Source organism: Erwinia plantamica (assembly GCF_043420595.1).
Lineage (GTDB): Bacteria > Pseudomonadota > Gammaproteobacteria > Enterobacterales > Enterobacteriaceae > Erwinia > Erwinia aeris.
Genome location: NZ_JBGCUC010000016.1, coordinates 57,672 through 114,319, shown reverse-complemented (window position 1 = coordinate 114,319; position 56,648 = coordinate 57,672). Strand labels below are relative to the sequence as shown.

Sequence of the window (56,648 nt, the reverse complement as noted above, 5' to 3'; positions counted from 1 at the left end):
GAAAATTTCTGAACAGACATGTAAAACCTGCATTATCGGCTCCTTTACCTTGTTCTGACGCGTTCCTCCGCATCAAATACCTGTGCTTTATTTTTGTACTTTATGCGGTTAACTGCGCCAGCCCAGCTTCGCCAGCATGGAACGCGTCACCAGCACAATGCCTTCTTCCGAGCGGTAAAAACGGCGCGCGTCATCATCCGGATTCTCACCGATTACCGTTCCTTCGGGCAGCACGCACGCACGATCTATAACGCAGCGGCGCAGGCGACAGGAGCGCCCCACTACCACATCCGGCGACAGCACAGAGGATTCGATATTGCAGAAAGAATTGATTCTTACGCGTGAAAACAAAACGGAATTCACTACCACCGAGCCGGAAATAATGCAGCCGCCCGATACCAGTGAATTCATCGTCATTCCATGACTGCCTGACCTGTCCTGCACGAATTTCGCCGGCGGCAGCGGCTCCATATGGGTACGGATAGGCCATTCACGGTCGTACATATCCAGCTCCGGCGTCACCGACGCCAGATCGAGATTGGCTTTCCAGTAAGCTTCCAGCGTGCCGACATCGCGCCAGTAAGGCGGCGCGTCTTTATCGCTTTGCACGCAGGAAAGGCTGAAGGAGTGCGCCAGCGCTTCGCCGGTCGCTACGATCTTCGGCAGAATATCTTTGCCGAAGTCATGGTTCGATTCGGGAATTTTCAGATCGTCTTCCAGCAGCTGATAAAGATAGTCGGCGTTAAAGGTATAGATGCCCATGCTCGCCAGCGCCAGGGTATCGTTACCCGGCATCGACGGCGGATCGGCCGGTTTCTCCAGGAAATCGACGACTTTGTTCTGATCGTTGACCGCCATCACGCCGAAGGCGCTGGCCTCTTCAATCGGTACCGGCAGGCAGGCAATGGTGCATTTCGCGCCGTTTTCCACGTGGTCCAGCAGCATGCGCGAGTAGTCCATTTTGTAGATATGGTCGCCGGCCAGGATCACGATATATTTCGCTTCATAGCGCCGAATAATATCCAGATTCTGCGTCACGGCATCCGCCGTGCCCCGATACCAGTGCTCGGTAGTCTGGCGCTGCTGGGCAGGGAGCAGGTCGACGAACTCGTTCATCTCCTCGTTAAAAAGCGACCAGCCTCGCTGGATATGCTGCACCAGCGTGTGCGACTGGTACTGGGTGATCACCGCGATCCGTCGGATCCCGGAGTTCAGGCAGTTTGACAGGGCAAAATCGATAATGCGGAACTTGCCGCCGAAATGGACGGCAGGCTTGGCGCGGTTGGCGGTAAGGTCTTTCAGGCGCGTGCCGCGTCCGCCCGCCAGGATCAGGGCTACAGTTTGCGACGGCAATTGTCTTGCCAACATCAGAGGGTCGTTCTTATCTAAAGTGGCCATGCCTGACTCCTGTTATGGTTGTTCCTGGAACACGCACACACCGTGCGCGGCTCCATGCCAGACAGTTAACAGAATGGGGTTGTTTTCCCCGGCGAAGGGCGGAATGGCGTGCCAGCGCCCTGGTGGCAGCGTGATGTCGCACACTTCTTCAGTGGCGTTCATCACGATCAGCCAATGCTGCGACAGCCGGATCTGCATCCTGCGTTCGCCGTGGTGCCAGGCGTCGGCAGACAGCGGCTGACCGTCCGGCCCAAGCCATTCCACGTTGCCGTCGTCAATCTGCCACCAGCGATCGGCCTGAAGCGCAGGAATGCGTTTGCGCAGGTGGATCAGGGCAGCAGTAAAAGTAAACAGTCCGCTGTTGTTGTTTTCCCAGTCGAGCCAGGTCAGCTCGTTATCCTGACAGTAGGCGTTGTTGTTGCCGTGCTGAGTGTGGCCGTGTTCGTCGCCGGCCAGCAGCATCGGCGTGCCCTGCGAGAGCAGCAGCGTGGTCAATAAGCCGTGTACGCTGCGCAAACGGTGCTCGGCTACCAGCAGCGGCGCGTTCAGCCCTTCAACGCCGTGGTTATAGCTGTAGTTGCCGTTGTGGCCGTCGCGGTTATCTTCGCCGTTGGCCTCGTTGTGTTTTTCGTTAAAGCAGACCAGGTCGGTCAGGGTAAAGCCGTCGTGCGCGGTGATCAGGTTGATGCTGGCCGAAGGCAGCCGCCCTTGCTGGTTAAAGATATCGCTGGAGCCGGCGAAACGTTTGGCGAACTCAGCATTGCTGCTGTCGCCGTTCAGCCAGAAGCGCCGCATCGTGTCGCGGTACTGGTCGTTCCATTCGGCAAACGGCGGCGGAAAGTTGCCGACCTGATAGCCGTCCGGGCCGATATCCCAGGGTTCCGCAATCAGCTTGCATTGAGAGAGCAGCGAATCTTCCTGCATCGCTTCAAAAATAGAGGCGTGCGGATGGTATTCCGGCGTGCGGCCCAGCACCGTCGCCAGGTCAAAGCGGAAGCCGTCGACGTGGCAAACCTCAACCCAGTACCGCAGGCACTCCAGCGTCCAGTCCAGCACGTTAGGATGGCTGATGTTGAGCGTGTTGCCGCAGCCGGTCCAGTTTTCATACTTGCCCTGCTCGTCCAGCCAGTAGAAGCTTTTGTTATCCACGCCGCGCTTCGACAGCATCGGCCCGGTTTCATCCAGCTCGGCCGTATGGTTAAACACTACGTCCAGCACCACTTCAATGCCTGCCGCATGCAGCGCTTTCACCGCCTGCTGGAATTCATCACGCGGATGCACGCCGTTCACGCCGGAAGCGTAGCGGGAATCCAGCGCATAAGGCGCCAGCGGGTTATAGCCCCAATAGTTGGTCAACCCAAGCCGCAGCAGACGCGGCTCGTGCGCGAAGAAGGCGACCGGCAGCAGCTCCAGCGTGGTAATGCCCAGCCGCTTGAAGTAGTCGATCATCACCGGATGGCCCAGCGCGGCATAGGTGCCCTGGATTTCTTTCGGAATACCGGGATGGCGTTTGGTCAGACCGCGTACGTGAGCCTCGTAAATAACGGTGGAGCCCCACGGCACGCGTGGCGATTTGTCGTCTTCCCAGTCGAAATCATCGGCCACGACCACGCTGCGCGGTGCAACTGCCGCGCTGTCTTTGGTATCCAAAACCTGTGGGCCGCACTGAAAACGAGGATCGTCAGTAACTTCACCGATCACTTCGCGCGCGCAGGGGTCAATCAGCAGCTTGTGTGGGTTGAAGCGATGCCCGGCTTCGGGCTGCCAGGGGCCGTGAACGCGGTAGCCATAAAGCTGGCCTGGTTTGGCGGCGGGCAGATAGCCGTGCCAGATATCGCCGGTGCGGGCGGGCAGCTCCATTCGCGTTTCAATGCCTCGCTCGTCAAACAGGCAAAGCTCTACCCGCTCGGCGTGTTGCGAAAACAGCGTAAAATTTACGCCCTTGCCGTCATAGGTCGCGCCTGTCGGCGTGGATTTACCGGGCTGCAATTGACTCATGAGGCCTCCCTGACCAGCCACACCGTAGCAAGCGGCGGCAAGGTCATACTGATTGAGTGTTCGCGGTTATGGCTCGGAATAGCCTCGCTGCTAATCGATCCCAGATTACCGACATTGCTGCCGTGATAATGCGCGGAATCGGTATTCAACACTTCCTGCCAGCTTCCTGATTGCGTAACGCCGAAACGGTAGTCGTAGCGCGTAACAGGCGTAAAGTTGCTGACTACAATCAGTTCATTGCCTTCACGATCGCGGCGCACAAAAACAAACACCGAGTTATCAAAATCATCCACGACCAGCCACTCAAAGCCCATCTGGTCAAAATCAAGCTGATACAGCGGCGGATGCTCGCGGTAGGTATGGTTCAGGTCGCGCACCAGGCGCTGCACGCCGTTGTGCCAGTTGTCCTCGCCCTCCAGCAGATGCCAGTCCAGGCTGATATCGTGATTCCACTCTTTGCCCTGCGCGAACTCATTGCCCATAAACAGCAGCTTTTTGCCGGGGAAGCCGTACATCCAGCCGTAGTAGGCGCGCAGATTGGCGAACTTCTGCCAGACGTCGCCGGGCATCCGATCCAGGATAGAACGCTTGCCGTGCACCACTTCATCGTGCGACAGCGGTAGCACGAAATTTTCGGTGGAGTTGTAAAGCATTCCGAAGGTCAGATTGTTGTGGTGATGCTTGCGGTAGAGCGGATCTACCTGCATGTAGTCCAGGGTGTCGTGCATCCAGCCCAGGTTCCATTTGTACCAGAAGCCCAGGCCGCCCGTTTCGGACGGACGCGTGACGCCCGGAAAATCGGTGGACTCTTCCGCCACGGTCACGGTGCCGGGCGCGGCGTTGCCCAGCGTGCGGTTGGTGTAGCGCAGGAAAGCGATAGCTTCCAGGTTTTCCCGGCCGCCAAAATGGTTAGGGATCCATTCTCCTTCCGCCCGGCTGTAGTCGCGATAGATCATGGAGGCGACGGCATCCACCCGCAGGCCGTCGATGCCAAAACGTTCGATCCAGTAGAGCGCGTTGCCGGTCAGATAGTTGCTGACTTCACGACGGCCAAAGTTATAAATCAGCGTGTTCCAGTCCTGATGAAAGCCTTCGCGCGGGTCGCCGTGCTCATACAGCTCGGTGCCGTCAAATTTAGCGAGGCCGAAATCATCGGAAGGAAAATGTCCCGGCACCCAGTCCAGCAGCACGTTCAGGCCGGCCTGATGGGCAACGGCAATAAAGTTACGGAACTCGTCGCGCGTGCCGAAACGGCGCGTTGGCGCATACATGCCGGTAGGCTGATAGCCCCAGCTGCCGTCAAACGGATGCTCGTTGATCGGCATCAGTTCAAGATGGGTAAAGCCCATCTCTTTGGCATAAGGCACCAGCTGCTCGGCCAGCTCTTTGTAGCTCAGCCAGTAGTTGTTGTCCGTATGGCGACGCCACGACCCGAGATGCACCTCATAAATAGAGATAGGCGCATCAAAATCGTTGGCCCGCTGGCGCGCTTCCGACATGGTGGTTTTAGGCGGAATGCCGCAAATCATCGAGGCGCTATCCGGCCGCATCTGCGCTTCAAAAGCATACGGGTCGGATTTCAGCCGCAGCTGCCCGTTTTTATCGATGATTTCATATTTATAAAGCTGCCCCTGCACGGCGCCGGGCACAAACAGCTCCCAGACGCCACTCTCCTGACGCAGCCGCATAGGATGGCGACGGCCATCCCAGAAGTTAAAATCGCCGACCACGGAGACACGACGGGCATTAGGTGCCCAGACGGAAAAGCGGGTGCCGATAACGCCGTCAATCACGTCCGAGTGCGCGCCCATGCTCTCATAGGGACGTAAGTGGGTGCCTTCCGCCAGTAGCCAGCTGTCCAGCTCTTTCAGCAGCGGCCCAAAGCGATAGGCATCATCCACCAGGTTTTGCTGACCGTGCCAGGTGACGGCCAGCTGGTAGCGGAACATATTTTTGCGGCGTGGGATCACGCCTTCGAAAAATCCCCGTGAATCAATACATTCCAGCTGAGCACATTTCCGGCCGGTATTGGTTTCGATTACCCAAACTTCGGTGGCGTCCGGCAACAGGGCGCGCACCGTCAATCCCTTTGGGGTTTGATGCATGCCGAGTAGCGAAAAGGGGTCAGCATAATGACCGGAAATTAACGCATTAATTAACCGGCGATCCGTAAGCTCTGACATGACTGTACCTGTAATGTATGGCAGGCGATCCTTTTTCAGAAAAAAACGAATGCGCTGCTCTTCATTGAGCCAAAAGCACGCTGGCGGGTACGGCCTGACATCCTGTGCAAAAAACCGCCGCAGCGTGCGACAACTTCTGTTGAATACTCAAAACGTGATCGGACGTGGCAGACAGCGCCAAACATCCCGTAATCGGGCGATACAGCTAAGCATAGCCAGGGCGCCAGTAAAGCCAGGGTCGAATGAAGAAAAAATATTGCTTTCAGATCAAACTTTCACAGATTAGTAAGCGGCATGGAAAAGCAGGGAAGCCGGAGCGATAAAATTCCCCTCAGGGAACAAATGCAGTTAAGGCGCACGGTTAACCGCTTTCACCGATCGCGACATGTTGACCGTTGATGAATGTTTAAACAGCGCAACTGTTATCGTTAATGTTGGGAAAGATATGGAAATTAAAAATGGAAAAGTAATCTTCGCGGCACGACAGGCACGACCGCGTGCAGGTGAAAGCGCCCTGCCGTTCTGGCAGGGCGAGGCGGTCTTAATCCACCAGCAGTCGTAGCATCCGGCGCAGCGGCTCGGCGGCCCCCCACAGCAGCTGGTCGCCAACGGTAAAGGCAGAAAGATACTCCGGCCCCATATTCAGCTTGCGCAGACGGCCCACAGGCGTTTTCAGCGTGCCGGTCACCGCCGCTGGCGTCAGCTCGCGCAGGGTCAGCTCACGGTCATTTGGCACCACGGTAGCCCATTCGTTATGGGCAGCCAGCAGCTGTTCGATTTCCGCCAGCGGCACATCCTTTTTCAGCTTCAGCGTAAACGCCTGGCTGTGGCAGCGCAGCGCGCCAACGCGCACGCACAGGCCGTCGACCGGAATAGTGCGCGCCGGCTGCAGGATCTTGTTGGTTTCCGCCTGGCCTTTCCACTCTTCGCGGCTCTGGCCGTTTTCCAGCTGTTTGTCGATCCACGGGATCAGGCTACCCGCCAGCGGTACGCCGAAGTTATCGGTTGGCAGCACGCCGCTGCGGCTCATCTCGGTGACTTTGCGTTCGATATCCAGGATAGCGGAGGCCGGATTTTGCAGCTCTTTCGCCACGCCGTCGTGCAGCATTCCCATCTGTGCCAGCAGCTCACGCATATGCCGCGCGCCGCCGCCGGAAGCCGCCTGATAGGTCGCCACGGACGCCCACTCCACCAGATCCTGGGCAAACAGGCCGCCCAGCGACATCAGCATCAGACTGACGGTGCAGTTGCCGCCCGCAAAAGTTTTAATGCCTTTGTCCAGACCCTGACGAATAACGTGGTGGTTGACCGGATCCAGGATAATCAGCGCGTCGTCCTGCATACGCAGCGTGGAGGCCGCATCAATCCAGTACCCCTGCCAGCCTGCCGCACGCAGCTTTGGATAAATCTCGGTGGTGTAGTCGCCGCCCTGGCAGGTGATAATGATATCCAGCGCCTTCAGCGCGTCCAGGTCATACGCATTTTGCAGCAGGCCCGGAGACTGACCGCCAAACTGCGGCGCGGCCTGACCATGCTGAGACGTGGAGAAAAATACCGGGCGAATGACGTCAAAGTCGCGCTCTTCCGTCATCCGCTGCATCAGCACGGAACCGACCATGCCGCGCCAACCAATTAAGCCTACTGATTTCATATTGCACCTGTTTCAGGCTGGTTTGCCCGTCTGCGAGTAGCCTTGAGCCGCCCGCTGGCGAAAGGCAAACTGTCTGCGACAAAAACGCCTGACCTGTTAGAGTAAGTGATAAGAAAGAAATATGGCTATCACCTTACAAAATGCAGCAAAAGTGGCAAGTGAATTAATTCGATTAGCGCGGCTTTTTTAGCAGAGCTGCTTATAACGGAAGACCAGCCCCGGTGGAAAGAAGGAGAAACCCATGACAGAGATGATTTCGGTGACCATATTATTGCTGCTTATTATGGATCCGCTGGGCAATTTGCCGATTTTTATGTCGGTTTTAAAGCATCTGGAGCCGAAACGTCGTCGGACGGTGCTGATTAGGGAAATGCTGATCGCGCTGGCGATTATGCTGCTGTTCCTGTTTGCCGGTGAAAAAATTCTCGCGTTTCTGAACCTGCGAACGGAGACCGTCTCGATTTCCGGCGGCATTATCCTGTTTCTGATCGCTATCAAGATGATTTTCCCCTCGCACGAAAGCAACAGCAGTGGCCTGCCCGCAGGCGAAGAACCTTTTCTGGTGCCGCTGGCCATTCCGCTGGTGGCTGGGCCTTCGCTGCTGGCGACGCTAATGCTGCTGTCGCATCAGTATCCCAACAACATCGGCTACCTGGCGGGCTCGCTGCTGATCGCCTGGGGCGCTACGGTGGCGATACTGCTCTTTTCGGGGCTGTTTTTACGGCTGCTGGGCGAAAAAGGCGTTAACGCGCTGGAGCGTCTGATGGGCCTGATCCTGATTATGCTGGCCACCCAGATGTTCCTGGACGGGATCCGCGCTTATCTGAAGCTCTGATCGGAACACAACCACTGTATGAAATGTTTTGCCGCTTCTGTCGGGCGGCATTGCGCCTTTTCCCCCTGAACAGGGCATCAGTTATTCGGTAGTACAGTAACAAACGCTGTCTGTACTCTCTGAAGGTCTGTATAATTTTCAGGCGAATTTATTAACTGACAGCGGATAAGATAAGTCCAAAGGATTGGCAATGATGAAAATTACGGTACAGCCTTTTAAGCTGCCGGTGCGTACCCGAAACGTCTGCTATATCGCTACGGTTGAAAAAAGAGCGGATAAGACAGAGGAATACATTATTGATATAGAACGCCTGCCCAGTCAGTTTCATGAAATTTTCGCAGGTGACTATTCTCCTCACACCCTTCAAAACGATTTTTATCTCTTCAATTTTTACACGTTAGAAGCAGTCATGACCGATTCCCCTCTATTTTCGCCGGGTAAAGAAATGAATTTTTCCTGGCTCGAGCTGAAAGAATTTATGTTAAAAGCAGTGGGCGGAGCAATCACGGATTTTGTTGCTAAATACGCGCCGCAGGCCGTGGTAGCTATTCCCGTCCGGCCCGGGCTTGGCAAGCTATATGACGAAGTACTGAGTGAAAATGAACAAAATTCAGGCTATCATTACGTCTCAAAATACAGGGAATGGGGGATCTATGTCATTGAAACCTGATTGTGAAACCGGGCATTCAGCACACGGGTTAACTCGTGAAGAGGTAATGCGTATGGCTCGACAGCATAAAACCCAGCGAGCAATCGAACTTTCATCTGCCATTCGTGAAGCTGGCGGGATCGGAAATCTGGGAGCACCGTTGCCGGATGCGATGTTACGCCGCTCGGTTCAGAAGTAATTCAGAAGCCGTTGCCTGCATAACAATCAATCGCGACTGTCAAAGAGTGGCTGCTGACGGCAAGATTTTACTGTTTGGGATCGGTCTGGTCGTGGCGTCCGCAGAGCCAACGACGCCGGCTATTCTCGTGGGATGGTTGCCTTATTAGTTATTGCGCCCTACCTGCTGTTCCCCTTTCTGATTTTTCCTCCTTCAGCAAAAGAAAAAGGCGAGCGGCGCTAAGCCGCCCGCCGATCAATACATTAAGAAAGCAGCGCAAAGGCGATCATACCCACGATAGCGCCGGTAGTGCCGAGGATGGTTTCCATCATCGTCCAGGTCTTCAGCGTCTGCCCTTCGGTTGCGCCGGTAAAACGGCCGAACAGCCAGAAGCCCGCGTCGTTAACGTGGCTGAATATGATCGAACCGCCCGCGATACAGATGGATAATGCCGCCATCTGCGCGCCGGAATAATGCAGCGGTTCAATTACCGGCATAATCAGTCCTACCGCCGTCAGACAGGCGACCGTTGCGGAGCCCTGAATGATGCGCACCGCGCCCGCCAGGATAAAGCAGGCCAGCGCCACCGGTAGGCCCGCGCCGGTCAGCGCATGCCCCAACGCCGGGCCAACGCCCGAATCCACCAGCACCTGCTTAAAGACGCCGCCCGCGCCAATCACCAGCAGAATGATACCCGCCGGCTGCAACGCGCTGCCGCAAATCTGCATCACCCGCTCTTTATCCATCCCCTGACGATACGCCAGGCCATAAATAGCCAGCAAACAGGCGAGCAGAATGGCGATAAACGGATGGCCGATAAATTCCAGCCACTCATAGAGCGAAGTGCCTTCGGTCGCAAAGCGCGCGCCGATGGTTTTCAGCCCGACCAGCACCAGCGGAAACAGGATCAGTGACAGGCTGAAGCCGAACGAGGGCAGCTTGCTCTCATCAAACTCAGGATGGTTGTCCTCTGTCGGCAGCGTAAATTCCACGTGTCGGCTGATAAAGTTGCCGAACAGCGGGCCGGCGATCAGCATGCTGGGGATCGCCGCGCAGACGCCGAGCAGGATCATCCAGCCGAAATCGACGTGCATCTGCGAAGCCAGCAGCATCGGCGCCGGGCCGGGCAGCAAAAACGCCGCCGCCGCCGCCACGCCAGCAAACAGCGGGATAACCAGCTTGACCAGGTTGTCGCCGGTGCGGCGCGCCACGGCGAAGGCGATGCTGATCAGCAGCACCACCGCCACCTCAAAGAACAGCGGCAGCGCGCAGATCAGCCCGGCGATGCCCATCGCGTAGTGCGCGCGGCTTTCACCAAACGTTTTCAGCATCTTGATCGCTATTTGATCGACCGCGCCGGTTTCGTGCAGAATTTTACCGAACATCGCACCCAGCGCGACGACCACGGCCAGGAAGCCCAGCGTGCCGCCCATGCCTTTTTGCATGGTGGCGGCAATGTCATCCAGCGGCATCCCGGAGAAGATCCCGGCGCCGACAGAGACCAGCATCAGCGCCAGAAAGGCGTGCATCCGCGCTTTCATCACGAGGAACAGCAGCAGCAGGACAGAGCCTGCCGCGGTTAATACCAGTGTTGCAGTTGCCATGACACCCTACTTATTTATCGCACCTTCGATGGTGGCGATAGTGGTAGCCACAACTTCATCCAGCGTCTGGTTGATATCCACGACCAGCACGTCGCGCTCGTCGCTGCCCGGCTCCTCCAGCGTTTCAAACTGCGTGACCAGCATCTGCGGCTTGAAGAAGTGCCCTTTACGCGCGCGCAGACGGCCCTCAATGGTATCGAAATCGCCCTTCATATAGATGAACGACAGGTTGTCATTGCCCTCGCGCAGAATGTCGCGGTAGCTCTTTTTCAGCGAGGAACAAACGATCAGCGAAACCTGATTGGTACGCTGCATAGCAAACGCGGCGTCGTTAATCGCCTTCAGCCAGGGACGGCGGTCGTCGTCGTTCAGGGGATGACCGTCCGCCATCTTTTGAATATTGCTGCGAGGATGCAGGAAATCGCCATCCAGGAAGGCCGCTTTCAGATGATAAGCGACGGCATTGGCAACGGCCGATTTGCCGCTGCCGGATACGCCCATCAGCACAAATACATGATTGGACGGAAAAGAGTTGTTCATTGTTTTACTCCGGCGAAGATGTCAGGGACCTGCCCATTATTGTTAGCGTTATGTTGTTATCGGTAACATTGTCTGGACGCCCGTGAAGTATGGCAACAGCCAGAGCGGAAAAAGCTGGTAAATGTGAGATGGTTCAAAAAAATGACAGATTAGGAGTGGCTGCGGCACAAAGGGACAAAGAACCGGGCAGATCGGCTCTATGGGATCAAACAGAGCCGACGGGATCGGCTCTATGGAATCAAATACTGCCGCCTTCAGAAATCGTAAAGCCGACGTCGATCTGCTGCGATCCGGTTTGCTCGCCGCGAATGCGCGCCAGCAGGAGCGAGGCGGAAACCTGCCCCATTTTTTCACGCGGCGTCAGCACGGTGGCCAGCTCTGGCGTGACCACCTGGGTGATGTCGTGGCCGTGGAAGCCCGCGATAGCAATATCCTGCGGCACGCGCAGCCCCTGCCGCTGGCATTCAAACATGGCGCCTATCGCTAAATCATCGTTGGTGCAAAACAGACTGTCTGTATCAGGATAGCGCTGCTGCGCCGCCAGCATCAGCGTGCCGCCCATCGAAAAAGAAGAGGCTTCTTCCATCATGATGCTGCGCGGCTCCAGGTTCGCTTCGCGCATCGCCTGTTCATAACCCTGATGCTTCAGCAAAGTACGTTCGTCCAGCCTCGCCCCCAGATAAACCGTGCGGCGATGTCCCTTGCGCAGGATAGCGTGGGTCATCTGCCGCGCCGCCTCGACGTTATCAAACCCTACCGCCAGATCCAGGCAAGGCGAAACGCAGTCCATCATCTCCAGCACCGGGATCCCTGCGGTTTCGATCATCCGCAGGCTGGCTGGCGTGTGGGTGCGTTCGGTCAGGATCAGCCCGTCGATATTCCAGCCCAGCAGCGAGCGCATCTGTAGCTCTTCTTTTTCCGCGCTGTAGCCAAAATGGCCCAGCATGGTCTGATAACCTGCCGCATCGGTTACGGCTTCGATGCCGCGCAGCACGTCGGCGAAAACCTGGTTGGTAAGAGAAGGCAGCAGCACGCCGATCGCCCGGCTGGTGGCGTTAGATAAAATATCGGGCGCGCGGTTAGGGATATAGCCCAGCTCATCGAGCGCGGCGGCAATACGGCTTTGCAAGGCAACGGAAACCTGATCGGGATTGCGCAGATAGCGGCTGACGGTCATCTTGGTGATGCCCACACGATCGGCAACGTCCTGTAGCACCGGTCTTTTCTTCTTCATTATTTTCAGGGAGTCAGAGGGTGGATCGCTTGAGTGTAACAAAATTGGCGGGAAAACGGTGAAGGGCGCGGCAGGCCGCGCCCAAAGTGTGATCTTAAACCGGCGGCAGATCGAACAGCAGGATTTCGGCGTCGCTGGCGGCTTCCAGGCTCAGCGAAGCTTCATCCCAGATAGCGAAAGCATCGCTGGTGCCCGCTTTTTCGCCGTTGACCGTGACGTCGCCTTTCACCACCTGGATCCAGATACGACGGTTCGGCTCAACCTGTACGGTATCCTGCTCGCCCTGCTTCAGCACCCAGCGGGAAAGCGTCATATCCTGATAAACTTTCAGCGAGCCTTCACGCGCATCCGGCGACAGCACCAGCTGGCGGCCCTGAACATCCGCGAAACGACGCTGATCGTAACGTGGCGTGATGCCCGTTCTTTCCGGAATAATCCAGATCTGATACAGGTGCAGCGGCACGTCTTTGCTGGCGTTGTACTCAGAGTGACGCACGCCGGTGCCGGCGCTCATAATCTGGAACTCGCCCGCCGGGATCTGCTCCTTATTGCCCATGCTGTCTTCATGCTCAACGGTACCGGAAAGCACATACGTCAGGATTTCCATATCTTTATGGGGATGAGTGCCGAAGCCCTGGCCGCCATCAATAACATCTTCGTTAATCACTCGCAGCGCCGAGAAGCCCATAAAGTTGGCGTCGTAGTAGTTAGCGAAAGAAAACGTGTGCCAGCTGTCCAGCCAGCCGTGGTTAGCGTGACCGCGTTCTTGTGCTTTGCGTAAGTAAATCATGTTCAATCCTCCTCAACGTTTTCACATAGTCTGGACCTGTGCTGACCGGGAAGATAGCGGAGAAAATTGTCTCCTCTGTTCAAATTATTCGATGAAATTAACAGGCGTCTTTCAGACCGTTTGCGCAAGCAGATAAGAAGGGAGAAAACGGAGGTTGCCGCCGGGCAGGCAAAAAAAAAGCCAGCACCCGAGCTGGCTAAATAATATTGGAAGCAATGTGAGCAATGTCGTGCCTTCCCGACCGGTCCGTGAAGCCCAAGTCGAAAACGCATGACAATAATAATCATTATCATTCGCACTTGTAAAGCCTCTGCGGCATTTTTTTCGCTTGCTTTTGCGCCAGAATCCCCTGAATTTAAGCAGGAAATAACCAAAAGGAGCGAGAGAATGAGTGAGATAGTGATAAGACACGCCGTCGTTGAAGACGCTGCCGCGCTGCATCGTATTGTCAGCCAGCCGGAAACCTACACCGACACGCTACAGCTTCCTCATCCCTCGCTTCAGCTTGTTCAGGAACGTCTACAGAAACTTCAGCCCGGCATGCAGCGGCTGGTCGCCTGCGTTGATGAACAGGTGGTCGGCGACTTATATCTGGAGGTTAACGGCCGCGCGCGTCGGCGGCATACCGCGACTTTTGGACTCTGCGTCGATTATCACTACCGTGGTCGCGGCGTGGCCTCCGCATTGATGCAGGAGATGGTCAGCCTGTGCGATAGCTGGCTGAGCGTCGAGCGCATTGAGCTGACGGTATTTGCCGACAACGACACGGCGGTAAGATTGTATCAGCGGTTTGGTTTTGAAACGGAAGGCGTGGCGCGACGCTATGCCGTACGCAACGGCAAACAGGTGGATGCGCTCTATATGGCGCGTTTGCGCGCCGCTTAAAACACAGGGGCGATAAAATATCGCCCCTTCTCGTTAATAACCTGCCGTCAGATCGTCAACAGAGCGAGGATCGGAAGCGCCATACAGGGTGCCGTCCGGGCCGATCATAATGCTCTGCGTGCTGCCCATCGCAGGCAGTACCTTAACGTGCTGCCCTTTTGCCTCCAGCAGCTTCAGCGTATCCGGGCTGAAGCCTTTCTCCACGCGCAGCTGATCCGGCAACCACTGATGATGAAAGCGCGGCGCGTTGGTCGCTTCCGCCACGTTCATACCGAAATCGATGCTGTTAACGACCATTTGCAGCACGGTTGTAATAATACGGCTGCCGCCCGGACTGCCCGTCACCAGCCAGGTTTTGCCGTCTTTGGCGACGATGGTCGGCGACATGGAAGAGAGCGGCCTTTTGTAAGGCTGCACCGCATTTGCCTCGCCGCCGACCAGACCATAAATATTCGGCGTGCCCGGCTTGGCGGAAAAATCGTCCATTTCGTTGTTGAGCAAAATGCCGCTCTTGCCCGCCACGATCCCGCTGCCAAAATAGGTGTTCAGCGTATAGGTCACCGCGACCGCATTACCCTGCTTATCGACCACGGAAAAATGCGTGGTCTGATTGCTCTCATAAGGCGCCAGCTTGCCGGGTTTAATCTCTGTCGAAGGCAGCGCTTTGTTCACGTCAATCTGCTGGGCCAGCGATTTCGCATAGGCTTTACTGGTCAGCGCCTGCCACGGCACTTTCACAAAATCAGGATCGCCCAGATACTCAGAACGATCGGCGTAGGCATGTTTTTCCGCTTCCGCCATCACCTGCATAGCGTCGGCGCTGCCAAAGCCCATTTTCGCCAGATCGAAGTTTTCCAGGATATTGAGGATTTCCACTATATGGATCCCGCCGGAAGAAGGCGGCGGCATAGAAAAGACTTCATAACCGCGATAGGTGCCGCTGATGGGCTTACGCTCGACCGCTTTATAATTGGCCAGATCCGCTTTGCCGATCAGGCCGCCGTTCGCCGCCATTTCCGCGGCGATTTCCGAGGCGATCTCCCCTTTATAGAAAGCGTCCGGGCCTTGCGTCGCAATCAGCCGCAGGCTACGGGCAAGATTATGCTGCACCAGCTTTTCGCCGCGCGCGTAGGGCTGGCCGTCTGCTTTATAAAAAACGGCTTTACTGTTGGGGTGCGTAATCAGCACTTCTTTGCCGTACACTTTCAAATCATCAGCCAGCGCTTCGTTAACCACGATGCCTTTTTCCGCCAGCCTGATGGCCGGTGCGATCAGCTGCGCCAGCGGCAACGTGCCGTACTCTTTATTCGCCAGCGCGAAACCGGCCACGGTGCCCGGCACGCCGGAAGCCAGATGGGAGGTCAGCGACTTTTTACCGTCGGCGTTGCCCTGGGCGTCTAAAAACATATCGCGACTGGCTTTAATCGGTGCCATTTCACGAAAATCAATGGCGGTAGCGTGGCCGGAAGCGGTACGGATTAGCATAAAACCGCCGCCGCCAAGGTTACCGGCCTGCGGATGCGTGACGGCCAGCGCATAGCCGACGGCGATGGCGGCATCTACCGCATTGCCGCCGCGTTTCAGCACATCCACGCCTGCCTGGGTGGCGAGCGCATCTACCGAGGCCACCATGCCGTGCTGCTCTTTTACCGGATGGAAAGTATCGGCGTCCACGCCGTACGAGATTGGCGGCGTGGTGGGCGCTGCCGTCGCGCCCTGCCAGAAAATCAGTCCTGCTATCAACGATGCTGCCAGCGTCACTCTGCCCTGCCCCATATTCACCTCTTATTAGAATTATTTACGTTTGTTTACCGTCTCTAACTATGCACAAAACAAGCGAAAAGGCGAGAAAACCTACAAATTCAGACTGGCCCTCAGGCCAGAACAGCGCGGCTGACATACACTGGATAGACAGCTTAGGGAGGTATTTGATGAAATGGTTACTCGTGTGTGCCGCGCTGCTGCCGTTAAGCGGCATGGCCAATATGCTAAATAATAATCAGCCTAACCAGCCGGGCTATAACCCCAGCTCGCAGCGGATGCAGCAGCAGATGCAGACGCAGCAGGTTCAGCAACAGCGGAAACTGCAGCAGGATCAGCAGCAGCAAAGCCAGCAGCTACAGCGAAAGGTGCAGGATCAGCGTAACAGCGCTTCCCAGCGCGTGTTGCAGACGCAGCCCGGCAGCACTACTCAGCCGTCGGTGCAGCAGAATACAAATTAAGGTCAGGCCAACAGCCGGATTGCCCCAGTTGGACGATCCGGCGATATCAATCACCGCCCGGTAGCATTACTCAGCCGTTGGTGCAGCAGAATAGGGATTAAGATGGGACTGTAGCCGAATCGCGTCGGTTCGACGATTCGGTGCTATCAATCGCAGCCCGGCAGCACCACTCAGCCAGAATACACATTAAGGTCAGGCCAGCAGCCGGCGCGCGTTCAGTAAGGCGCTAGCTGTATCAGCGTCTTCAAGTGAAATCTGCGCCTATCAGGTCAATGCGGTCGGTACAGATGGCGTCAACGCCCCAGTCCAGCAGCTCTTTTGCCCTTTCGGGTTGATTAACCGTATAAACCAGAATCCGCAGCTCCGCCGCTTTGAGCGCCGCCACTCTCTCCCGATCCAGAACCTTATGATTGAAATGTACCGAGACGCAATCCAGCCGCTGCGTCAGCTGCTGCCAGTCGTCATGCCATTCGTGCAGCAGCAACCCGCGCGGCAGCTCCGGCGCGGCCTGCATGGCGGCTTCCAGCGCTTCAAAAGAGAACGAGGAGAGCAGCGGTGCGGTCTGCCAATGCCACAGCTCGCGCGCGGCCAGCGCCACCACGCGTCCGGTTTCCGCTTCCAGACCGGTTGTGGGCTTGATTTCAATATTTGCCATCATGCCGTAAGAAGCGCAGCGCTGCGCCACCTGAGACAGCAGCGGCAGACGCTCGCTGGTGAAATCTTTGCCAAACCAGCCGCCCGCATCCAGCTGGATCAGCTTTTCCCATGGCAGCTGTCCGGCGATGCCCCAGCCGTTGCTGGTTCTGTCGAGCGTGTCGTCATGCAGCAAAAAAATTTCGCCGTCCAGCGAGAGCTTGACGTCGAACTCAATCATCTTGTGCCCCAGCCGCGCGCCGGTATCAATACCGGCGAGGGTGTTTTCCGGGGCCAGCTTGCCGCCGCCGCGATGCGCGACGATGGTCGGGTAAGGCCAGGCTTTAGCAGTCATTCGAGCCGTTGTCCGTTGTCCGTATCAAAGAAGTGTAGCGAATCAGCCGGCAGCTGTAGCCACAGCAGGCTGCCGATAGCCGGGCGCTCGATGTGCGGCAGCCGCACCACCATATTGTGGCCGCCCCAGCGCCCGTGCGCCAGGTTGTCCGCGCCCAGCATTTCCAGCGTTTCCACCGTCAGCGCCAGCCCGCTTTGCCGATCGGCCAGCTTAATATGCTCCGGGCGGATCCCCAACGTCAATCGGCGTCCGGCCCACTGCGGCCTGGCCTGAGGCAGCGGCACGGCGCTGTCGCCCAGCAGCAGCCGCGTGCCGGTCGGATCGATCTCGCCTTCCAGCAGGTTCATCGCAGGCGCGCCAATAAAGCTGGCAACGAAGCGCGTGGCCGGACGCTCATAAATCTCTACCGGCGTGCCCAGCTGCTCCAGCACGCCTTTGTTCATCACCATCACCCGCTGCGCCAGCGTCATCGCCTCCACCTGATCGTGCGTCACGTACAGGCTGGTAGTCTGCAGGCGACGATGCAGCTGCTGTAGCTCCAGCCGCATCTGCACCCGCAGCCGCGCGTCCAGATTTGATAACGGCTCATCAAACAGGAAAACCGCCGGTTCGCGAACGATAGCGCGCCCCATCGCCACCCGCTGCCGCTGACCGCCGGAAAGCTCGCGCGGACGACGGTGCAGCAGCGCTTCCAGCTCCAGGCTTTTCGCCGTTTCCAGCACGCGCTGGCGGATATGCGCTTTGCCCATGCCGCGAATTTTCAGCCCCCATGCCATGTTTTCTTCCACGCTCATATGGGGATAAAGCGCATAGTTCTGGAAAACCATCGCGATGCCGCGATCTTTCGGCTCCCGCTCGGTGACGCGTTCGCTGTCGATATAGATATCGCCGCTGCTGACCCTTTCCAGCCCGGCGACCATGCGCAACAGCGTCGATTTACCGCAGCCGGAAGGGCCAACCATCACCATAAACTCACCGTCGCGAATATCGACGTCAAGCGGCTGAATAATCTGGTTTTTACCGTCGTACGTTTTGGTAACGGCCTGAAATTTTACCCCTGCCATGCTATTTCTCGCTCTCTACCAGCCCGCGAACGAAAGCGCGCTGCATCACTAAAACAATCACTACCGGCGGGATCATGGTCAGCAGCATTGCGGCCATCACCAGATTCCACTGCGTGGGCGTGCCGTCGCCGGTGCCGATCATGCTGCGAATGCCCGCCACGGCGGTGCCCAAATCAACATCATTAATAATCAGCAGCGGCCAGAGATACTGGTTCCAGCCATAGATAAAGGTGATAACAAACAGCGCGGCCAGATTGGTTTTCGACAGCGGCAGCACAATGTCCCAAAAGAAGCGCATTGGCCCGGCGCCGTCGATGCGCGCCGCTTCGACCAGCTCGTCAGGCAGCGTCATAAAAAACTGGCGAAACAGGAAGGTGGCGGTGGCGGAGGCCATCAGCGGCAGCGTCAGCCCGCTATAGCTATCCAGCATCTTCAGGTCTGCAATCACTTCTACCGTCGGGAAAATGCGCACCTCGACCGGCAGCATCAGCGTGATAAAAATCATCCAGAAAAACAGGCCGCGCAGCGGAAAGCGAAACCAGACCAGCGCAAAAGCGGAGAGGATAGAAACCGAAATCTTCCCTGTGGTTATCGCCAGCGCCATCAGCGTGCTGTTAAACAGCATCCTGCCGAAAGGCGCGCTGTTCTGTCCCACGCCGTGCTGCCAGATAAAGCTCACGTTGTGCCACAGCGAACGGCCGGGGATCAGCGACATCGGTACCCGGAACACCTCGCTGTCGTTCAGCGTAGCGGCCACAAAAGCGACATAGAGCGGAAACAGCACGGTAAGCGCGCCCAGACCCAGCATGATCTGACTGAAAAGGGCCAGCCCGCGTCGGTTTTCAATCATTGGTAGCGCACCTTTTTCTCAACAAAACGGAACTGGATCACCGTCAGCCCGATGACCAACACCATCAGCACCACCGACTGTGCGGAAGAAGAAGAGAGATCCAGACCGGCAAAGCCTTCGCGATAGATTTTGTAGATAAGCGTGGTGGTGGACTGCACCGGCCCGCCGCCCGTGGCGGCATCGATCACCGGGAAAGTGTCAAAGAAGGCGTATACCAGATTGACCACCACCAGAAAGAAGCCCACCGGCGTAATCAGCGGCAGCGAGAGGTAAAAAAAACGGCGTACCGGGCCTGCGCCGTCGATAGCCGCCGCTTCGATCAGCGATTTGGGAATGGACTGAAGCGCCGCAAAAAAGAACAGGAAGTTATAGCTCATTTGCTGCCAGACGGAAGCCAGCACGACCAGCGTCATCGCCTGGCCGCTGTTTTGCGCATGGTTCCAGCTATAGCCCAGCTGCGCCAGAAAATGCGTAATCAGGCCCTGCCCCGGACTGAACAGGAACATCCACAGCACCGCCGCTACCGCAGGCGCTACTGCATAAGGCAGCAGAAACAGCGTCTGGTAAAAGCGCTTCAGGCGCAGGACATGATCGGTCAGCGCGGCAAAAAACAGCGAAACGATCAGGCCGATGACCGTAACCAGGCCGCTAAAAATCAGCGTGGTTTTAAAGGAATCGAGATAGTACTCATCGTCCAGCAGCCTGGTGAAATTTTCCATGCCGACAAACGTGCTGGAAAGACCAAAAGGATCGACGCGCTGCACCGAATACCATAAGGCTTCACCAGCGGGCCACAGGAAAAAAATCAGCGTAATCAACAGCTGCGGCAACATTAATAAATAAGGCAGCCAGCGTGAACGAAAAACAGGGCGTGAAGAGGACATATAAAGCTCGATAACGGTGCGGCGCGAGGGTTTTAGCGAGGCGCTGCCGTACGCTGTATAGCACGGCAGCGCTACAGATTATGGCTTAACGGTTTGCTCAAAGCGCCTGAGCAGGAGATTGCCACGCTTCACTGCGTTATCCAGCGCGGCCTGCGGCGTTTTTTTGCCGGTCCAGACGCCTTCCAGCTCCTCATCCACGATAGTGCGGATCTGCGGCATATTGCCCAGCCGCATCCCTTTAGTGAACGGCAGCGGCGGCTTGTTCAGCATCTGACGCGTAGCGATATCGGCGCCCGGATTTTTCTCGTAGAAGCCCTGCTGACGGGTCAGCTCGTAGGCCGCCGTGGTGATCGGCAGATAGCCTGTTTTCTGGTGCCATTCGGCGGCGATTTCCGGCTGTGTCAGGAACTGCATAAACGATGCCACGCCTTTATAGGTCGCTTCATCTTTCCCTTTCATTACCCACAGGCTGGCGCCGCCGATAATGGCGTTTTGCGGGGCATTCGGCACCGTCTCGTCGTACGGCATCATGCCGACGCCATAGTTAAATTTGGCATAGTGACGGATATCGGCCAGCGAGCCGGAGGATGCCGTGGTGATACCGCAGTCGCCGTTATAGAACTTGGCGGTGGATTCGTCTTTACGGCCAAAATAGGTAAAGTCGCCTTTTTTATTCATCTCTGCGAGCTGCTGAATATGGCGTACCTGGGTCGACTTATTAAATTCCAGCTCTGCATCGGTGCCGTCAAAGCCATTGTTTTTTGTAGCGACCGGCAGGCCGTGCCAGGCGCTGAAGTTCTCGATCTGGATCCAGCCCTGCCAGCCGCTGGCATAGCCGCAGCTCATGCCTGCTTTACGCAGCGCTTCGGCATCTTTAGCCAGCGCCTGCCAGGTTTTCGGCGGCTGCTCCGGATCCAGACCCGCTTTTTTAAAAGCGTCCTTGTTGTAATAAAGCACCGGCGTAGAACTGTTGAAAGGCTGGGAGATCAGATGGCCGGTTTTGGCATCGCTGTAATAGCCCGCTACCGTCGGCACAAACTGTTTTTCATCGAAGGCAATACCCGCGTTTTTAAAAACCTCGTACACCGGCACAATTGCCCGTGAAGCCATCATCGTGGCGGTGCCGACTTCATAAACCTGAAGAATGGCAGGTGCGCGGTCAGAACGCACGGCGGCGATCCCCGCAGCCAGGCTTTGCTCGTAGTTACCTTTATAGGTAGGCACGATTTTGTAATCAGGGTGCGATTGGTTAAAGCGCTGCGCCAGCGAATTGACCTCTACGCCCAGCTCGCCCTCCATCGAGTGCCAGAAAGGGATCTCGGTGACAGCCAGCGCCTGTGCGCTAAAGGCCAGCCCCAGTGCAATACATATGGTATGTCGGAAGAACAATGGCATGTCGGTTTCCTGTACCCGGTGTTGTTACGCGCAAAGCCGCGCCCTGTAACGCTTCGGCAGGTAAAATGACATGCAAAAATGACGGAAAGATAACAATGGCATGACAGCCGGATGACGGGCTGGTGACGGAGAGAAGACGGAGGTGGCGACGATAACGGCGATAACGGCGATAACGGCGATAACGGCGATAACGGCGATAACGGCGATAACAGGTTATCGTTACAAATACAGCTAAGCACAGCATGAAATTCTTCTGCGCGGTTTGATTGAGGAAGTATCAAATATTCATCTCGCCTTCCTCGCTAAAAATTTTGTTAAAACCCTCACGACCATTTTTTTTGTAAATGGTTAAAACCCATTTACTCAGGTCTGACTGATTGTTTAATCTTGTCTCTGGGCGAAATATTTCATACTTATAGTTTCCTCGATAAAAATTATATCCTCTTAGATTACGCCCGAATCCTGTTGTAATAGTCTCCCCAAAGACGCTATACTTTTCCTTTTTTCCCTTATCAACTATTTCAGCTTTAACTTTTTTGCAATCAGTCAAAACCTGGCAGTCACTATCGTTGATATATATATTATAAGCACCTCCGATAAAGTTCACCTGTTCAAACTCAACCTGCGCGTTTACAGTGCAAGGAGCGGTATAAAACAGTGCCAACAGAATTATAAGAATCAACTTTATTTTCATTTTCTATTTTCCAATAAATATTTTATCCTTTGCCGATTTTCATCATCTTTTTTCAGTCGGGAGTGCGTTTTTATCAGCCTGACAACATCATTCTTGTCATTATTTGAAAAAAATCTGACCATGCCAGTACGAAGCACGCCCTGGTACTTCATATCAATAAAAACATCTTTAATTCTTTGGTCTAAATCCAACCATGAGATCGAGGCAGGCTTGCGGTACTTATTGTAAAATCTTTTTGCATCAATGATATATTCATCATAAACTGCTTCAAACAGCTTCAGTTGCTGCACTTCTGTTATCTCACCAATTTCATTTTTATGCTGTCTGACGAATTTTTTAGCCTCACAAAATTTAAGCTGGCTACCTGTAGAAATTTTTTCTGCTTTTTTCGCCTCTACCCCAGCCTTTATCAAATAACTATAGGATTCCGCTTTGGTTCTGCTGCCCATATCGAATCCGCGTCCAATCGTCACGCCCGACGCATCCCCCTGACAAGCTGAGGCATTGCCAGGCCAGTGAATAACTCTGGAATAATAACGACTTCCTCTGAAATTATTGCCTTCCGCACGAAAAGTAAGTAGCCCTTCCTTTGGTTCCGACATAGCCTCTCCTTGTGCTTATTCGTCATTCAAATATGAACAAAAATCATACGCCTGCTTCGTGCATATCCGCAATAAATTTTCGATCAGTTCAGTATTAAGAGTCGTTAGTTATATTCGTCACCATTCCAGAAAAATGATTGATATCACTTGGGTTTTAAGGATTTTACCAGATTTAATATAAGAAATTTGCGTTGTTTGTTATCCATAACTTGCCTGCCTTTGTAGTTAATAAGAGAATAGAAAAGCAGGGTATTACACAAATCTAATTACACCCTATAATAATTATCGATCAATCGTATTCGACAATTTTTTCGTGATGAACTTGACCGTTCACAAACATCCCTGAAATGAAACCTGTGATTTATTGAAAGTCATATTTTTTATAAAAATTTATGCGTTGTTCATAAAATCTTATCATGCACTGACTATAAAGCGTATGCCATGCTGGCGAATCTATTATAACCTGATCGGCCCAGGCCTGACATTCACTTTGCATATATTTATCAAAATAGCCTTTAGCTTTTTTGGTTTTCTGAAGAAACCCATTGTAATTCAAAAAATTACTTTTATTTTTTATTATTTCATTAATAAACGTTTGGTAAGTGCGATTGTAATCCGCATTACGTTTTAACTCCAGCGCCGTAAAACAGCCCGCTATAGCGCTAACAGGGCCTTCATTAAGGCAGAATGCTATGGTACTCTCTTCTACTGTAGACGCCTGAGAAAATAGGGGCAGTGGCACAATACTCATCATAATAACAATCATCAATTTTATTTTTTTATAAAGCATTTTTTAACGCCTCCCTTCTTCTTATATATCTGTCCTTGCCATATAAATCCCCAATCGATTAAATTAATTTTAAAGCACTGCCAATATCGTTACGCTTAAAAGAGGATACATAACCAATTGTCATTGCCCCCTGATAGCGCATATCAATAAATACCTCTTTTAAAACCGGATGTAGCTCCCGCCAGGCTACCGCATTAGCGCCCTTATATTTATTATAAAAACGCTTAGCTTTATTAGTATATTCAGGGTAAACAGCTTCAAACAGCATCAGCTGCTGTAATTCGGTTATCTCACCAATTTCATTTTTATGCTGTCTGACAAATTTTTCAGCCTGACAAAATTTAAGCCGGCTACCTGTAGAAATTTTTTCTGCTTTTTTCGCCTCTACCCCGGCCTTTATCAAATAACTATAGGATTCCGCTTTGGTTCTGCTACCCATATCGAATCCGCGTCCAATCGTCACGCCCGACACATCCCCCTGACAAGCTGAGGCATTGCCAGGCCAGTTAATTACTCTGGAATAATAACGACTTCCTCTGAAATTATTGCCTTCCGCACGAAAAGTAAGTAGCCCTTCCTTTGGTTCCGACATAGCCTCTCCTTGTGCTTGTTTTCCATTCACTGCTGAACAAAAATCATACTCCTACTACGTAGCTATCTGCAATGTTTTAAGGCGGCATTTTATAAGGTTACGCAGCGTTGGCTTGAAAAATAAATACAGAAAACTTCAGAAAGAGAATAAGCGGGAGAACATTTTAATAACGTGGAAAATAAGCAGACTATTAATTAAAAAGTACCGGAAATAATAAAGGGGCCGGTAAACCAGCCCCGTAATCTCAGCCGCCCAGATAGGCGCTGCGTACCGCTTCGTTAGCCAATAGCGCCTCGCCGCTGTCGCTCAGCACCACGTGGCCGTTCTCCAGCACGTAACCGCGATCGGCCAGTTTCAGCGCCTGATTGGCGTTTTGTTCCACCAGGAAGATGGTCATTCCCTCCTGACGTAGCTGCTCGATGGTGTCGAAGATCTGCTGAATAATGATCGGCGCCAGCCCCAGCGACGGCTCGTCCAGCAGCAGCAGGCGCGGCTGGCTCATCAGCGCGCGGCCAATCGCCAGCATCTGCTGTTCGCCACCGGACATGGTGCCCGCACGCTGCACGCGGCGTTCATAAAGTCGCGGAAAAAGCTCGTAGACGCGCCTGATACGTGACTGATACTGCTGACGATCGGCAAAAAAACCACCCATCGCCAGGTTCTCATCTACCGTCATGCGGGAAAAGACCCGGCGGCCTTCCGGCACGATGGCTATCGCCTCGCGCATAATGCGCGCCGTTTGCCAGTCGGTAATATCCTTGCCGTCAAAAACCACCCGTCCCTGAGTCGCACGCGGTTCTCCGCAGAGCGTACCCAGAATGGTGGTTTTCCCCGCGCCGTTAGCCCCAATCAACGTAACGATTTCGCCCTGATTGATATGCAGACTGACGCTGTGCAATGCCTGGATTTTTCCATAGTGCGCGCTGACGTTTTCCAGAGAAAGCATAGCCATTTTATGCTTCTCCCAGATAAGCGCGGATCACGTCCGGGTTGTTGCGGATCTCTTCCGGCGTGCCGTTTGCCAGCGGCGTGCCCTGATTGACCACATAGATGCGATCGGAAATGCCCATGACCAGTTTCATATCGTGTTCAATCAACAGTACCGACACCTTGTGTTCGTTGCGCAGCTCGGCGATCAGCTCGTCCAGCTCCAGCGTCTCTTTGGGGTTCAGGCCCGCCGCCGGTTCATCCAGCATCAGGATTTGCGGGCGCGTAACCATACAGCGGGCGATTTCCAGGCGACGCTGCTGACCGTAGGCCAGATTGCCCGCCTGACGGTTAGCGAGCGTCAGTAATCCTACGCGATCCAGCCAGCTGGCCGCCCGGTCCAGCGCTTCGCTTTCCGCTTTACGGAAGCCCGGCGTTTTCAGCAGTCCGGCAAACACGCCACTTTTCAGATGTTGATGCTGCGCTACCAGCAGGTTTTCAATCACCGTCATTTCACGGAACAGGCGAACGTGCTGGAAAGTGCGCACGATACCCATCCGCGCGATCTCCTGCCCCGCCAGGCCCGCCAGCTGGCGCTCGCCCAGCCTGATACTGCCGCCCGTCGGCCGGTAAAAACCGGTCAGGCAGTTAAATACCGTAGTCTTACCCGCGCCGTTGGGGCCAATCAGCGAGACGATCTCCTGCTCTCGCAGCTCCAGCTCGACGTTGTTGACCGCGAGCAGGCCGCCAAAGCGCATCATCAGGCCGTTTACGGCCAATAAAGGCTTCATGGCTGCTCTCCTTTTTTCACGCTTTTTAACTTCAGGTGCGGACGCTGCATCGGCAGCAGGCCCTGCGGTCGCCAGATCATCATCAGCACCATCAGGCCGCCCAGCACCAGCATGCTGTATTCATTCAGATCGCGCATCAGCTCGCGTGAAACCACCAGCAGCACGGCAGCGAGGATCACGGCGAACTGCGACCCCATGCCGCCTAACACCACGATAGCCAGCACAAAGGCCGATTCGGCGAAGGTAAAAGACTCCGGGCTGACAAAGCCCTGCCGCGCAGCGAACAGACTCCCCGCGAAACCAGCAAAAGCGGCGCTGATGGTAAAGGCGGTGAGCTTGATGCGCGTCGGACTGAGGCCCAGCGAACGACAGGCGATTTCATCCTCGCGCAGCGCTTCCCAGGCGCGACCCAGCGGCATTCTCAGCAGCCGGTTGATCACAAACAGCGTCAGCACAACCAGCAGCAGCGCCACCATATAGAGAAAGATAATGCGGTCGCTGGGATCGTATTTCAGGTTAAAGAAATGGTGGAAGGTGTCCCAGCCGCCGTCGCGCACGCTGCGGTTAAACTCCAGACCGAAAAACGACGGTTTCGGGATCTGGCTGATGCCGTTTGGCCCACCGGTGATCTCGGTGTTGTTCAGCAGCAGAATACGGACGATTTCGCCAAAGCCCAGCGTGACTATCGCCAGGTAATCACCGCGCAGGCGCAGTACCGGAAAACCCAGCAGCAGGCCGAACAGCGCGGCCACGATGCCCGCCAGCGGCAAACATTCCCAGAAGCCCAGACCGAAGTAGTGATTAAGCAGCGCAAAGGTGTAGGCGCCGATGGCGTAAAAGCCGCCGTAGCCCAGCACCAGCAGGCCGGAAAGCCCGACCACCACGTTCAGTCCCAGGCCCAGCATTACATAAATCAGGGTCAGCGTGGCGATATCGACCGTGCCGCGAGACACCATAAAAGGCCAGGCCGCAGCGGCGACGATCAGCAGCAGCAAAAAGAGTTTCTGCTTTGGCGTGGAGCCGTCAATGCCCGGCAGCACCAGCGAAGGCGCGGAAATTTTCTTTAGCCCGCGCTGAAAAACCGGCCGCAGCAGCTGAAAGAAAAAGACCACGGCGCAGCCGAGGGCGATCCAGTTCCAGCGCACGCTGCCGGCGTTGTTAACCACCAGATGCGTGCCGTCCAGGCTAAGGCGCATCCCCATAAAGAAGGCGGCCAGCACCACCAGCATCAGCGCGGAAACAGAGGCGTTAAGCAGGTTTTTCATACCTTTTCTACCTCCGGACGGCCCAGAATGCCGGTTGGCATTACCAGCAGCACAACGATCAGCAGCGCAAAAGAAACCACGTCTTTATATTCAGTGCTGAGGTAGGCGGAGGTCAGCGCTTCGGCAATACCCAGGATCAGGCCGCCCAGCATCGCGCCGGGAATGCTGCCTATGCCGCCCAGCACGGCCGCGGTGAACGCTTTCATCCCGGCCATAAAGCCGATGTAAGGATTGATGACGCCGTAGAACTGGCCCAGCAGAACGCCCGCTACCGCCGCCATTGCCGCGCCGATCACAAAGGTCAGCGAGATCACGCGATCCGTGTTAATACCCAGCAGGCTGGCCATTTTCAGATCTTCGGCGCAGGCGCGGCAGGCGCGACCCATGCGCGAGTAGCGGATAAACAGCGTAAGGGCCAGCATCGCGACAAAGGTCACCACCCAAATCACTACCTGCATAGTGGAGATGGTGGCGGCAAAACCGTTACTGACGCCCAGCGTCCACTGCCCGCTGACCAGGCCCGGCAGGGCCAGATCGCGCGAGCCCTGAGTCAGGCTGACGTAGTTTTGCAGAAAAATAGACATACCGATGGCGGATATCAACGCGATCAGCCGCTTGGAGGAACGCACGGGCTTATAGGCCACGCGTTCGATGCTCCAGCCATAGGCGCTGGCGATAACGATAGCCACCAGAAAACCGGCGCCGATCAACAGCCAGCTGGCATCAATGCCCATCATCATCAGCGCGGCAATGACGATAAAAGAGACGTAGCTGCCGATCATATACACTTCGCCGTGAGCGAAGTTGATCATGCCGATGATGCCGTACACCATGGTGTAGCCGATGGCGATCAGCGCATAGGTGCTGCCCAACGTGACGCCGTTGAACATCTGCTGCAGGAAATAGAGAAACTGCTCGGACATAAAGAATACCTTACTGCTATCCGCCCAGGCGGAAAGAGAGATGCTTTAACAACACGGGCGGAAAGCAGTCCGTTATCGGGGCCTATCCGGCACCCCGATATTTCCACCCCTTCAAACCCTGGTAAGCAATGATGCGGGCAGCCCGTGAAGCATCGCGCTACGGACGTCAGCGTATGACGTCCGCTATTATTATTTTACCGCGGTAGAAGAGCCGTCGGCATGCCAGGTGAAGATGCCGAACTCAAAGCCTTTCAGATCGCCTTTGGCGTCCCAGCTTAAGTCACCCATTACCGTTGGCACCGGCGCGCCCTCTTTCAGGTTTTTAGCAATCTCTTCCGGCTCGGCGCTTTTGCTGCGCTCCATGCCGGTGGTTAAAGCCTGTAGCGCGGCATAGGTCGTCCAGACAAACGGGCCGGTTGGATCAAGCTTTTTCGCTTTCAGCGCATCGACAACGGGTTGGTTAGTCGGCACCTGATCGTAACGTTTCGGCAGCGTAACCAGCATGCCTTCGGAAGCCGCGCCGGCGATATTAGAGAGCGAAGCGTTGCCTACGCCTTCTGGCCCCATAAAACGGGTTTGCAGCCCGGCCGCGCGTGACTGGCGCAGGATCTGCCCCATTTCCGGGTAGTAGCCGCCAAAATAGACAAAATCGACGTTCTCTTTTTTCAGGCGCGCCACCAGCGTGGAGAAGTCTTTATCGCCTGCGGTCACGCCTTCAAACATCACCACGTTGCCACCCGATTTTTTCAGGCTCGCCTGCACGGAGCGCGCCAGCCCTTCGCCGTACTGCTGTTTATCGTGGATCACGGCGATACGCTGCGGTTTGATTTGTTCAAGAATATATTTCGCCGCGGTCGGGCCCTGATCGGAGTCCAGGCCCGTGGTGCGCATAATCATTTTATAGCCACGGGTCGTCAGGTCGGCGTTGGTGGCCGCCGGAGTAATCATCAGTACGCCTTCGTCTTCATAGATATCGGAAGCGGGCTGGGTGGAAGAAGAGCAAAGGTGGCCGATAACGTAGCGAATGCCGTCGTTGATAACTTTGTTAGCGACCGCAACCGCCTGTTTGGGATCGCAGGCGTCGTCATACTGCACGCCGACCAGTTTATTGCCGTTGACGCCGCCTTTGGCATTGATATCGGCAATAGCCTGTTTCGCGCCGGTGAACTCCATATCGCCATATTGCGCGACCGGGCCAGACATAGCGCCAACGATGGCTACTTTAATGTCTTCTGCGGCGGCGGCATGACTGAGCGCCAACGCCATGCAGCCTGCTAAAAACGCGCTACCTTTCATTTTCATCCTGACTACCCCATCTTGTGTTTGCTGTTTTTTATACTGCTCCCGTCGATAAACGCCATAAGAAGAACAGGTTAACGCGGGATACAGCCATTTTTATTAATAAGACTATAAATTTCAGGTTATTAAACAGGAATTTTCTTCTGTAAATCAACTGACTTCATGTGATATTACCGCCAGCTTTAGCATAAATGACTGGTACAAATGCGGGCTGTTTGGGCATTCAGCCAGCGGGTTATTCTGCATTCATCGCATTAACTCAGCGTTTATCTTTAACTTTAAACGCCACCCTGACAGATTGCTTTGTTTTTATACAAAAAAAGTTACGCGCCTCTTCACGTCCGTTTTCGCTACAATCTGCCTCTCACGTCGGCACGGTAACTTTTTATGAAACTGACTATTCTCAGGCTGCAACGCTTAAGCGCTCAGGATCTTGTGGATCTGAGCAAAATCTGGCCGCAAGACGATCCGGCAGATCTGGAAAACAGGCTGGACGATCGTCATCGGCTCTATGCGGCAAAGTTCAACGATCGGCTACTGGCGGCGGTGAAAGTGACGCTGAATGAAGCGCAGGGCGAGCTGAAGGATTTTATGGTGCGGGAAGTCACCAGAAGGCGCGGCGTCGGCAGCTATCTGCTGGAAGAAGTGCTGGCGCAAAACGCGGCCGTAACACGCTGGAGGATGGCGAAGACGGGTGACGAAGGGCTTTCGACTTTTATGCGCAAGCAAGGATTTATCGCCGACGCAGACGGCTGGGTTTGGCAGCGGGCTTAGGCAGCAAGAGCCGCTTCAGGTATAAGGCCTCGGGCTGTAAAGTCCGGGTCAGGATTCAGGCCCGGGATTAGGATTCTGGCTTTGGGCTTTGGGCTTTGGGCTTTGGGGTTCGAACCTGAGGTCTGGCACGTCGGGCCTGGGGTTTCAGCATAAGAAAGCTTAGCAGCGTGCGGAGTCTGAAAACAAAAAAGGCGACCCGAAGGCCGCCTTTTTTACCGCTGCGAATTACGCTTCAATCGCGACGCGCAGTTTTTTCATCGCGTTCTTTTCAAGCTGACGGACGCGCTCGGCGGAAACGCCGTATTTGTCGGCCAGTTCCTGCAGCGTGGTTTTGTTGTCATCGTCCAGCCAGCGGGCACGGATAATGTCCTGGCTGCGCTCGTCCAGGCCCTGCATGGCGTCGCTCAGCTTGTCTGCGGCGTGGTTATCCCAGTTGTCTTCTTCAATGCCGTCGGCAAAGTCAGAAGATTTGTCCTGCAGATAAAGCATTGGTGCCATTGAGCGACCTTCGCCTTCGTCTTCCGGCGTCGGATCAAAGGTCATATCCTGGGCCGCCATGCGCGACTCCATTTCGAGCACGTCTTTGCTGGTTACGCCCAGCTCGCGCGCCACCATTTCAACTTCATCCTGATTAAACCAGCCCAGACGCTGCTTGGCTTTACGCAGGTTGAAGAACAGCTTGCGCTGCGCTTTGGTGGTAGCGACCTTAACGATGCGCCAGTTACGCAAAACGTATTCGTGGATTTCGGCTTTGATCCAGTGCACGGCAAAGGAGACCAGGCGCACGCCCACTTCCGGATTAAAGCGGCGTACCGCTTTCATCAGGCCGATGTTACCTTCCTGGATCAGATCCGCCTGCGGCAGACCGTAGCCGGAATAGTTACGAGCGACATGAACAACAAAGCGCAGGTGGGACAGGATCAGCTTCTTGGCTGCTTCCAGATCGCCCTGGTAATGCAGCCGTTCAGCCAGCGCTTTTTCCTCTTCTGCCGTCAGCACAGGCCAGGCATTAGCCGCCCGGATATAGGAATCCAGGTTGCCTAAAGGAGCAATAGCTAAAGTTTGCATTTCTTTGGTCATTCAAACCCTCTCTGTATTAAGCAATATTGCCGCACTTTCCCTGAGCGGTTCACAAGACTACGTGAACGATAACGAGAAAGGAGAGCAATCTGTGCTACTTCGACTACAAAGTTATCCACAAGTTCACTATCAGCTGTGCGTAATATACACACATTTCTCGGGAAGGGGAGCAGGCCGGAAAGATTTTTACGAGGAGGACTTCCTCTGCGGCACGATGCTCATGCAACAGAGGAATAGTATACCAAAAAAAATGAGAAGAGGTTACTGCGGCGTAAATCGACGTAAATGTTGCACCGTCGCCAGCCAGGCGGCAACCCAGCCGATCATGGCCGAAATCAGCAGCAGCAGCAGGCTTTCATCCCAGGCCAGCCCGTGCAGGCTAAAGGTGGTGCCGAACACGGCGGCAACCTGGGTGACCACCGATTCCAGGCGGAAAACCAGGATTTCGGACAGCGCCAGCGACAGCAGCGCGCCGCAGAAGCCCAGCAGCGCGCCGCCATACAGAAACGGTCGCAGAATAAAGCCGTCGGTCGCGCCGATCAGCTTCTGCACGTTAATCGTGTCGCGACGAGCAAAAATACTGAGCCGCACGCTGTTGCCGATCACCAGGAAGACCGCCACGATCATCAGGATGCCGATCATGGTCGCTACCTGGCCGACCAAACCTGCCAGCGCCGCCAGCCGGGCAAACCAGCTGTCGTCCATTTTTACTTCATCCACGCCCTGCACTTTCGCCACGCGGGAGCTGAGGTTCTTCATGGTGTCTGAGTTTTGAAAATTGATTTGCGGCGTGATGATGGCTACGGCCGGCAGCGGATTCTGCTCCAGCATATCCATCGCGCCGCCAAAGCCGGACCAGTTGCGGAACTCGTCCATCGCTTCTTCGCGCGACAGGTAGTTAACCTTATCCACACCCTCTTCTTTTTTCAGCTGGGCCACAACGTTCTCCGCCGCGTCGTCATCCAGCGTTTTGCTCAGATACACCGTCAGCTGCGGCGCGGGATACCACTGCTGCGCCGCGCTGCTGACGTTTTTCCACACCATAAAGCACACGCTTGGCAAGGTCAGAGAGATGGCGATCACCATCACCGTCAATAGCGTCGCCAGCGGCTGACGCCACATGTCGGACAGGGTGCCGCGCAGCGCATAGCGCCACTGCTCCTGCCAGCCGCCCTTCAGCGCTTTGCTTTTGGAAGGCTGCTTCGCCGCTTTTGGCGCGGCCGGACGCGGGTTACGCTTATTCGCCATAGTTGCCTCCGTGCAGACGCCCCTGATTCAGCGTCATCAGACGATAGTTGCGGCGGGCGATCAGCGCCCGGTCGTGAGTAGCCATCAGCACGGTCACGCCCACGCGGTTGAACTCTTCAAACAGGCGCAGAATATCTTCGGACAGGGCTTCATCCAGATTGCCGGTTGGTTCATCCGCCAGCAGCACCGCAGGCTTGTTAACCACCGCGCGAGCGATGCCAACACGCTGCTGTTCGCCGCCCGACAGCTGAATAGGATAACTTTTCGCTTTGTCCAGCAGACCGACTTTATCCAGCGCGGCAGACACGCGACGGCGAATATCTTCCCCGCTTGCGCCCGCGATAATCAGCGGAATAGCCACGTTGTCATAGACGGACCTGTCCATCAGCAGATGGTGATCCTGGAAAATCATGCCGATCTGGCGGCGTAAAAAAGGCACTTCCCGGCTCTTCAGGCGGCTGATGTCGTGCCCGCTGAACCAGATATGGCCGGCGCTGGGGCGCTCGATGCCGCAGATCAGTTTCAGCAGGGTGCTTTTCCCCGCCCCGGAATGCCCGGTCAGAAACGCCATTTCTCCCGGTTGCAGATGAAAATCCACTCCCTGTAGCGCTTGCCGACCGCCGAGATAAGCCTTACTGACTTCTTCAAAGCGAATCATCCTAACTAGTCCTCTCGGGCAAATAGTGCCTCTATAAAATCGTCTGCCTTGAACGAGCGTAAATCTTCAATGCCTTCGCCGACGCCGATGTAGCGAATAGGAATACCGAACTGATCGGCCACCGAGAAGATCACGCCGCCTTTGGCGGTGCCGTCCAGCTTGGTCAGCGTGATGCCCGTCAGGCCCACCGCCTCATGGAACAGCTTAGTCTGGCTGATGGCGTTCTGGCCGGTGCTGGCGTCAATGGTCAGCATGACCTCGTGCGGCGCCTGCTCGTCCAGTTTTTTCATCACGCGCGTGATTTTCTTCAGCTCTTCCATCAGGTGCGATTTATTCTGCAAACGGCCTGCCGTATCGGCAATCAGGACGTCGACGTTGCGCGCTTTCGCCGCCTGAATCGCATCGAAAATGACCGAGGCGGAATCCGCGCCGGTATGCTGGGCGACAACAGGAATGTTGTTACGCTGCCCCCAGACCTGGAGCTGTTCGACCGCTGCCGCGCGGAAGGTGTCGCCCGCCGCCAGCATGACCGATTTGCCTTCCGCCTGATACTGGCGCGCCAGCTTGCCGATGGTGGTGGTTTTACCCACGCCGTTGACGCCGACCATCAGGATAACGAACGGCGTTTTGCCGGTGACGTCCAGCGGCGCCTCGACTTTCGCCAGAATGTCGGCCATTTCCTGCTTCAGCAGCCCGTATAGCGCTTCGGCGTCGCGCAGCTGTTTGCGGCTTGCCTGAGCGGTCAGGTTGGTAATGATGCGGCGTGTGGTCTCGACGCCTACGTCGGCAATCAGCAGCTGCTCTTCCAGCTCTTCAAACAGCTCATCATCGATTTTTTTACCGCGGAACAGGCTGACGAAGCCGGAACCTAAATTCTGTCGCGTTTTGACAAGGCTGCGCTTCAGGCGGGCGAAAAAGCCTTCTTTGGTCGGACGCGCCTGCTCTTCCGCAGCCTGCTCCTGCTCTTCAGCGGCGTTAGCCTGCTCAACTTTAACCAGCGCGGCAGCGACGGATTCTTCTTCCTCAATGACCTTCAGCTCAGCTTCTGAGGCACCGGCAGAGAGCGCGGCGGCTTCCAGTTCTTCCGGCGTGATGTCATCGGCCTGTTCGGCGGCGATCGCAGCTTCTTCCGGTTCCGGCGCGTTGGCAACAATCTCTTCAGGCAGAGGTTCCGGCTCCGCCTGTACGGCCGCCGTCTCTTCCGGCAGCCATTCTTCTTCTGGTTCCGCCTTAGCGACCGCAAGCTCTTCCGGCAACGGCTCTTCTTCCGGTTCCGGCCTGGCGGCTACGCTCGCTTCCGGCAGCCACTCTTCTTCTGGCTCCGCCTTAGCGACCGCAAGCTCTTCCGGCAACAGCTCCTCTTTCGGCTCCGTCCTGGCGGCAGGTTCTTCCGCCAGCGGCGCAGGTTTCGCGGCTACGCGCGCTTCCGGCTCTGTTCTGGCCTGTTCGTTCGGGTCTCGTGCAGACTGCTCGCGAGCGACGGTTTCCGTCACTTCTACAACGGCTTCGGCGCGCTGCTCCACGTCAGGGGGCGTGGCGGCGTCTGCGGTTTCGCTCTGCTGCTGTTCTGACGTTTGGACCTCTTCCTCAGGCGCTTTTTCTTCGCGTCCTAATCCCAGCCAGGAAAAAAAGCCACGTTTTTTATTTTTTGCCATGGTGCAACCACACTCCTCGCGGGGAAAAAAACCGTCAGGTCTCTGAAAATAATCTTAATCCCCTAGTCTAACACTTTCCTGCTGACGCAACACAGCACCCTTTTTACGTTTCCTCTGCCCGGTAAGCCCGTTAAACTGTGCAACAAATTATGAAGAGTTAAGTCAGATGAATAAAAAACCTCGCGGCGGCAGCGCCGGACAGATCCGCATCATTGGCGGCCAGTGGCGCGGCAGAAAGCTGCCGGTGCCCGACAGTGCCGGACTGCGCCCTACCACCGATCGCGTGCGTGAGACGCTGTTTAACTGGCTGGCGCCCGATATTCAGGGCGCGCGTTGTCTGGACTGCTTTGCCGGCAGCGGCGCGCTGGGGCTGGAAGCGCTGTCGCGCCATGCGGCCTCGGCTACGCTGCTGGAGCTGGAGCGCCCGGTCGCGCAGCAGCTGGAGAAAAACCTGGCCACGCTGGGCGCGGCAAACGGCCGCGTGATTAATACCAATACGCTACAGTTTCTGGCGAAGCCTGGCGAACCTCACCAGATGGCCTTTATCGATCCGCCGTTCCGCAAAGGGCTGCTGGAAGAAACGCTGACGCTGCTGGAAAGCCAGGGCTGGCTGGCGGAAGAAGCCTTAATCTATGTAGAAAGCGAAGTGGAAAGCGGCGTGCCGCCCGTGCCGGTAAACTGGCAGCTGTACCGCGAGAAGGTCGCCGGACAGGTTGCCTGTCGTCTTTATGTTCGTCGTTCCCCTGAGAAGAGAGAAAGCCATGCTGATTAATCTGGGCAGAGCGCTGATGGTATGCGTATGGGCCTTTTTGCTGCTCAACCTGATCCATCCTTACCCCGCGCCGCTAAAATATTTTATTAACGTCGCGCTGTTCTTTATGGTGATTATGCACGGCTTACAGCTGGTGCTGATGCGCGCCACGCAGGCTAAAGAGGCGCCAAAACTGAGCGGCGCGCTTCAGGCTAAGATCTTCTTTTTTGGCGTGTTTGAACTGCTGGCCTGGCAGAAAAAGCAGTTTCCCAAACAATAGGCGGCCGGGTCGTCTTTCCGGCCATGCCGTCAGCGCGGCCGGAAGGCGATAAATCGCGTGCCCTGTACCTGTAGTTCGCCCTTTTCTCCCCGTGCCAGCTGGTGATAGTCGCTGGCTTTCAGTACCAGCTTAAAATCTCCCGCGCCGTTCAGCGGATGAAACCACGCTTCGTATCGCATTGTTTCGACCGGAATATTTTCACGCTGGCGCGAGCGTAGGGCAGAGGTGGAGACTTCCCGTTTGTCTTTGATTTCGACCGGCAGGCTGCGTACGGGCGAAGCATCGTTGACCGCCACTTCCTGTCGCTGTTTGATAAATTGCCGGGTTGCCAGCACGGCGATAATGGCCAGCGTAATAAAAAAAATCAGGGGTGGCTTCACGACTTTTCCTCTTTTTTGCAGCGTAAACAGAAAGAATACAACCAGAGACCTCTCATTGTCACATCGTTGGCCCCTGTCCTAAACTAAAACCAGAACTGTGGAATTTAGCATCTAAAAACAAAGGGACACATTATGATCTGGTCGTTTCTGGCAGTGCTTTTTTCCGGCTGGCTGTACGTTGACGCTACTTACCGTGGCCCGCAATGGCAGCGCTGGGTCTTTAAACCGGTCACGCTTTTACTGCTGCTCGCCTGGGCCTGGCAAGCGCCAGCGTTAAGCGCCACGGATTATCTCATTCTGTTTGGTCTGCTGGCGACGCTGGTCGGCGATGCGCTGATGCTGCTGCCCGAACGGCGGATGCTCTACGCTATCGGCGCATTTTTCCTCTCGCATCTGCTTTATACCATCTGCTTCGCCAGCCATATGACGCTGACGTTCTTCTGGCCGATCCCATTGACCGTATTGGTTATCGGCGCGCTGCTGATTGCGGCTATCTGGACAAAGCTGGAGGATCTGCGCTGGCCGGTTTGCACCTTTATCGGCATGACGCTGCTGATGGTCTGGCTGACCACCGAGCAATACGTTTTCCGGCCGACGGACTACGGTTTCTCATTAATGGTCGGAACGTCGCTGCTGCTGCTCGCCAATATCGTTTGGCTGGTTAGCCACTATCGTCGCCGCTTTGCCGCCGACAGTGCCATCACGGCCGCCTGTTATTTCGCGGGTCACTTTATGATCGTCCGCTCGCTCTATCTCTGATTTATGCCTTGACTCTGGAGTCAGCTCCAGAGTGTAAGATAAGCCTGGCGGGGAAGCAGCCCGTCAGGCTTATCTGGAGGCGTCATGCAACAACACCCATCTTCTCCCTGCCTTTGCGGGCAGCGCCACGCGGCCGGACAACAAGGTTGCAGCAGGCCGCGTCCCGAACTGGGGAAAATCACCTCTTTTCACATCCAGTGCGCCACCGCCAGCGATCCGCTGCCTGAGAAAGAAGAAAGCATCGGCGCGGACTACAGCTGGCAAATCGGCGGCATGGACTGTCCGGGCTGCGCCAGGAAAATCGAAAACGCCGTAGGCCAGCTGCAAGGCGTCACTCAGGCTCGCGTCCTGTTCGCTACGGAAAAGCTGGTGGTAAGCGCCGATAAAGATGTGCAGCAGCGGGTTGAGCAGGCGGTTGCCAGAGCCGGGTTTACCCTGCGCTCTGCCACGCAGCCAGCGGCAAAGTCAGCCGGGTTCTGGCGGGAAAACGGCATGCTGCTGCTGCTCGGCGGGCTTCTGCTCGCCAGCTGGCTGCTACAGACGATCGATCCGCAGGCCGGGAAAGTCGCGTTTATCGTCACCACGCTGGCGGGCTGCTGGCCCGTTGCCCGTACCGCCCTGCGCCTGATGCGCAGCGGGACGCCTTTTGCCATTGAAACGTTAATGACCGTAGCCGCGCTTGGCGCGCTTTTTATCGGTGCGACCGCAGAGGCGGCCATGGTGCTGCTGCTGTTTATGCTTGGGGAACGTCTGGAGGCTTTTGCCGCAGGGCGCGCGCGCCGTGGCGTAACGGCGCTGATGGCGTTAAAACCCGAGCAGGCGTTGCGCATCCGGAACGAGGTGCGTGAAACCGTGGCCGTGAGCGCGCTACGGCCTGGCGATCTTATTGAGGTTGCTGCAGGCGGGCGCCTGCCTGCCGACGCCAGCCTGGTCACATCCTTCGCCAGCTTTGATGAAAGCGCGCTGACTGGCGAATCCATGCCGGTAGAGCGGCAGGCAGGCGAAGCCGTGGCGGCAGGCAGCCTGAGCGTCGATAGCCTGGTGAGGCTGAAAGTCACGTCAAAACCTGGCCAGAGCGCTATCGACCGTATCCTGCATTTAATTGAAGAAGCAGACGCTAACCGCGCGCCGGTCGAACGTTTTCTCGATCGGTTCAGCCGCATTTACACGCCGCTGGTGATGGCTGTCGCGCTGCTGGTGGCAACCGTGCCGCCGCTGTTCTTTGCCGGCGACTGGCCGTCATGGATTTATAAAGGGCTGACTTTGCTGCTGATCGGCTGCCCCTGCGCGCTGGTGATCTCTACGCCAGCGGCGATCACCTCCGGCCTGGCCGCTGCGGCCCGCCATGGCGTACTGATTAAGGGCGGCGCGGCGCTGGAAAGCCTCAACGGCGTGCGCACGCTGGCGTTCGACAAAACCGGCACGCTGACCGAAGGCAAACCCCGTATTGAGAGCATTCAGGCCTTTGCTGCCCTCAGCGAAGCGGAACTGCTGACTAAAGCCGCTGCCGTTGAGCAGGGTTCTTCTCATCCGCTGGCCAGGGCGATTGTGCGGCTGGCAGAGCAGCGCCAGCTTGTTATACCTGCCGCTACGGCGCAGCGGGCGGTGGCAGGAAGCGGTATAGAAGCAACAGTGAGCGGTCACAAACTTTTAATCTGCGCGCCCGCTGGACTAAGGCTGACAGCAGAACAGCTGAAGATTGTGGCGGAGCTGGAGTCGGCGGGAAATACGGTGGTCATTATCGTACAGGATGCTATGCCGATCGGACTTATCGCACTGCGCGATACGCTACGTGCGGACGCTGTTGCCGCGCTGAGCGAACTTCATGCTTTAAACATAGAAACGGTCATGCTGACCGGCGACAACCCGCGCGCGGCGGCCGCTATCGCCAACGAGCTTGCCATCAGCTATCGCGCGGGCCTGCTGCCTGCGGACAAAGTAGCGGCCATTCATGAGCTAAACCAACGGCGCGCCGTAGCGATGGTCGGCGACGGCATCAACGATGCGCCTGCAATGAAAGCGGCAACGGTGGGCATTGCGATGGGCGGCGGCAGCGACGTCGCGCTGGAAACCGCCGACGCGGCGCTGACGCATAACCGGCTGGCGGGCCTGGCGACGATGATCCGCCTGGCACGCGCCACCCATGCCAATATCCGGCAGAATATTGCGCTGGCGCTCGGGCTGAAGGGGGTATTTCTGGTCACCACGCTGCTGGGCATTACCGGGCTGTGGCTGGCCGTGCTGGCGGACTCCGGCGCCACCGCGTTGGTCACGGCGAACGCGCTACGATTGCTGAGTAAGCGCTAACTTTACAACCTGCCCGTGGTGATACGGGCAGGACGCGGCGCTACAACCCCTTTTTTAACAGATAGCGATAGGGTAATTCCTCGGTTGCCTGTGCCAGCAGCGTATGTTCCATAAAGCGGCAGAAACCGGGGATATCGCGCGTGGTGGCCGGATCGTCGGCGATAACCAGCAGCGTTTCGCCCTCCTGCATATGGCGTACGGCTTTACGCACCATCATCACCGGCTCAGGACAGCGCAGGCCCAAAGCATCCAGGGTTTGGTCGGGATTTGCGAACGGTTCGCTCATAACATTCTCAATCAGACAGGAAATGCCCCTATTTTACCCCCGACGTCGGTATGTGCAAGCCAGGCTCTGAACGACAACGTTTGCGCTAAAATTAACCATTGCATTAGCAGGCTGATTCGGTAAGATGCCGCGCAATCGCTCAGGCGAGACAATTTTTTGGGTTCCCTCACCCCATAGTTAAAAAAGGCTACATCGATGATCTCTTTCTCTTCTCGTCAGCGTACACATGCGCTGATCTGGCTATCGCTGTTCCATCTGCTGGTTATTACCTCCAGTAATTATCTGGTGCAGCTGCCCATTTCGATTTTTGGTTTCCATACCACCTGGGGCGCGTTCAGCTTTCCCTTTATCTTTCTGGCTACCGATTTAACGGTACGAATTTTCGGCGCGCCGCTGGCCCGACGAATTATTCTTGCGGTGATGATCCCGGCGCTGTTTATCTCCTATAGCATTTCTGCGCTGTTCTATCAGGGCGAATGGCAGGGACTGGGCGCGTTGGCAAGCGTTAACCTGTTTGTCGCTCGTATCGCCTGCGCCAGCTTTATGGCCTATGCGCTGGGACAAATCCTCGACGTGCACGTTTTTAACCGCTTGCGCAAGCTGCCGCAATGGTGGGTAGCCCCCGCCTCCGCTATGTTCCTGGGCAATATCAGCGACACGCTGGCGTTCTTTTTTATCGCTTTCTACAAAAGCCCCGATCCGTTTATGGCACAGAACTGGGTGGAAATTGCGCTGGTGGACTACAGCTTTAAGGTGCTTATCTGCATGATTTTCTTCCTGCCGGCCTATGGCGTGCTGTTAAACGCCACGCTGAAGCGGATAACGGAAAAATCCTCTGGCGCTCAGGTCAACTTCGGCTAGTCTGTCACTCTGTGGCGTCGCGCCCGGCCATGCATTTTGGCGGGCAGCGCGCCACGGCAGGTTGCTTTTAGCCGCTGATTACTATTGTATAAGTTGCTGAACAGCGCGAACGACTAACGTAAAAGGGATCACGATGCGTAACTTACTGAAATATGCCGGTATCGGTTTACTGGTGGTCGGACTGGCCGCCTGCGACGGCAAAGATGATAAAGCCGCCGCCGATGATAACGGCGTCAGCAGCAGCCAAAGCAGCCAGACCGTTACCCTGATGGACGGCAAGCTCAGCTTCTCGCTGCCGGCAGGCATGTCCGATCAAAGTGGAAAAATGGGCACGCAGGCCAATAATATGCACGTGTACGCCGATGCCAGCGGCCAGAAAGCGATTATCGTGATTGCGGGCGACGCCACGAATGAAAGCCTGGACGTGCTGGCGAAGCGCCTGGAAGATCAGCAGCGTAACCGCGATGCGCAGCTGCAGGTAGTGACCAATAAATCTGTCGAGCTGAAAGGCCAGCCAGCACAGCAGCTGGATTCGGTGATTTCGGCCAAGGGCCAGTCTTCCTGGTCGTCAGTGCTGCTGGCGAAAGTTGACGGCAAACTGCTGACCCTGCAGATTACGCTGCCTGCGGACAATCAGCAGCAGTCGCAGACCGAAGCAGAGAATATTATCAACACGGTAGTGCTGAAATAATTTCCCTTTAAAAAAATAGCGCCCGGCGGAAATATCGGGCGCTATTTTTATTTACGCGGCGGTTTTGCAACAGCCTTTTCCCGACCGCGCCGTTTACTAAGTCCTGTTACCGTTGTGATGGGAAACGGCTACCTGGCCTGTTACTTTCCCGACCGGCTGCTTTCCTGGCCATCACTTTCCCGGCTTACTCCTTACTGGCTAACATTTCCCTGTGGGCAATGCCTGACAGATCGGCTTACAGACCTGCGTGTTCGCGAATATATTTTCGGGCCTTAACGGCATATTCGAACGGATTCGCCAGCGCCGGATCCTGCTCCGCCTCCACCACCATCCAGCCTTTGTAACCCGACTCGTCCAGGATTTTAAACACCGGATCAAAATCAATCACGCCATCGCCGGGAACGGTAAAGGTACCTTTTTTTACGCCGTCCAGGAAAGAGAGCCGCTGGCTTCTGACCTGTGCCACCACCTCATCACGCACGTCCTTCAGATGTACGTGATTGATTCGCGGCAGATATTTTTCCAGAATGGCCAGCATTTGCGCCTGGCTGCCTTCCGAGTAGTAGGCATGGCCGGTATCGAACAACAGATAAACGTTGTCCTGGGTCAACGACATAAATTTGTCGATCTCTGCCGCAGTCTGAATGGCCGTCCCCATATGATGGTGCAAACAAACCTGCATGCCTTTTTCCGCCGCCAGCGCGGCCAGCTCGTTATAGCCCTCCGCCGTCAGCCGCCACTCCTCTTCGGTAAAATGCGGCTTCTCTTCCAGCACCGCCAGCGTGGTGCCCTGAATGCTTTTGCTCTGCTCGGAGCAGCCGATCACTTTAGCGCCCATCGCGTGAAGAAAGTCGCGATGGTTGATAAATTCATCAATGGTTTTTGCCCTGTCGCCATTGGCGAAAAAGGTGCTGAACCAGGCGTTGCAGATTTGAATACCGCGAATGTTCAGCATCGGTTTCAGCACCGCCGGATCGCGCGGATATTTACTGCCGACCTCACTGCCGGTGAAGCCAGCCAGCGCCATTTCGCTGACGATTTGCTGGAAAGTGTTTTCTGCACCCAGCTCAGGCATATCGTCATTGGTCCAGCCAATCGGGGCTATCGCCAGCTTTACGTTCTCTTTGTTCATGGTGGTGCCTCAGCGGTCTGTCATTAAGATGGCGCGGCGCGCCTGCCTGGGCTTTCCGCGCGTAGGATCGGCCTGTTGCGCCTGAAGGTTAGCGAAGCAGTTCGCGCTCGATCAGCTCACGGGTTTCCACGGCCTGATATTTCATTTTTTCCGGATAGCCAAACAGCGAGGCGGCAACTATCGACTCGCCGCCGACTTTATGAGTGCGGTTGGCAAAATCCATCTCGCGCAGGGTTTTAAACAGCGTATCGAAATCCACTTCGCCCTCACCCACGCCCACGTGCTGATGGATGGTGGCATCCACGCCTGGCGGATTGACGATATAGCGGCAGTGTTTGGTGTGGTTCATGGTATCGGCGATGAGCACGTGTGAAAGGTCGCCGCCCGCATATTCCAGCATGCTTTTTACGTCGCCTTTGCCTTTGTCGTAGAAGAAGGTATGCGGCACGCTATAAAGATATTTGACGTTTTCGCTGCGGAACGACTTCACCAGATCGGCAGTTTCGTTGTTTTCTTCGCAGAAATCCCAGGGGTGTGACTGAATTTCAATGCGAATACCTTCCCGCTCGACGATGGGCAGCAGCTCCTCCATAGAGCGGTAAAACATCTCTTCGCAGATCTCCGGTTCGTTCGGCGTGCCGGAAAGCTCGGTATTGATAACCTGCACGCCAGTTTCCACCGCGATTTCAATCATACGCTTCCAGTTGCGCACGGCCGCCTGGCGACGTGCCTCATCCGGGCCTGACCAACGGTAGACCACGATATAGGAAGAGATTTCCAGCCCGGTTTCACGCAGCGCGTTTTTGTATTCGGTGATGATTTCCCGGCTGGCCCTGGGATGTTTGTAGAACGGATTAATCTGCGGATGCGGCGACTGCTCAATATATTTGTAGCCCCACTCCGCCACCTGGTGAACCATTTTGGTGATGCCCAAATCTTTAATGACGTCTACATCAAAGGCGATTTTCATCGGTTTCTCCCTGCTAATCATTTGACAACCCCTCTGCCTGCGCAGAGGAGTCGGTCGGCATTATTTGTTGTAAAACGCCGGACGCGGCGGCAGCTCAACGCTTTCAATCGCCCCGCTTTCCTGCGCCTTCAGGCAGGCATCTGCCGCTACGGAAGCCGCATAGCCATCCCATGCGGAAGGGCCGTGCAGTTGGCCAGCCGTGACGTCATTGATAAACGCCTGTAGCTCAACGTCATAGGCATCGATAAAGCGATCCTTCCAGTCGGTCAGAATGGAAGTGGACAGCTTCGCCTCTTTACGCAGCTGGACAGAGGCTGGCTCCGGCAGTCTGGCGATCCCGGTTTCGCCCACGACCTCACACTGGATGTCGTAGCCATAGGCGCAGTTAACGAAGATTTCGACGTCGATGCGCACGCCTTTTTGCGTTTCAAACAGCACGATTTGCGGATCGCGCAGCTTCGCATGCGTATTTTTGGTATCGCGCGGGAAAACCACCTGAACCGTTTTATAGTCGTCCTCGGTCAGCCAGCGCAGCACGTCCAGCTCGTGGATCAGCGTGCTGGTAATCGCCATATCGGTGGTATAGCTTTCTGGTACGCTTGGGTTGCGATGGGCGCAGTGCAGCATCAGCGGCTCGCCGATATCGCCGTTGGTGATAACCTGCTTTAACGCGCGGTAGCCAGTATCGTAAGGACGCATAAAGCCCACCTGCACCAGACGCTTGCCGTGGGCAATTTCAGCCTCCACCACGCGGCGGCAGCCTTCAGCCGTCAGCGCCAGCGGCTTTTCGCAAAATACCGGTTTGCCCGCCGCGATGGCCGCGAGCGTAAATTCTTCATGCGTGGGATCCCAGGAGGTGACGATTAGCGCGTCAACGTCAGAGGAGCGAATAACATCGTGGCCGTTGGCATAGACTTCCGCCTCCAGACCCAGACGGCTAACCACGCCTTTAGCGCCTTCGATATTAATATCGGAGACGGCCACCACTTTCGCGCCCTGCAACACTTTGCTGCAGCGACGAATATGTTCCTGACCGATTGCGCCGGTGCCGATTACGCCAAGTTTCAGTGTCATAACTACTCCGTTCGAATGTAGGGTATAGGGGAGTCTTCCGGACGGGAAAACCCGTCCGGTTCAGGCCACAGAGAATGAATTAGTATTTACGTGCCTGGTCGAGATGCTCGTTCAGCATGTGGGCCACGGCGTTAATGCGTTCGGACTGCGATACCTGCGCGCCGCCCACGTGCCACCAGCTGAAATATTTGTGCACCATGGTTTTTGGCAGCACTTTAATGTCAATCAGCGTGGATACCGGCGACTGACGCGCTTCTTCCAACGCCTGCTTCAGCTGCGCCAGCGTGGTGACGCGCCATGTTTTACAGCCGTAGCCAGCGGCGATGGCGGCGAAATCTACCGGGATCAGGCCGCCGTCCAGCTTGCCGCCTTCGGCATTGCGGAAGCGGAACTCGGTGGTAAAGCTGTCCATGCCGTGTTCCATTTGCAGGTTGTTGATGCAGCCGTTAGTCATGTTGTCGAACAGCACCACGTTGATTTTGGCGTTCTCCTGGAGAGAGGTCACCAGCTCGGAGTGCAGCATCATAAAGGAGCCGTCGCCGACCAGCGTGTAGACCTCGCGGTGCGGCTCGGCCAGCTTGACCCCGAGCGAAGCGTTGACCTCGTAGCCCATACAGGAATAGCCGTACTCAACGTGATAGCCGTTGTAATCCTTATTGCGCCACACGCGTTGCAGATCGCCCGGCAGGCTACCGGCCGCGGCGACGATCACCGCATCCTTTGGGAGATTTTCATTTAGCGTACCCAGCACGCTGCTTTGCGTCAGGAACGAATCGGTCAGCCGGTTGAATTCGGCAAAAACGGCCTCGCGATCCAGACGATCGTCAATCTCCGGCACAAAACCCTCGTTGCTGTAAACCGCCTGATAAACGCGCTGCGTTTCCTTCAATAATTTGCTCTGTGCCTGAGCAATTTTCTCTCCCCAGCCGCTGGTGAAGCCCTGAGCGGCCAGCCGGTTATCCAGTGCGGTAAGCGCCTCGCGCGCATCGGCCACCACCTGTACGCCGTCCAGCTTCCAGGCATCAAAGCTGCTGACGTTAACGTTGAGATAGCTGACGTCCGGGTTCTGGAAGATCCATTTTGAAGCGGTGGTGAAATCGGTGTAACGCGTGCCGACGCCAATCACCAGATCGGCCTCCTTCGCCAGCAGGTTGGCCGCCAGGCAGCCGGTTTCACCCACGCCGCCGACGTTCAGCGGATGATCGGAAAGGATCGTGCCCTTACCGGCCTGCGTTTCCGCAAACGGGATTTGATGACGCTCGGCAAACTGGCGGAGCGCCTCGCCCGCTTCGGAATATTTCACGCCGCCGCCGCAGACAATCAGCGGCTTGCGTTTGCCGGCGATCAGCTTCAGCGCGGCCGCCAGCTGGGCTTCGGTCGGCAGACGGCGATCGAGCAGGTGCACGCGCTTCTGGAAGAAATAGTCGGGATAATCCCAGGCTTCGCCCTGCACGTCCTGCGGCAGCGAAAGGGTAACGGCGCCGGTTTCTGCCGGATCGGTCAGCACGCGCATGGCGTTGATGCAGGCGGTCATCAGCTGTTCCGGGCGGTTTATCCGATCCCAGTATTTGCTGACCGCGCGAAACGCATCGTTGGTGCTGATGCTAAGATCGTGACTCTGTTCAATCTGTTGCAGCACCGGATCGGGCTGGCGGGTAGCAAACACATCGCCAGGCAGCAGCAGTAAAGGAATACGGTTAGCGGAAGCGGTGCCCGCAGCGGTGATCATATTGGCCGCGCCAGGCCCCACGGAAGAGGTGCAGGCGATGATCTCCCGCCGCAGCTTCTGCTTGGCGTAGCCGATAGCGGCGTGCGCCATGCCCTGTTCGTTACGCCCCTGACGCACGATCAGATCGCCGCTGTCCTGCTCCAGCGCCTGCCCCAGTCCCAGCACGTTGCCGTGGCCGAAAATAGCAAAAATGCCCTTCACAAACTTGGTTTCGACGCCATCTACCGACAGATACTGATTGTCGAGAAATCTGACTAAAGCCTGTGCCGTGGTTAATCTGATCTTGCCCATTTGCTCTTCCTTACGGTACGGCGACAGACCGTCGGTCTGCCGCGTTTCGCCCGAGTAATCGCCACTGCGGTAATGGCCGAAAATGAAACGTGAGGCGATTATAAACAAATATTTTTTTCACTAAACCACATTACAGAAGAAACATTTCATTTTGCGAGTGAGATCAAATTATGCCCTGCAACGCACATCGCCGGAATGCCTGGCCCGGCAGCAGCAGCATGGCCTGATGCCAGCAACAAAAATGCGGATTATTTCTTTATATATCAAATAAATAATTAATATAAATACACATTTTTTAACCTGTCTGTTGCCTGGCTGAAACCATGAAAAGAGTGCCGTGACAGCGCCATATCGCCGCAAAATGCGAGAGTTTTAGCCACTTCACATTTTTGGGGTATAAATTTCATTCTTGGTTGAAGTTGAAATATTTATTCCCCATACTGATTTTCACTTCATATCCGGACGCCGCTATGCGTTCAGGAGGATGCGCTGACACAGCGCGGCTGGCCTATCACAGAAGGAAACAGAATGAGTACACAACAGAAGCGGCTTGATGTGATCTGTATCGGGCGCATTGCCGTTGACCTCTATGGTCAGCAGATTGGTGCCCGGCTGGAAGATATGAGCACATTTTCCAAATATCTGGGTGGGTCGTCCGGCAATGTCGCTTACGGTACGGCCATTCAGGGGCTGAAATCCGGTATGTTGGCCCGCGTGGGCGATGAGCATATGGGCCGCTTTCTGCGGGAAGAGCTGCAGCGCGTAGGTGCGGATACCGAATGCCTGATCACGGATAAAACCCGCCTGACAGGCCTGGTGATCCTCGGGATCAAAGATCAGGATACTTTCCCGCTGGTGTTCTATCGGGATAACTGCGCTGATATGGGCCTGACGCCTGAAGATATTCAGGAAGATTACATCGCCTCTTCCCGCGCCGTGGCGGTGACCGGCACGCATCTGTCTCATCCTGATACCCGCGCTGCCGTGCTGAAGGCGTTGGACATCGCTCGTCGCCACGGTCTGCGCACCGCGCTGGACATTGATTATCGTCCGGTTCTGTGGGGGCTGACCTCGCTCGGTGACGGTGAAACCCGCTTTATCGAATCCAGCCACGTGACGCAGCAGCTGCAGGAAGTGCTGCATTATTTCGATCTGGTGGTCGGCACCGAAGAGGAGTTTCATATCGCCGGCGGCAGTACCGATACGCTGACCGCGTTGAAAAACGTCCGTCAGGCAACTAAAGCGACGCTGGTTTGCAAACGAGGAGCGCTGGGCTGCGTGGTGCTGGAGGGCGAAATCCCGACAAGCTGGGAGCAGACGAAACTGCAAAGCGGCGTGCGCGTGGAAGTGTTGAACGTGCTGGGCGCGGGCGATGCTTTTATGTCCGGCCTGCTGCGCGGCTGGCTGAACGATGAGAGCTGGGAACAGGCGTGCCGCTACGCCAACGCCTGCGGCGCGCTGGTGGTTTCGCGTCACGGCTGCGCGCCGGCGATGCCGACCAAAGCCGAGCTGGATGACTTCCTGAGCCGCGATAAAGAAGTTAAGCGGCCCGACCTGGACAGCCGCCTGAATCACCTGCATCGCGTTACCACGCGTAAACAGCAGTGGCCGGAGCTGTGCGTGTTCGCTTTTGACCATCGTAAACAGCTGGTAGATATGGCGAACGAGGCGGGCGTGGACACGACCCGCCTGCCGGAGCTGAAAACGCTATTGCTGCGCGCGGCGCAGGAAGCCGCCACGGAAGCCGGGCTGGATCGCCGTAGCGGCATTCTGGCCGATACCACCTTCGGGCAATCCACGCTGAATGCGATTACCGGCAAAGGCTGGTGGATCGGTCGTCCGATTGAGATGCCAGGCTCAAGGCCGCTGCGTCTGGAGCATGGCAATATCGGTTCGCAGCTGGTGGACTGGCCGCAGGAGCATGTGGTGAAGTGCCTGGTTTTCTATCATCCGCACGACAGCGCCGAGCTGCGTAAAGAGCAGGACGAGCTCATCCTTGACGTCTGGCAAGGCTGTAATAAGACCGGCCATGAACTGCTGCTGGAAGTGATCCTACCGGAAAATAATCCGGATAAACAAGAGTCTTACTATCTGGAGATGCTGAGCCACTTCTATTCGCTGGGCATCCAGCCGGACTGGTGGAAACTGCCGCCGCTGAGCCTGGAAAGCTGGCAGGCCATCAGCGGGCTGATTGAGCAGCAGGATCCCTGGTGTCGCGGCATTTTGATCCTGGGACTGGATGCGCCGGAAGAGAAGCTGAAGGCGGGATTCGCCGCGGCGGCGCAGGCTCCCTGGGTAAAAGGTTTTGCGGTAGGCCGCACTATTTTTGGCCAGCCTTCACGCCAGTGGCTGCAAGGTGAACTTAATGACGAAGCCCTGATCGCTGAGGTAAAAGGGAATTATCTGCGCCTGATCGACTACTGGCGGGAAGTCCGTCCTGCAACCTGACCTTCCGTGCCTGTACCGCCCGCCAGCTGCATTTTCCGTCCGCTGGCGGTGCGGTTAATTTCACCTGTTTTTTGACTTCCTCCCGGTTTACGTTTTTAAAAAAGGCGAACGTCGGCAAAGCCGCAGCGATCGTGTTTTTTTCTGTGATGGAATTCATATAGCGATGAAATAGAACCGCTGAATTTCGTTAGCAAGTGAAATTTTTTGTTCATCTGATAGAATAACCGCCAGAAGAATATGACTAAAATTTAGCGAGCCTGAGTCAATGACTATTACCCCAACACAGCTTTCCCTGTTACAGGACGATATTCGTCGTCGCTACGATACCCTGAGTAAGCGCCTTAAACAGGTGGCTCGCTATATCCTCGACAACAGCAACAGTATCGCTTTTGACACCGTAGCCTCGATCGCCCAGCAGGCCGACGTGCCGCCTTCTACGCTAATTCGCTTCTCCAACGCATTTGGCTTCAGCGGCTTTAACGAAATGAAGCAGGTGTTTCGTCAGCATCTGATGGAAGAAACCGTTAACTATACCGAGCGCGCGCGTTTGTTCCGCCAGACCTCGACGGATGAAACGGCCACGCCGCCGGAAAACCCGGCTGAAATTCTCAACGTCTTTACCATGGTCAATTCCCAGGCTTTGCAGCAGCTGGCGATGCAGACCAACCCGGAACAGCTGAATAAAGCCGTAGAGCTGCTGGCGCAGGCGGAAAATATCTATGTGATTGGCCTGCGTCGTTCGTTCAGCGTCGCTTCCTATCTGACCTATGCGCTGCGCCATCTGGAACGTCGCGCTTTTTTAATCGACGGCCTGGGCGGGATGTTTACCGAGCAGCTCAGCATGGTGAACCCTAAAGACGTGGTGATCGCTATCAGCTATTCGCCCTATGCGCGTGAAGCCGTCGAGCTGGTTGAGCTGGGTGCTAAACGCGGCGCGCAGCAGATTGCCATTACCGACAGCCAGGTCAGCCCGCTGGCCGCCTTCAGCGACGTCTGCTTTGTGGTGCGTGAAGCCCAGGTTGACGGCTTCCGTTCACAGGTTGCTTCGCTGTGCCTTGCGCAGACGCTGGCCGTTTCTCTGGCGCTGCACAACGTCAAGGACTGATCGGCCGCCTGATGGCGTTAGTGTAAAACCAGGCAGCGGCTGCCCGGGAGTTTAAAGCCGCTGACCCGAGGGTCATAAACCGCCAGGCCTGAAGGTTAGACACAGCCAGACCCGAAGGTCGCAAACCGCCAGGCCTGAAGGTTAGACACAGCCAGACCCGAAGGTCGCAAACCGCCAGACCTGAAGGTTAGAAATAGCCAGTTTTGCGAGTTAAAAGCCGCGGATCCGAGGTTGTAAACCGCCAGAACCGAGGGTTGCAAACCGCCAGGCCTTACGTCAGCGGCGCCGCCGCTTTCGCCAGGCGATCCTTCATTTGTCGATAGCGCTCCGTAACCTGCTGTTCCGCCCACTGCGCATCGGCGATTTTCTCTACCCTGACAGCGCAGTGTTTAAACTCCGGCGTTTTCGCTACCGGATCGACATGATCGAGGGTCAGCTCATTACAGGCACCTATCCACCACTGATAGGTCATATAGACCGCGCCCTGATTTGTTCTGTCGCTGACTTCAGCTCTGCTAAGCACCCTGCCGCGCCGCGAAGCTACCCATACCAGTTCGCCGTTATGAATATTCAGCGCACGCGCGTCTGCCGTATTCATCTGGATCCTGCCGGGTTCATCGGCCTGAGCCGCCAGGGCGTGGCAGTTGCCGGTCATCGAGCGGCAGCTGTAGTGGCCCACTTCACGCACCGTACAGAGCACCAGCGGCCAGGCTTCATCGGTTGCTTCGGCGGGCGGCTGCCAGTCGCAGGCAAACAGCAGCCCTTTACCGGAAGGACGCGAAAAGCGGTTTCCTTCATAGAGGTAAGGCGTGCCGGGATGTGCTTCATCAGGACAGGGCCACTGCACGTAGCCGAACCCGGCCATTTTCTCCCAGGTGGCGCCGGTGTACAGCGGGCAAAGCGCGCGCAATTCATCCCAGATCGCTTTATTGTTTTCGTAGCGCATGGGATACCCCATCGCCTGCGCCACGCGGCAGATAATTTCCCAGTCCGGCAGGACGTCGCCCTGCGGCTCTACAGCTTTTTCAAAGCGCTGGAACCCTCGATCGGCACTGGTATAAACACCCTCATGCTCGCCCCAGCTGGTGGCGGGCAACAGGACATCCGCCAGCTCTGCCGTTTTGGTCATAAAAATATCCTGCACCACGATCAGATCCAGCTTTGCCATCGCCTGACGCATCAGGGCGAGATCCGGTTCGGTTTGCAGCGGATCTTCGCCCATAATCCAGTAGGCACGCAGCTTGCCCTCCAGCGCTAAATGGGGAACATCGGTAATGGCGTATCCGGGTTTATCACTGAGCGAGTCAACGCCCCAGGCGGCGGCAAATTTTTCGCGTACCGCCTTATCCGTTACGGGCTGATAGCCGGGGAAAACATCTGGCAGAGCGCCCATATCGCAGGCACCCTGAACGTTATTTTGCCCTCTGACCGGCCCCACGCCGACGCCCGGCCGCCCGAAATTGCCGGTAGCCAGCGCCAGGCTGGCCAATCCTTTCACCACATCCACGCCCTGCCCCCACTGGGTCACGCCCATTCCCCATAAAATAGTGGCGTTGCGGGCGCTGGCATAAAGGCGAGCAGCCTGGCGAATAAGCTCCGGCTTGAGTCCTGTGATGGCTTCCACCGCTTCCGGCGAATAGCGCTGGACGCCTTCCCGCCACGCTTCCAGCCCTTCCGTATGCTTATCGATATAGCTTTTGTCCCACAGTTTTTCAGCGATCAGCACGTGAGCAAGCGCGTTCACCAGCGCCATATTGCTGCCGTTTTTTAGCGGTAGCCACAGATCGGCCAGCCGGGCGCTTTCGATATAGCGCGGATCGCAGACGATAATTTTGGCCCCTTTCTCTTTGGCATGCAGAATGCGTCTGGCCACGATCGGATGAGAATCCGCAGCGTTATAACCAAAGATAAGCAGGCAGTCGCTTTCTTCAATATCCTTCATGCCGTTGCTCATCGCCCCATTGCCCAGCGTCGCCCGCAGGCCAGCGACGGAAGGGCCGTGGCACACCCTGGCGCAGCAGTCGATGTTATTGCTTCCCAATACGGCGCGCGCAAACTTCTGCATAACATAGTTGGTTTCGTTTCCCGGCCCGCGTGAAGATCCGGTAACCATAATGCTTTCAGGCCCTGAACGAGCGCGAATTTTTTGCAGCCGCCTGCTGACAAAATCGATAGCTTCCTGCCAGCTGACTTTTTCAAAAGGCCCGCCTCGTTTACGACGAATGGCAGGATGCTGCAAGCGCGGCGTCAGCAGGCGGGTATTATTCAAAAACTCCCAGCCGAAGTAGCCCTTCAGGCAAAGCTTTCCCTCATTGGTTACGCCGGGCGCGCCTTCCGCGCCAACGACTTTCCCGTCTGCAATCTGCAACGCAATTTTGCAGCCGCAGCCGCAGTAGGGACAAACAACAATCGCTTTATCCATGTGTCTCCACCTCCTGTAAATAAGGGCCGTTCAGCTGGCTTTCTGCTGCGGCTCGCTGCTGCTTTTGCTGCTGTCGCTGTGTCAGTCCGGCGGCGGTCATCAAAGTCAACGCGCCGGTTGGGCACACGTGGATGCAGGCAGGCCCATCGGATTGATCCGCGCAAAGATCGCATTTCACTATCAGCGGCTTTTCTTCAGGCTTGCTGACGATTTCAATGGCGCCAAACGGGCAGGCGATAACGCAGCTTTTGCAGTCAATACAGCTGTGACGGCGGGTTGCTATCATACCCAGCTCGCCCTTATACAGCGCCGCAACAGGGCACGCAGAGACGCAGGGCGCGTTATTACACTGATGGCACATAACGGGTACGCTAACCTGCGACGATTTAATAACCTTCAGGCGAGGGAAATAGCGCTGCGCAGCCAGTAACGGCGTGCCCGTATGCGCCACGGCGCAGGCAACCTCACAGGTATGGCAGCCGATACATTTTTCAGGCTGGGCGACGATAAACTGGCTCATAAAGCCGACTCCTTTCTTTCTGCGCGGGTCATTTCCGCGCTCTGTTCAAACATCGCCAGCATCTCTCGCGCGCTGCGACGCCCTTCCGCCATAGCCGTTACCACCAAATCGGCACCGTGCACGGCGTCCCCGGCGGCAAACACTTTTGGATGATGCGTTTGCGTTGTGCGGCCCGCCTGGCCTGTTTTAATCAGCCCCCAACGATCGAAACGAATCGCCTGTCCCGCCAGCCAGGGCATCTCGTGCGCCTGAAAGCCAAAGGCCAGGATCAGCGCGTCGGCAGCCAGCACGAATTCAGATCCTTTGACCGGCTGCGGTCGTCGACGCCCGTCGCTGCCTGGCTCACCGGCAACGGTGCGGATCATCCCTATGCCGCTCAGGCGACCGCCCTTATCCAGCCCGATATATTGCGGCAGCAGGTTAAACATAAATTCCACGCCTTCTTCGCGCGCGTTGGCGACCTCTTTTTTAGAGCCAGGCATACTCTCTTCATCGCGTCGATAGGCGCAAATTACCTGTTTCGCCTGCTGCCGGATGGCGGTACGCACGCAGTCCATCGCCGTATCGCCGCCGCCCAGTACTACGACTTTTTTTCCCTTCAGCGAGACATAAGGCTGCTGTTCATCCTCTGCCAGCCCCATGACCCGTCGCGTATTAGCGGTCAGATAGGGCAGCGCCTGAATAACGCCGGGCGCATCCTCATGCTCAAGGCCCGCCTGCATCAATTTATAGGTGCCCACGCCCAAAAAGACGGCGTCGTAATCCGCCAGCAGACGAGAGAAAGGAAGGTCGCGGCCAATTTCGCAGCTAAGGTGAAACTTAATTCCCATTTCGCTGAAAATAGCGCGGCGGGTTGCCATCAGCTGTTTATCCAGCTTGAAAGAGGGGATCCCAAAGGTCAGCATCCCGCCGATTTCGGGATGGCGATCGTAGACATCCACCTGAACGCCGCTGCGCGCAAGGATATCGGCACAGCCCAGCCCGGCAGGCCCGGCGCCCACCACCGCTACCCTTTCACGCCGGGCCTCAATCGCTGGCGGCGTCGGGCGCCAGCCCTGCCTGAACGCTTCATCAGTGATGTAACGCTCGAGGTTACCTATCGAAACCGCGCCCGACCGACCGCTGAGCGTACATGCGCCTTCGCAGAGCCGATCCTGTGGACAGACGCGCCCGCAAATTTCCGGCAGGCTGCTGGTCTGGTGCGACAGCTCTGCCGCATCGATAATTCGCCCCTCCTGCACCAGGCGGATAAAATCGGGAATGGCGTTATGCAGCGGGCAGGCCCAGCCGCACCACGCTTTTTGCGCGCAATAAAGGCAGCGCTCGGCCTCATAGCCCGCCTGCGACGGCGAGAGGCCCTGATAAATCTCGCAGAAATGCCTGGCGCGCTCCGTGGGTTTAAGCTTGCGGGCGCCAATGCGCGGCAGCTTATCCAGCGCCTTTGCGGCGCGTCCGGCTACTGGCCGCAGCGCTTTATCGTCAGCGGTGGCGTACTGACGGTATTGCCGAAGCCGCGTCAATGTATTTTCATCCATCACCTGCAGCGCCTGGGTCGGGCAGGAAGCCACGCAAGCGGGCTTGCCCTGCTCGGTTTGCTCACAGAGATCGCACTTACTCATTACGTCTTCAGAAGCAGCCGGTTCAATCGCACCAAACGGGCAGGCCAGCAGACAATTTTTGCAGCCTATGCACTTTTCCTCATGCAGCCGCACGCTGTTGTATTGAAAAACAAGCGCCTGAGTTGGGCAACTGGCGACGCAAGGCGCTTTGTTGCACTGACGACAGGTAACGGGGCCGCAGCCTTTGACAAGATGAATGCGCGGCCGAAACTGCCCACGATGGGCTGGCCATTCGCCATCGCCGTGCGCTAGTGCGCAGGCCACTTCACAAACATGACAATCGATACACTCGCTGGGATTAACAGTGACAAACCGGTTCATTTTTACTCCTTTTTATGCCGCACAGATCCCTTTCGTCGGGTTATGCAAAAAAAGGGCACATTTGCGGAAAAAAGCCATTCAGAACTGATTTTTGTGAGGCATTACGCAGTTGCTGACGAGAACGTCGGTTTGACAGAGGGATGTCGCCGCTATGGCAGATGTAAACAGGAGAATTACCGTCTCATTTTGAGAAAAAAACCTCAAAGTGAAACGACTCCAGCGACACACAAGCGAGCAGCGGACTTGTTTTAAATCAGTTTCTTCGAGATGCCTCACAGCCCTGTCGCTTGTCGCGGACATCTTCACACTCTGGCATATCACTTGCTTAGGGCTGTCCCGGGAAGCATCTGGAGGGCCAAAATCCGTGAAAACTCTTTTAGTGGGCAATGAAGTACCGCGCGTCGACGGCGAGGCGAAAGTCAGAGGCGCAGCCGTATATGGTGACGATATTGTGCTGAGAAACATGCTTTATGGCGTGTGTCGCTACGCCGATATCGCCGCAGGCCAAATCGCCTCGCTGGATATCTCGGAAGCGGAAAAACTACCTGGCGTGGTGAAAATCGCCACCTGGAAGGACATCCCAGGCCAGCGCTGTATCGGCGTGGTTATCCCGGACTATCCGCCTATCGTTGAGAGCGAAATTGCTTTTCGGGGGGACGTCATTGCCGTGATCGCGGCGGAAAGTTATGAAATAGCCTGCCAGGCCGCCGATAAAATCCGCGTAGCCTATACGCCCTGGACACCGATAACATCGGTGAGAGAAGCCATCAGGCCGGGGGCACGGCCCATCCACAGTGACAAAGAAAATAATATTATTAATCATCACCATACGATTAAGGGCGATATTGAGGCGGGCTTTGCGGCCTCCAGCTATATCTTTGAGCGCGATTTTGAGGTCGGCTTTCAGGAGCACGCCTATATTGAGCCGGAGTCGATCACCGTTGGCTACGACGATAATGAACAGATCGTCACGATTTATGGGTCAATACAAAACGCGCATCGCGTGCGCGGCATGGTGGCGAAATATCTGGATCTGCCGCAGTCGAAGGTTAACGTGAAGCGCTCCGTACTGGGCGGCTCTTTCGGCGGCAAAGACGATATTATCGATCATCTTGCCTGCCGCGCGGCGCTGCTGGCCGTACTGACTTCGCGCCCGGTAAAAATGACCTATAACCGCGAACAGTCAATGCGGGAAAGCTATAAACGCCATCCTTATCAGATGCATTACAAAATCGGTCTGGACGATCGGGCGCGTATCCAGGCAATAAAAATAGATATCCTTGCGGATGGCGGCAGCTATGCCGGGCAAACGCCTTTTGTCACCTGGCGTAGCTCCGTACAGGCTGCCGGGCCTTATAATATTCCCAACGTGCGCGTCGATATTACCGGCGTCTACACCAACAATAATTATACCTCCGCCTATCGCGGCTTTGGCGCGCCACAGGTTATTTTTGCCAACGAATCGCTGATGGACGAGGTCGCGGAAAAAATGGGGCTGTCGCCCGTCGAGCTGCGCCTGAGAAACGTACTGCGCCAGAACGACACCAGCATGGCTGGGCAGGTTCTCAGCGAGCATCAGGTCTCCGCGCAGGAAGTCCTGCAAAAGGCTATCGACAAAACCGAGTTTTTGGCGAAGCGGGAGCACTATCGGCAGCTAAATCAGCTGGGCGGGCCGATTAAATATGGCATTGGGCTGGCGCTCAGTCATCGGGGCTGTTCGCTGGGCGCCGAGGGGCTGGATGCCTCTTCCGCGCTGATACAGATCAATGCCGACGGCAGCCTGAATCTTTCCACTTCCGTGTCTGAAAACGGCCAGGGATTGCAGACCACCATGTCGCTTATTGCAGCGGAAGCGTTTGGTCTGGATCTGACACAGATTCATTTCACCGATCCGCCGACCGCCATGATTGCCGATGGGGGATCTACCGTCGCGTCGCGCGGCACGCTAATGGGCGGACAGGCGGTGCTTAGCGCGGCGAATACCATCAAGCGACGCATGGCTAAAGCGCTGGCGCAAACGCTGGATGTAACCGATCCCGACGATCTGGTATGGGAA

General features: G+C 56.0%; 52 protein-coding genes (2 of these 52 cut by a window edge). 15 read left to right on the top strand and 37 right to left on the bottom strand.

All coding sequences use genetic code 11. The annotated features are described in order from the left end of the window. The 4 genes from glgA to glgB all read right to left on the bottom strand — a co-directional run. Positions 1–33: the start of a glycogen synthase GlgA gene (gene glgA, locus AB3U87_RS16785; protein ID WP_125289905.1), read on the bottom strand. It extends 1,401 nt beyond the left edge of the window; only the first 33 of its 1,434 coding nucleotides appear in the window; the start codon lies at positions 31–33; the stop codon falls past the left edge of the window. 75 nt (positions 34–108) lie between these two features. Continuing rightward, positions 109–1,398: a glucose-1-phosphate adenylyltransferase gene (gene glgC / locus AB3U87_RS16780; protein WP_253457562.1), complete on the bottom strand. Its 1,290-nt coding sequence runs from the start codon at positions 1,396–1,398 to the stop codon at positions 109–111. A 12-nt stretch (positions 1,399–1,410) separates the two neighbouring features. Further along, complete coding sequence (gene glgX / locus AB3U87_RS16775) at positions 1,411–3,396, bottom strand: glycogen debranching protein GlgX (RefSeq protein ID WP_394149825.1); 1,986 nt, start codon at positions 3,394–3,396, stop codon at positions 1,411–1,413. Continuing rightward, entirely contained in the window at positions 3,393–5,579 is a 2,187-nt protein-coding gene (glgB, locus tag AB3U87_RS16770) for a 1,4-alpha-glucan branching enzyme (protein WP_125289908.1), read from the bottom strand. Before glgB ends, glgX begins: the two co-directional genes overlap by 4 nt. Before the next feature lie 385 nt (positions 5,580–5,964). Between glgB and AB3U87_RS16765 the strand changes: the two genes are divergently transcribed. Beyond that, positions 5,965–6,141 (top strand): hypothetical protein, encoded by a 177-nt coding sequence (locus AB3U87_RS16765; RefSeq protein ID WP_394149822.1) that lies wholly within the window; start codon positions 5,965–5,967, stop codon positions 6,139–6,141. On the opposite strand, the gene asd is transcribed toward AB3U87_RS16765, so the two are convergent. Beyond that, positions 6,121–7,230, bottom strand: a complete 1,110-nt coding sequence (asd, locus tag AB3U87_RS16760; RefSeq protein WP_253457550.1) for an aspartate-semialdehyde dehydrogenase — start codon at positions 7,228–7,230, stop codon at positions 6,121–6,123. The two genes, AB3U87_RS16765 and asd, sit on opposite strands and share 21 nt — an antisense overlap. Positions 7,231–7,471: 241 nt before the next feature. On the opposite strand from asd, the gene AB3U87_RS16755 reads away from it, so the two are divergent. Continuing rightward, on the top strand, positions 7,472–8,065 hold the full coding sequence (locus tag AB3U87_RS16755) for a YhgN family NAAT transporter (RefSeq protein ID WP_125289910.1): 594 nt from the start codon (positions 7,472–7,474) through the stop codon (positions 8,063–8,065). 190 nt (positions 8,066–8,255) lie between these two features. Beyond that, positions 8,256–8,735: a hypothetical protein gene (locus tag AB3U87_RS16750; protein ID WP_394149820.1), complete on the top strand. Its 480-nt coding sequence runs from the start codon at positions 8,256–8,258 to the stop codon at positions 8,733–8,735. Between the two features lie 420 nt (positions 8,736–9,155). Here the strand turns inward: AB3U87_RS16750 and gntU are convergent, their stop codons facing one another. The 4 genes from gntU to AB3U87_RS16730 form a co-directional block, all read right to left on the bottom strand. Further along, on the bottom strand, positions 9,156–10,496 hold the full coding sequence (gntU, locus tag AB3U87_RS16745) for a gluconate transporter (protein WP_125289912.1): 1,341 nt from the start codon (positions 10,494–10,496) through the stop codon (positions 9,156–9,158). Positions 10,497–10,502: 6 nt separating this feature from the next. Next, on the bottom strand, positions 10,503–11,036 hold the full coding sequence (gene gntK, locus AB3U87_RS16740; RefSeq protein WP_253457545.1) for a gluconokinase: 534 nt from the start codon (positions 11,034–11,036) through the stop codon (positions 10,503–10,505). Between the two features lie 238 nt (positions 11,037–11,274). Then, the gene (gene gntR, locus AB3U87_RS16735) at positions 11,275–12,270 is read right to left on the bottom strand and encodes a gluconate operon transcriptional repressor GntR (RefSeq protein WP_253457542.1); all 996 of its coding nucleotides are present in this window, start codon (positions 12,268–12,270) and stop codon (positions 11,275–11,277) included. A gap of 94 nt (positions 12,271–12,364) precedes the next feature. Beyond that, a complete protein-coding gene (locus AB3U87_RS16730; RefSeq protein WP_253457539.1) occupies positions 12,365–13,060 on the bottom strand; it encodes a pirin family protein in 696 nt (231 codons plus the stop codon). Between the two features lie 387 nt (positions 13,061–13,447). Here AB3U87_RS16730 and AB3U87_RS16725 point away from each other — a divergent pair, with 387 nt between their 5' ends. Further along, positions 13,448–13,945, top strand: a complete 498-nt coding sequence (locus tag AB3U87_RS16725; protein ID WP_301251861.1) for a GNAT family N-acetyltransferase — start codon at positions 13,448–13,450, stop codon at positions 13,943–13,945. 33 nt (positions 13,946–13,978) lie between these two features. Here the strand turns inward: AB3U87_RS16725 and ggt are convergent, their stop codons facing one another. Beyond that, positions 13,979–15,721: a gamma-glutamyltransferase gene (ggt, locus tag AB3U87_RS16720; RefSeq protein WP_394149816.1), complete on the bottom strand. Its 1,743-nt coding sequence runs from the start codon at positions 15,719–15,721 to the stop codon at positions 13,979–13,981. Between the two features lie 155 nt (positions 15,722–15,876). On the opposite strand from ggt, the gene AB3U87_RS16715 reads away from it, so the two are divergent. Beyond that, positions 15,877–16,167, top strand: coding sequence for a DUF2756 domain-containing protein (locus AB3U87_RS16715; RefSeq protein WP_253457530.1), 291 nt, complete (start codon positions 15,877–15,879; stop codon positions 16,165–16,167). 244 nt (positions 16,168–16,411) lie between these two features. Here the strand turns inward: AB3U87_RS16715 and ugpQ are convergent, their stop codons facing one another. From ugpQ to AB3U87_RS16645, 14 genes are all read right to left on the bottom strand, one after another. After that, positions 16,412–17,155 carry a glycerophosphodiester phosphodiesterase gene (gene ugpQ / locus AB3U87_RS16710; protein ID WP_394149813.1) on the bottom strand — a complete coding sequence of 248 codons (744 nt, stop codon included), beginning with the start codon at positions 17,153–17,155 and terminating at the stop codon, positions 16,412–16,414. Then, the gene (locus tag AB3U87_RS16705) at positions 17,152–18,219 is read right to left on the bottom strand and encodes a sn-glycerol-3-phosphate import ATP-binding protein UgpC (RefSeq protein ID WP_394149811.1); all 1,068 of its coding nucleotides are present in this window, start codon (positions 18,217–18,219) and stop codon (positions 17,152–17,154) included. Before AB3U87_RS16705 ends, ugpQ begins: the two co-directional genes overlap by 4 nt. Before the next feature lies 1 nt (position 18,220). Next, positions 18,221–19,069 carry a sn-glycerol-3-phosphate ABC transporter permease UgpE gene (gene ugpE, locus AB3U87_RS16700; RefSeq protein ID WP_253457522.1) on the bottom strand — a complete coding sequence of 283 codons (849 nt, stop codon included), beginning with the start codon at positions 19,067–19,069 and terminating at the stop codon, positions 18,221–18,223. After that, on the bottom strand, positions 19,066–19,953 hold the full coding sequence (gene ugpA / locus AB3U87_RS16695; RefSeq protein WP_301730919.1) for a sn-glycerol-3-phosphate ABC transporter permease UgpA: 888 nt from the start codon (positions 19,951–19,953) through the stop codon (positions 19,066–19,068). Before ugpA ends, ugpE begins: the two co-directional genes overlap by 4 nt. Before the next feature lie 78 nt (positions 19,954–20,031). Then, positions 20,032–21,348, bottom strand: coding sequence for a sn-glycerol-3-phosphate ABC transporter substrate-binding protein UgpB (ugpB, locus tag AB3U87_RS16690; RefSeq protein ID WP_253457517.1), 1,317 nt, complete (start codon positions 21,346–21,348; stop codon positions 20,032–20,034). A 277-nt stretch (positions 21,349–21,625) separates the two neighbouring features. Continuing rightward, complete coding sequence (locus tag AB3U87_RS16685; protein WP_394149808.1) at positions 21,626–22,042, bottom strand: hypothetical protein; 417 nt, start codon at positions 22,040–22,042, stop codon at positions 21,626–21,628. Beyond that, positions 22,039–22,644 carry a pesticin C-terminus-like muramidase gene (locus AB3U87_RS16680; RefSeq protein WP_394149806.1) on the bottom strand — a complete coding sequence of 202 codons (606 nt, stop codon included), beginning with the start codon at positions 22,642–22,644 and terminating at the stop codon, positions 22,039–22,041. The genes AB3U87_RS16685 and AB3U87_RS16680 overlap by 4 nt, the downstream gene beginning before the upstream one ends. Positions 22,645–23,005: 361 nt before the next feature. Continuing rightward, positions 23,006–23,434, bottom strand: a complete 429-nt coding sequence (locus AB3U87_RS16675; RefSeq protein WP_301251872.1) for a hypothetical protein — start codon at positions 23,432–23,434, stop codon at positions 23,006–23,008. A gap of 58 nt (positions 23,435–23,492) precedes the next feature. Then, entirely contained in the window at positions 23,493–24,026 is a 534-nt protein-coding gene (locus AB3U87_RS16670; RefSeq protein WP_394149804.1) for a lysozyme family protein, read from the bottom strand. 244 nt (positions 24,027–24,270) lie between these two features. Then, positions 24,271–24,978, bottom strand: coding sequence for a high-affinity branched-chain amino acid ABC transporter ATP-binding protein LivF (livF, locus tag AB3U87_RS16665; RefSeq protein WP_253457502.1), 708 nt, complete (start codon positions 24,976–24,978; stop codon positions 24,271–24,273). A 1-nt stretch (position 24,979) separates the two neighbouring features. Continuing rightward, the gene (livG, locus tag AB3U87_RS16660; RefSeq protein ID WP_253457500.1) at positions 24,980–25,744 is read right to left on the bottom strand and encodes a high-affinity branched-chain amino acid ABC transporter ATP-binding protein LivG; all 765 of its coding nucleotides are present in this window, start codon (positions 25,742–25,744) and stop codon (positions 24,980–24,982) included. Continuing rightward, positions 25,741–27,009, bottom strand: coding sequence for a high-affinity branched-chain amino acid ABC transporter permease LivM (locus tag AB3U87_RS16655; protein ID WP_253457497.1), 1,269 nt, complete (start codon positions 27,007–27,009; stop codon positions 25,741–25,743). Before AB3U87_RS16655 ends, livG begins: the two co-directional genes overlap by 4 nt. Beyond that, on the bottom strand, positions 27,006–27,932 hold the full coding sequence (gene livH / locus AB3U87_RS16650; protein WP_125289933.1) for a high-affinity branched-chain amino acid ABC transporter permease LivH: 927 nt from the start codon (positions 27,930–27,932) through the stop codon (positions 27,006–27,008). Before livH ends, AB3U87_RS16655 begins: the two co-directional genes overlap by 4 nt. A gap of 189 nt (positions 27,933–28,121) precedes the next feature. Then, complete coding sequence (locus AB3U87_RS16645; protein ID WP_253457494.1) at positions 28,122–29,234, bottom strand: branched-chain amino acid ABC transporter substrate-binding protein; 1,113 nt, start codon at positions 29,232–29,234, stop codon at positions 28,122–28,124. 384 nt (positions 29,235–29,618) lie between these two features. On the opposite strand from AB3U87_RS16645, the gene panM reads away from it, so the two are divergent. Next, positions 29,619–30,005, top strand: a complete 387-nt coding sequence (gene panM, locus AB3U87_RS16640; RefSeq protein WP_253457491.1) for an aspartate 1-decarboxylase autocleavage activator PanM — start codon at positions 29,619–29,621, stop codon at positions 30,003–30,005. A gap of 225 nt (positions 30,006–30,230) precedes the next feature. Here panM and rpoH read toward each other — a convergent pair whose 3' ends face one another. The 4 genes from rpoH to ftsY form a co-directional block, all read right to left on the bottom strand. Continuing rightward, the gene (rpoH, locus tag AB3U87_RS16635; protein ID WP_125289936.1) at positions 30,231–31,085 is read right to left on the bottom strand and encodes an RNA polymerase sigma factor RpoH; all 855 of its coding nucleotides are present in this window, start codon (positions 31,083–31,085) and stop codon (positions 30,231–30,233) included. Positions 31,086–31,346: 261 nt separating this feature from the next. Beyond that, positions 31,347–32,333 carry a permease-like cell division protein FtsX gene (gene ftsX / locus AB3U87_RS16630; protein WP_394149799.1) on the bottom strand — a complete coding sequence of 329 codons (987 nt, stop codon included), beginning with the start codon at positions 32,331–32,333 and terminating at the stop codon, positions 31,347–31,349. After that, complete coding sequence (gene ftsE, locus AB3U87_RS16625) at positions 32,323–32,991, bottom strand: cell division ATP-binding protein FtsE (RefSeq protein WP_125289938.1); 669 nt, start codon at positions 32,989–32,991, stop codon at positions 32,323–32,325. Before ftsE ends, ftsX begins: the two co-directional genes overlap by 11 nt. A 5-nt stretch (positions 32,992–32,996) precedes the next feature. Beyond that, positions 32,997–34,646 carry a signal recognition particle-docking protein FtsY gene (ftsY, locus tag AB3U87_RS16620; RefSeq protein ID WP_394149797.1) on the bottom strand — a complete coding sequence of 550 codons (1,650 nt, stop codon included), beginning with the start codon at positions 34,644–34,646 and terminating at the stop codon, positions 32,997–32,999. A 166-nt stretch (positions 34,647–34,812) separates the two neighbouring features. Between ftsY and rsmD the strand changes: the two genes are divergently transcribed. After that, the gene (gene rsmD / locus AB3U87_RS16615) at positions 34,813–35,418 is read left to right on the top strand and encodes a 16S rRNA (guanine(966)-N(2))-methyltransferase (protein ID WP_253457481.1); all 606 of its coding nucleotides are present in this window, start codon (positions 34,813–34,815) and stop codon (positions 35,416–35,418) included. Continuing rightward, entirely contained in the window at positions 35,408–35,677 is a 270-nt protein-coding gene (locus tag AB3U87_RS16610) for a DUF1145 family protein (RefSeq protein WP_253457478.1), read from the top strand. Before rsmD ends, AB3U87_RS16610 begins: the two co-directional genes overlap by 11 nt. 29 nt (positions 35,678–35,706) lie before the next feature. Here the strand turns inward: AB3U87_RS16610 and AB3U87_RS16605 are convergent, their stop codons facing one another. Then, positions 35,707–36,057, bottom strand: coding sequence for a DUF2500 domain-containing protein (locus tag AB3U87_RS16605; protein WP_253457475.1), 351 nt, complete (start codon positions 36,055–36,057; stop codon positions 35,707–35,709). Positions 36,058–36,189: 132 nt separating this feature from the next. Between AB3U87_RS16605 and AB3U87_RS16600 the strand changes: the two genes are divergently transcribed. Further along, positions 36,190–36,816, top strand: coding sequence for a lysoplasmalogenase (locus AB3U87_RS16600; protein ID WP_253457472.1), 627 nt, complete (start codon positions 36,190–36,192; stop codon positions 36,814–36,816). 84 nt (positions 36,817–36,900) lie between these two features. Then, on the top strand, positions 36,901–39,123 hold the full coding sequence (locus AB3U87_RS16595) for a zinc/cadmium/mercury/lead-transporting ATPase (RefSeq protein WP_394149793.1): 2,223 nt from the start codon (positions 36,901–36,903) through the stop codon (positions 39,121–39,123). 40 nt (positions 39,124–39,163) lie between these two features. On the opposite strand, the gene tusA is transcribed toward AB3U87_RS16595, so the two are convergent. After that, positions 39,164–39,409, bottom strand: coding sequence for a sulfurtransferase TusA (gene tusA / locus AB3U87_RS16590; RefSeq protein ID WP_253457466.1), 246 nt, complete (start codon positions 39,407–39,409; stop codon positions 39,164–39,166). A 195-nt stretch (positions 39,410–39,604) separates the two neighbouring features. Between tusA and AB3U87_RS16585 the strand changes: the two genes are divergently transcribed. Next, on the top strand, positions 39,605–40,270 hold the full coding sequence (locus tag AB3U87_RS16585) for a 7-cyano-7-deazaguanine/7-aminomethyl-7-deazaguanine transporter (RefSeq protein WP_253457463.1): 666 nt from the start codon (positions 39,605–39,607) through the stop codon (positions 40,268–40,270). A gap of 133 nt (positions 40,271–40,403) precedes the next feature. Continuing rightward, positions 40,404–40,961 carry a DcrB family lipoprotein gene (locus AB3U87_RS16580; RefSeq protein WP_125289947.1) on the top strand — a complete coding sequence of 186 codons (558 nt, stop codon included), beginning with the start codon at positions 40,404–40,406 and terminating at the stop codon, positions 40,959–40,961. 235 nt (positions 40,962–41,196) lie between these two features. On the opposite strand, the gene iolE is transcribed toward AB3U87_RS16580, so the two are convergent. The 4 genes from iolE to iolD form a co-directional block, all read right to left on the bottom strand. Continuing rightward, entirely contained in the window at positions 41,197–42,093 is an 897-nt protein-coding gene (gene iolE / locus AB3U87_RS16575; RefSeq protein WP_253457460.1) for a myo-inosose-2 dehydratase, read from the bottom strand. An 88-nt stretch (positions 42,094–42,181) separates the two neighbouring features. Beyond that, positions 42,182–43,063: a sugar phosphate isomerase/epimerase family protein gene (locus AB3U87_RS16570; protein ID WP_253457457.1), complete on the bottom strand. Its 882-nt coding sequence runs from the start codon at positions 43,061–43,063 to the stop codon at positions 42,182–42,184. Between the two features lie 60 nt (positions 43,064–43,123). Further along, positions 43,124–44,137 carry a bifunctional inositol 2-dehydrogenase/D-chiro-inositol 1-dehydrogenase gene (gene iolG / locus AB3U87_RS16565; protein WP_253457454.1) on the bottom strand — a complete coding sequence of 338 codons (1,014 nt, stop codon included), beginning with the start codon at positions 44,135–44,137 and terminating at the stop codon, positions 43,124–43,126. 79 nt (positions 44,138–44,216) lie between these two features. Then, positions 44,217–46,157, bottom strand: coding sequence for a 3D-(3,5/4)-trihydroxycyclohexane-1,2-dione acylhydrolase (decyclizing) (iolD, locus tag AB3U87_RS16560; RefSeq protein WP_253457452.1), 1,941 nt, complete (start codon positions 46,155–46,157; stop codon positions 44,217–44,219). A gap of 528 nt (positions 46,158–46,685) precedes the next feature. Between iolD and AB3U87_RS16555 the strand changes: the two genes are divergently transcribed. After that, complete coding sequence (locus tag AB3U87_RS16555) at positions 46,686–48,605, top strand: bifunctional 5-dehydro-2-deoxygluconokinase/5-dehydro-2-deoxyphosphogluconate aldolase (protein WP_253457449.1); 1,920 nt, start codon at positions 46,686–46,688, stop codon at positions 48,603–48,605. Positions 48,606–48,870: 265 nt separating this feature from the next. Next, entirely contained in the window at positions 48,871–49,710 is an 840-nt protein-coding gene (locus AB3U87_RS16550) for a MurR/RpiR family transcriptional regulator (RefSeq protein ID WP_253457446.1), read from the top strand. A gap of 271 nt (positions 49,711–49,981) precedes the next feature. Here the strand turns inward: AB3U87_RS16550 and fdhF are convergent, their stop codons facing one another. From fdhF to AB3U87_RS16535, 3 genes are read right to left on the bottom strand one after another with little or no spacing between them, the layout of a single operon-like run. Next, entirely contained in the window at positions 49,982–52,132 is a 2,151-nt protein-coding gene (gene fdhF, locus AB3U87_RS16545; protein ID WP_253457443.1) for a formate dehydrogenase subunit alpha, read from the bottom strand. Beyond that, entirely contained in the window at positions 52,125–52,652 is a 528-nt protein-coding gene (locus AB3U87_RS16540) for a 4Fe-4S dicluster domain-containing protein (protein ID WP_394149787.1), read from the bottom strand. The genes fdhF and AB3U87_RS16540 overlap by 8 nt, the downstream gene beginning before the upstream one ends. Beyond that, the gene (locus AB3U87_RS16535) at positions 52,649–54,592 is read right to left on the bottom strand and encodes an FAD-dependent oxidoreductase (RefSeq protein ID WP_394149786.1); all 1,944 of its coding nucleotides are present in this window, start codon (positions 54,590–54,592) and stop codon (positions 52,649–52,651) included. Before AB3U87_RS16535 ends, AB3U87_RS16540 begins: the two co-directional genes overlap by 4 nt. Before the next feature lie 364 nt (positions 54,593–54,956). On the opposite strand from AB3U87_RS16535, the gene AB3U87_RS16530 reads away from it, so the two are divergent. Continuing rightward, positions 54,957–56,648 carry the 5' portion of a molybdopterin cofactor-binding domain-containing protein gene (locus AB3U87_RS16530; protein ID WP_370734957.1) on the top strand. Its footprint extends 1,527 nt past the window's final position, so the window shows 1,692 of its 3,219 coding nt (coding positions 1–1,692); the start codon lies at positions 54,957–54,959; its stop codon lies off the right edge, out of view.

Bases quoted from the DNA above. Each gene is read 5' to 3' on its own strand.
- glgC (WP_253457562.1), bottom strand. From the start codon at position 1,398: ATGGCCACTTTAGATAAGAACGACCCTCTGATGTTGGCAAGACAATTG.
- ggt (WP_394149816.1), bottom strand. From the start codon at position 15,721: ATGGGGCAGGGCAGAGTGACGCTGGCAGCATCGTTGATAGCAGGACTG.
- AB3U87_RS16755 (WP_125289910.1), top strand. From the start codon at position 7,472: ATGACAGAGATGATTTCGGTGACCATATTATTGCTGCTTATTATGGAT.
- fdhF (WP_253457443.1), bottom strand. From the start codon at position 52,132: ATGGATAAAGCGATTGTTGTTTGTCCCTACTGCGGCTGCGGCTGCAAA.
- AB3U87_RS16675 (WP_301251872.1), bottom strand. From the start codon at position 23,434: ATGCTTTATAAAAAAATAAAATTGATGATTGTTATTATGATGAGTATT.
- AB3U87_RS16715 (WP_253457530.1), top strand. From the start codon at position 15,877: ATGAAATGGTTACTCGTGTGTGCCGCGCTGCTGCCGTTAAGCGGCATG.
- AB3U87_RS16705 (WP_394149811.1), bottom strand. From the start codon at position 18,219: ATGGCAGGGGTAAAATTTCAGGCCGTTACCAAAACGTACGACGGTAAA.
- AB3U87_RS16550 (WP_253457446.1), top strand. From the start codon at position 48,871: ATGACTATTACCCCAACACAGCTTTCCCTGTTACAGGACGATATTCGT.
- AB3U87_RS16750 (WP_394149820.1), top strand. From the start codon at position 8,256: ATGATGAAAATTACGGTACAGCCTTTTAAGCTGCCGGTGCGTACCCGA.
- ugpB (WP_253457517.1), bottom strand. From the start codon at position 21,348: ATGCCATTGTTCTTCCGACATACCATATGTATTGCACTGGGGCTGGCC.
- rpoH (WP_125289936.1), bottom strand. From the start codon at position 31,085: ATGACCAAAGAAATGCAAACTTTAGCTATTGCTCCTTTAGGCAACCTG.
- AB3U87_RS16645 (WP_253457494.1), bottom strand. From the start codon at position 29,234: ATGAAAATGAAAGGTAGCGCGTTTTTAGCAGGCTGCATGGCGTTGGCG.
- glgX (WP_394149825.1), bottom strand. From the start codon at position 3,396: ATGAGTCAATTGCAGCCCGGTAAATCCACGCCGACAGGCGCGACCTAT.
- AB3U87_RS16580 (WP_125289947.1), top strand. From the start codon at position 40,404: ATGCGTAACTTACTGAAATATGCCGGTATCGGTTTACTGGTGGTCGGA.
- AB3U87_RS16655 (WP_253457497.1), bottom strand. From the start codon at position 27,009: ATGAAAAACCTGCTTAACGCCTCTGTTTCCGCGCTGATGCTGGTGGTG.
- gntK (WP_253457545.1), bottom strand. From the start codon at position 11,036: ATGAACAACTCTTTTCCGTCCAATCATGTATTTGTGCTGATGGGCGTA.
- iolG (WP_253457454.1), bottom strand. From the start codon at position 44,137: ATGACACTGAAACTTGGCGTAATCGGCACCGGCGCAATCGGTCAGGAA.
- AB3U87_RS16535 (WP_394149786.1), bottom strand. From the start codon at position 54,592: ATGAACCGGTTTGTCACTGTTAATCCCAGCGAGTGTATCGATTGTCAT.
- AB3U87_RS16685 (WP_394149808.1), bottom strand. From the start codon at position 22,042: ATGAAAATAAAGTTGATTCTTATAATTCTGTTGGCACTGTTTTATACC.
- AB3U87_RS16680 (WP_394149806.1), bottom strand. From the start codon at position 22,644: ATGTCGGAACCAAAGGAAGGGCTACTTACTTTTCGTGCGGAAGGCAAT.
- AB3U87_RS16765 (WP_394149822.1), top strand. From the start codon at position 5,965: ATGTTGACCGTTGATGAATGTTTAAACAGCGCAACTGTTATCGTTAAT.
- AB3U87_RS16610 (WP_253457478.1), top strand. From the start codon at position 35,408: ATGCTGATTAATCTGGGCAGAGCGCTGATGGTATGCGTATGGGCCTTT.
- livG (WP_253457500.1), bottom strand. From the start codon at position 25,744: ATGAAGCCTTTATTGGCCGTAAACGGCCTGATGATGCGCTTTGGCGGC.
- iolE (WP_253457460.1), bottom strand. From the start codon at position 42,093: ATGAACAAAGAGAACGTAAAGCTGGCGATAGCCCCGATTGGCTGGACC.
- panM (WP_253457491.1), top strand. From the start codon at position 29,619: ATGAAACTGACTATTCTCAGGCTGCAACGCTTAAGCGCTCAGGATCTT.
- ugpA (WP_301730919.1), bottom strand. From the start codon at position 19,953: ATGTCCTCTTCACGCCCTGTTTTTCGTTCACGCTGGCTGCCTTATTTA.
- AB3U87_RS16730 (WP_253457539.1), bottom strand. From the start codon at position 13,060: ATGATTTACTTACGCAAAGCACAAGAACGCGGTCACGCTAACCACGGC.
- ftsE (WP_125289938.1), bottom strand. From the start codon at position 32,991: ATGATTCGCTTTGAAGAAGTCAGTAAGGCTTATCTCGGCGGTCGGCAA.
- AB3U87_RS16585 (WP_253457463.1), top strand. From the start codon at position 39,605: ATGATCTCTTTCTCTTCTCGTCAGCGTACACATGCGCTGATCTGGCTA.
- glgB (WP_125289908.1), bottom strand. From the start codon at position 5,579: ATGTCAGAGCTTACGGATCGCCGGTTAATTAATGCGTTAATTTCCGGT.
- gntR (WP_253457542.1), bottom strand. From the start codon at position 12,270: ATGAAGAAGAAAAGACCGGTGCTACAGGACGTTGCCGATCGTGTGGGC.
- asd (WP_253457550.1), bottom strand. From the start codon at position 7,230: ATGAAATCAGTAGGCTTAATTGGTTGGCGCGGCATGGTCGGTTCCGTG.
- AB3U87_RS16600 (WP_253457472.1), top strand. From the start codon at position 36,190: ATGATCTGGTCGTTTCTGGCAGTGCTTTTTTCCGGCTGGCTGTACGTT.
- ftsX (WP_394149799.1), bottom strand. From the start codon at position 32,333: ATGGCGAATAAGCGTAACCCGCGTCCGGCCGCGCCAAAAGCGGCGAAG.
- livF (WP_253457502.1), bottom strand. From the start codon at position 24,978: ATGGCTATGCTTTCTCTGGAAAACGTCAGCGCGCACTATGGAAAAATC.
- livH (WP_125289933.1), bottom strand. From the start codon at position 27,932: ATGTCCGAGCAGTTTCTCTATTTCCTGCAGCAGATGTTCAACGGCGTC.
- AB3U87_RS16725 (WP_301251861.1), top strand. From the start codon at position 13,448: ATGAGTGAGATAGTGATAAGACACGCCGTCGTTGAAGACGCTGCCGCG.
- AB3U87_RS16670 (WP_394149804.1), bottom strand. From the start codon at position 24,026: ATGTCGGAACCAAAGGAAGGGCTACTTACTTTTCGTGCGGAAGGCAAT.
- ugpE (WP_253457522.1), bottom strand. From the start codon at position 19,069: ATGATTGAAAACCGACGCGGGCTGGCCCTTTTCAGTCAGATCATGCTG.
- ftsY (WP_394149797.1), bottom strand. From the start codon at position 34,646: ATGGCAAAAAATAAAAAACGTGGCTTTTTTTCCTGGCTGGGATTAGGA.
- gntU (WP_125289912.1), bottom strand. From the start codon at position 10,496: ATGGCAACTGCAACACTGGTATTAACCGCGGCAGGCTCTGTCCTGCTG.
- rsmD (WP_253457481.1), top strand. From the start codon at position 34,813: ATGAATAAAAAACCTCGCGGCGGCAGCGCCGGACAGATCCGCATCATT.
- tusA (WP_253457466.1), bottom strand. From the start codon at position 39,409: ATGAGCGAACCGTTCGCAAATCCCGACCAAACCCTGGATGCTTTGGGC.
- AB3U87_RS16540 (WP_394149787.1), bottom strand. From the start codon at position 52,652: ATGAGCCAGTTTATCGTCGCCCAGCCTGAAAAATGTATCGGCTGCCAT.
- ugpQ (WP_394149813.1), bottom strand. From the start codon at position 17,155: ATGACTGCTAAAGCCTGGCCTTACCCGACCATCGTCGCGCATCGCGGC.
- AB3U87_RS16570 (WP_253457457.1), bottom strand. From the start codon at position 43,063: ATGAAAATCGCCTTTGATGTAGACGTCATTAAAGATTTGGGCATCACC.
- AB3U87_RS16555 (WP_253457449.1), top strand. From the start codon at position 46,686: ATGAGTACACAACAGAAGCGGCTTGATGTGATCTGTATCGGGCGCATT.
- AB3U87_RS16595 (WP_394149793.1), top strand. From the start codon at position 36,901: ATGCAACAACACCCATCTTCTCCCTGCCTTTGCGGGCAGCGCCACGCG.
- iolD (WP_253457452.1), bottom strand. From the start codon at position 46,157: ATGGGCAAGATCAGATTAACCACGGCACAGGCTTTAGTCAGATTTCTC.